This window comes from Streptomyces sp. NPDC002490, assembly GCF_040296045.1.
Lineage (GTDB): Bacteria > Actinomycetota > Actinomycetes > Streptomycetales > Streptomycetaceae > Streptomyces.
The window spans coordinates 56,486-111,510 of sequence record NZ_JBEOWM010000004.1; the positions used below are offsets into that span (position 1 = coordinate 56,486).

Consider the following 55,025-nt stretch of genomic DNA (forward strand, 5'->3'; position numbering starts at 1 on the left):
CAGGAGTCGGGCGGTGGTGAGGACGGAGTTGTTCATGGCGGTCAGCCGATCCCGGGGATGAGGGAGATGAGCAGGTCGATGGCCTTGATGCCGAGGAAGGGCGCGATCAGCCCGCCGAGTCCGTAGATCCCGAGGTTGCGGCGGAGCAGCCGGTCGGCGCTCACCGCCCGGTAGCGCACGCCGCGCAGGGCGAGCGGGACCAGGGCGATGATGACGAGCGCGTTGAAGACGACCGCGGACAGGATCGCCGAGTCGGGCGAGGAGAGCCGCATGACGTTCAGCGTGTCCAGGCCCGGGTACACCGCCGCGAACAGCGCGGGGATGATCGCGAAGTACTTGGCCACGTCGTTGGCGATGGAGAAGGTGGTGAGCGCGCCGCGGGTGATCAGCAGTTGCTTGCCGATCTCGACGATCTCGATCAGCTTGGTCGGGTTGGAGTCGAGGTCGACCATGTTCCCGGCCTCCTTGGCGGCGGAGGTGCCGGTGTTCATGGCGACGCCGACGTCGGCCTGGGCGAGCGCCGGGGCGTCGTTGGTGCCGTCGCCGGTCATCGCGACCAGCTTGCCGCCCGCCTGCTCCCGTTTGATGAGGGCCATCTTGTCCTCGGGGGTGGCCTCGGCGAGGAAGTCGTCGACGCCCGCCTCCTCGGCGATGGCCTTCGCGGTCAGCGGGTTGTCCCCGGTGATCATGACGGTCTTGATGCCCATGCGGCGCAGTTCGGCGAACCGTTCCCGCATGCCGTCCTTGACCACGTCCTTGAGGTGGATCACCCCGAGCACCCTCGCTCCGGCCCCGTCCTCGACGGCGACCAGCAGCGGGGTGCCGCCGGAGGCGGAGATCCCCTCGGCGAGGGCGGACGCGTCCGGGGCGATGGTGCCGCCCTGGTCGCGGACCCAGGCGAGGACCGCGCCGGAGGCGCCCTTGCGGACCTTGCGGCCGTCGACGTCGACGCCGGACATCCGGGTCTGGGCGGTGAAGGCGATCCAGTCGGCGTCCGCCAACTCCCCGCGGTGGCGCTCGCGCAGCCCGTACCGCTCCTTGGCGAGCACGACGATCGAGCGGCCCTCGGGGGTCTCGTCGGCGAGGGAGGACAACTGCGCGGCGTCGGCCACCTCGGCCTCGGTGGTCCCGTCGACCGGGACGAACGCGGCGGCCTGACGGTTGCCGAGGGTGATGGTGCCCGTCTTGTCGAGCAGCAGGGTGGAGACGTCGCCGGCGGCCTCGACGGCGCGGCCGGACATGGCGAGGACGTTGCGCTGCACCAGCCGGTCCATGCCCGCGATGCCGATGGCGGAGAGCAGCGCCCCGATGGTGGTGGGGATGAGGCAGACCAGCAGCGCCACCAGCACCACCATGGACAGTTCGGTCCCGGCGTACTCGGCGAACGGCGGCAGGGTGACCACCGCGAGCAGGAAGACGATGGTGAGCGAGGCGAGCAGGATGTTGAGCGCGACCTCGTTCGGGGTCTTCTGCCGGGCGGCGCCCTCGACCAGGCCGATCATCCGGTCGATGAAGGTCTCGCCGGGCTTGGTGGTGATGGCCACGACGATCCGGTCGGAGAGCACCTTGGTGCCGCCGGTGACCGCGGAGCGGTCGCCGCCGGACTCCCGGATGACGGGTGCGGACTCGCCGGTGATGGCGGACTCGTCGACGGAGGCGACGCCGTCGACGACGTCGCCGTCCCCGGGGATGATGTCGCCCGCCTCGCACACCACCCGGTCCCCGACGCGCAGTTCGGTGCCGGGCACCTGTTCCTCGGTGCGGCCGTCCGCGGCCAGGCGCCGGGCGACCGTGTCGGTCTTGGCCTTGCGCAGGGTGTCGGCCTGGGCCTTGCCGCGCCCCTCGGCGACGGCTTCGGCGAGGTTGGCGAAGAGGACGGTGAGCCAGAGCCAGGCGGAGATGGTCCAGCCGAACCAGTCGCCGGGGTCGGTGAGGGAGAAGGCGGTGGTGAGCACCGAACCGACCAGGACCACGAACATGACGGGCGACTTGACCATCAGTCGCGGGTCGAGCTTGCGGACGGCGTCGGGCAGCGACCGCAGCAGTTGCGCCGGGTCGAAGAGGCCGGCGCCCACCCGGTCCTTGCGTCCGGTCGGGACGTCCTGGTGGGGCGCCCGGGTCGGCGAGGCGCCGGGCGGCGCGGAAACGGTCATGGGGTCACCTGCGGTGTTGTCGGTGCGCGGGGTCATCACGCCAACCCTTCCGCGAGCGGGCCGAGGGCCAGGGCGGGGAAGTAGGTCAGACCGGTGATGATGAGGATGGTTCCGGCGAGGAGCCCGGTGAACAGCGGCTTGTCGGTGCGCAGGGTGCCGGAGGTGACGGGCACGGGTTGCTGCGCGGCGAGCGAGCCGGCGAGGGCCAGCACGAACACCATGGGGACGAACCGTCCGAGCAGCATCGCGAGGCCGATCGTGGTGTTGTACCACTGGGTGTCGGCGCCGAGGCCGGCGAAGGCCGACCCGTTGTTGTTGGCGCCCGAGGTATAGGCGTAGAGCACTTCGGTGAAGCCGTGCGCGCCGGGGTTGAGGATCGAGTCCGGCGGGGTGGGCAGGGCCATGGCCGCGCTGGTGAAGACGAGGACGAGCGTCGGGGTGACGAGGATGTAGCAGGCGGCGAGCTTGATCTCGCGGGTGCCGATCTTCTTGCCCAGGTACTCGGGGGTGCGGCCGACCATCAGTCCGGCGAGGAACACCGCGATGATCGCCATGATCAGCATGCCGTAGAGCCCGGAGCCGACGCCGCCGGGCGCGATCTCGCCCAGCATCATGCCGAGCAGGGTGATCCCGCCGCCCAGCCCGGTGTAGGAGGAGTGGAAGGAGTCCACCGCGCCGGTCGAGGTGAGCGTGGTGGAGACCGCGAAGATCGCCGAACCGGCGATGCCGAACCGGGTCTCCTTGCCCTCCATGGCACCGCCGGCGATCTCGTAGGCGGGCGAGCGGTGGGCGAACTCGGTCCACCACATCAGGACGATGAAGGTGACCCAGATGGCGACCATGGTGCCGAGGATCGCGTACCCCTGGCGCACCGAGCCGACCATGGTGCCGAAGGTGCGGGTGAGGGAGAACGGGATCAGCAGGATCAGGAAGACCTCGAAGAGGTTGGTGAAGGCGTTGGGGTTCTCGAACGGGTGGGCGGAGTTGGCGTTGAAGTAGCCGCCGCCATTGGTGCCGAGTTCCTTGATGACCTCCTGGGAGGCGACGGCACCGCCGTTCCACTGTTGGACGTCCCCGGCGAACTGGCCGACCTCGTGGATGCCGGCGAAGTTCTGGAGGGCGCCGCAGGCCACCAGCACCAGGGCGCCGACCACCGCGAGCGGGAGCAGGATGCGGACCACTCCGCGCACCAGGTCGGCCCAGAAGTTGCCGAGTTCACCGGTGCGGGAGCGGGCGAAGCCGCGGACCAGGGCGACCGCGACGGCCATGCCCACGGCGGCGGAGACGAAGTTCTGCACCGCGAGGCCGCCGGTCTGGACGACGTGTCCCATGGCCTGTTCGCCGTAGTAGGACTGCCAGTTGGTGTTGGAGACGAAGGAGGCCGCGGTGTTGAACGCCTGGTCGGGGTCGATCGAGGCGAAGCCGAGGGAGCCGGGCAGGCTGCCCTGGACCCGTTGCAGCAGGTACAGGAAGAGGACGCCGGCGAAGGAGAAGGCGAGGACGCCGCGCAGGTAGGCCGGCCAGTGCATCTGGACGCCGGGGTTGGCGCCGATGGCCCGGTAGGCCCACTTCTCGACCCGCAGGTGGCGGTCGGAGGAGTAGACGCGTGCCATGTGGTTGCCCAGCGGGCGGTGGGCCAGCGCGAGCGCGGCCATCAGCGCCAGGAGTTGGAGCACTCCAGCGAGTTCGGGGCTCATGACCGGGCTCAGAACCTCTCCGGGTAGATGAGGGCGAGGACGAGATAGCCCAGCAGGGCGACGGCCACGACCAGGCCGACGGTGTTCTCGACGGTCACAGCTTCGTCACCCCCTTGGCGACGAGCGCCACCAGCGCGAAGACCGCGATCGTGGTGACGACGAAGGCCACGTCGGCCATCGTGAGCTCCTGGGTGTGCGGGACGGCCGGCATGATCGACCGGGCGTAATCAGACAATCGGACGGGTTTGAGGAAACCGCTCCCGAGCGGACACCGGCCCTTCGTTGACGCTCCTCTTACGGCGGCCGGCGCGGTCTTGACGGCTCCCATACGTCCTTCGGGTCCGCCCGCCCTGACCTGCACAAAGATCGCCCGATGGGAGGGCGGACGAGGGTGTGACGCGAGGGGCGGAAGGGGCGTCGCGCCGGCCCGGCACCCCCGCCGTCCCACCCCGCGGGCGCTCGCCGCGGGGCCGCACGCCGCACGAGGGCGCCCCCGCTCGACCGGTGCACGCGGGGACCTGCGATGCGGGTGCAGGGGCGGCCCGGCACGGGCCGGGGCGCACGCCGGCGTCCGGGCCCCTCGGGCCCGGACTCCCTGGTTCAGAACCGTTCGGGGAAGATCAGCGCGATCACCAGATAGCCGATCAGGCCCAGGGCGACCAGCAGGCCCACCACGTTCTCCACGGTCACGGCTCGGCTCCTTCGGGGCGCCGGGCGGCATGGCGCGCGTCCGGCTGTCGGGGTTCCGTTCTGCCCCCACACAACCCCGCGCACGGGGTCGACCGGGCCGGTCTTGACGGGCCCTTGGCGGGTCGGCCCCGGACGTTGACATCCCGTTGACGCGGGGTCGGGCCGGTCCGGGGCCGACCACCGCGGTGCGGCCCCACGGGCCCGGAGCCGGTGGGCCCGGCGGGCCGGAAGGCTCCCGGCACCCCCGCTATGCATCCCGTGTATACACCCTGCGTATAGTGACGCCCATGCATGAATCCGATGATCAGATCGGCGCGACCGCGCCCCAGGAACCCGTCACGGCCAACAAGACGGGCAAGCGTCGCTTCAGGTTGCGTCCGCGCACCGTCATCGCGGCTGTGGTGATCGTCACCACCGCCGTGGTCACCACCGGCTGGCTGACCAACTGGGGCCGCCTCGAAACCGAGTCCCCCGCGGACGTCCGGGCCGCCGCCGCGGACGACGGCAAGAACGTCTCCGGCCCGGTCGACTGCCGGAAGGAGAAGTGCATAGCGCTCACCTTCGACGCCGGCCCCGGCAAGTACACCCCGCGCCTGCTGGACATCCTCAAGGAGGAGAAGGTCCCCGCGACCTTCTTCCTGCTGGGCCGCAAGCACATCGACACCTACCCCGAGCTGGTCCGGCGAATAGCCGACGAGAAGCACGAGGTGGCCAGTCACACCTGGACCCACCGTCGGCTCACCGACCTCTCGACCGAGGAGGTGCGCGAGGAGCTGAAGCGGACCAACGACGCGATAGAGGAGCTCACCGGCAAGAAGCCGACGCTGATGCGCCCCCCGCAGGGCCGCACCGACGACGACGTGAACGAGGTCTCGCGCGAGCTCGGGCTCTCCGAGATCCTGTGGACGGTCACGGCCAAGGACTACAAGACCAACGACTCGGACCTCATCGAGGAGCGGGTCCTGGAGCAGGCCGGACGGGACGGGATCATCCTGCTCCACGACATCTACCGCGGCACGGTCCCCGCGGTGCCCGGCATCATCGACAAGCTGAAGGCCGAGGGCTACACCTTCGTCACCGTCTCCCAGCTCTTCGCCCCGGGCGTGCCCGAGCCGGGCACCATCTACCGCTGACGCGGCCCGGCCGCGGCGCCGGCGGGCCCCCGGCGACTCAGGGACGGGGCGGCACCACCCGCTCGGCGCGCAGGGTCGCGAAGAGCGAGGCGAACGCGGCGAGGGTGTCGACGTGCTCGGTGAACCCGGCGGTGCGGCTGCGGGACAGGTCGGCGAAGCACTCCACCGGCCGGTTGAGGTCGGCGTCGGTGTGCCACCAGGAAGCGACCCGCCCCAGGTCGGGTTCGACGAGCCCCTCCCGGGCCGCGATCCTCCGCCAGGTCTCCTCCGTCCCCGCCATCTGTTCCGCGAGCGGTCGGGCCCGGTCGGCGTAGCCCTCCGGCTCGACCCCCAGGAGCTCGGCGATCCGGGGCCACATCCAGCGCCAGCGGAAGGTGTCCCCGTTGACGGTGTTGTACGCCTGGCTGGGCAGCCCCTCGGTGGTCGCGGCCCAGGTCATCTGCCGGGCGAGCAGCCCCGCGTCGACCATGTCGGTGACCCCGTTCCACTGGACCTCGTTGCCGGGGAAGACGAACGGCCGCCCGGCCTCCCGGCACAGGGCGGCCTGGACCGCCAGGGTCGTGCCCATGTTCATCGCGTTGCCCACGGCGTGGCCGATCACCGTGTGCGCCCGGTGGACGCTCCACGAGAACGCGTACCGCGACGCGGCCCGCCACAGCTCGTCCTCCTGGGCGTGGTAGAAGTTCGGCACCGGCAGCCGGGGCGCCGTCTCCCGGAACGGAGTGTCGCTGATCTCCCCCACGGCGTAGGCGTCGAAGGGCCCCGTGTAGTGCTTCATGCCGGTGACCAGGGCGGCGTGGCGCAGACGGCCGGCACCGCCGGCGGCGTCCAGCACGTGGCGGACCATCGCGGAGTTGACGGCGATGTTCTCCGCCTCGGTGGCCCGCGGGCTCCAGGCGGTGAGGAACACCCGGGTCGGGGCGAGCCCGGCCAGCGCCGTCGCCACCGACCGCGGGTCGGTCAGGTCGGCGGTGACCGCGCGCACCCCGGCCCGGGGTTCCGGAGCGGTCCGGGACAGGCTGAGGACCTGCCAGCCGCGCTCGACGAGTTCCCGGCACAGGGCGCGGCCCGCGATGCCGGTGCCGCCCACCACGAGGGCGAGGCGCGGCCGGGTCGGTTCCGGGGCGGACCGGCGGGGGACGGGGGGCACGGGGTGGGTGGTCACGAAGCGTCTCCTGGTTCGTTCCGTCAGCGGGCAGCGCTGATCGCCGGACGGCGCGCGGCCCGGTGGATCGGTGGTCGGGGTGGTGGTCGGTGGCCCGCCGCGGCGGAACGGGCTCAGCCTCGTCGAGGTGCCGGGGCTGCGGCGCCGGTGAGCAGGGCGAGGGCGTCCGCCGACGGGGTACCGGGCTCGGCCGTGTAGACCTCCAGCCGGCAGTCGGGACTGTCGGGCTGGAGCCACACCTGGTAGGTCAGCTCCAGCGGGCCGGCCTCCGGGTGGTTCAGCCGGCGGCTGCCGAAGGTGCAGTCCCGCACGTGCCCCACGGCCCAGAGCGCGGTGAACTCGGTGCTCTTCATGGCGAGTTCGCCGATGAGCGCCGCGAGCTCGGGATCGTCCGGGTGGCGGCCGGCGACCAGCCGCAGATGGCCGACATGGGTGCGTGCGTGCGCTTCCCAGTCGGCTTCCCGTTCGCGCGAGCGGGGGTCCAGGAAGAGCATCCGCGTCAGCGAGGGCCGCCGCGCGGGGTCCTCCGGCGCCTCGGGGTCCAGGTGGCCGGCGAGCAGTGCGTGCCCCGGCGGATTCCAGGCCAGGACGTCGTTGCGGCGGCCCAGCAGCACGGCGGGCAGCCCCGGCAGTGCGTCCAGCAGGGCCAGGGTCCTCGGGTGCGGGACCTCGGGCGGCGCGGGGCGACGGGTGGCGCGCCGGGGGGCGCGCGCCAGGTCGTACAGGTGGGCCCGTTCGGTCTCGTCCAGGCGCAGGGCCCGGGCGAGACCGTCCAGCACGGAGTCCGAGGCGTTGCGGCTGTGCCCCTGTTCCAGCCGGGTGTAGTACGCCACGCTCACCCCGGCCAGCCGGGCCAGTTCCTCGCGGCGCAGCCCCGGGACGCGGCGGCGCCCGGGCGGCGGCACCAGGCCCGCGTTCACGGGAGTGGTGCGGGCACGGCGGCTGTGGAGGAACTGGCCCAGGTCGCAGGGGTTCATGCGACCGACCCTACGGCGGGCGGACCGGCGTCGGGCGGTGCGAAGGTGTCCCTGCGAGTGGTCGGTCGCGGATCGGGGTCGGCGGGACGGCCCTTAGGCTCGGGGCATGGCACTCGTCGTCGTGGAACGGCACTCCCCGCTCACCGTGATCGAGACGTGGCGGCGGCTGGTCGACTGGGAGCGGCACGGCGCGTACGTCCCGTTCACCCGGATCACCGTGACCACCCCGCCGCCGGTCGGCCCCGGCACCCGGTGCGTGGCCCGCACCGGGATCGGCCGCCTCGGGTTCGACGACCCCATGGAGATCACCGTGTGGATGCCGCCCACCGGGTCCGGCCCCGGGCGTTGTCGTCTGGAGAAGCGGGGACGGCTGGTGCACGGTTGGGCGGAGATCGAGGTGCGTTCCGACCCCTCGGGCGCCCGGGTGCGGTGGCGGGAGGAGCTCCGGGTGCGCGGACTCCCTGGCCCCGGGGACCCGCTGCTCGCGGCGGCCGGTCGACGGCTGTTCGGGCGCACCGTCGACGGCCTGCTGCGCGCGGGCCGCTGAGCGGTCGGAGCGGTCCGCGGATTGGCTGGCCAGACGTCCGGTCTTGTAGATTCGTATGAAGAACGGCTTCCCGTGGGTGTCCGCCCCGGGACGTTCGGCCGACCCCCGGGACGGCCTCCGGACACGGGCAGGAACACGAGGATCGGCGGCGACACATGCGGCTGCGCGCACTGCTGGACACCGACGCGCTGGGGCTGCGGCTGCTCAGCGGCACGGACGAACTGGACCGCACGGTGCGCGGGGTGATGACCACCGACCTGCGGGACCCCAGCCGCTACCTCTCCGGAGGCGAACTGGTGCTCACCGGGCTGGCCTGGCGGCGCGGTGCGGAGGACCCCGAACCGTTCGTGCGCGTCCTGGCGGGCGCCGGGGTGGCCGCCCTCGCGGTCGGCGAGGCGGAACTCGGAGACGTGCCCGAGGCCCTGGTCGCGGTGTGCGTCCGGCATCGGGTGCCGCTGTTCTCGGTCGACGAGCGGGTGGCCTTCGCCACCATCACCGAGCACGTGGTGCGGCAGGTCTCGGGGGAGCGCGCGGGCGACCTCGCGGCGGTGGTCGACCGGCACCGCAGGCTGATGGCCCCCGGCCCGGGGGGCGGCGGCCCGGACGCGGTGCTGGACCTGCTCGGCACCGACCTGGACCTACGGGCCTGGGTGCTCTCCCCGACCGGGCGTCGGATCGCCGGCCCACACACCGCCGGACGCACGCTCTCCGAGGAGGCGTGCACGGCGCTCGCGACGGCGCACCTGACCGCGGTGCGCAGCGGTCGACGGGGCCCCTACCGGACGACGGTCGGCGACGCCCCCTACGCACTGTTCCCGGTGCGGGGCGGGCGGACCGCGCCGGGCGGCGCCCGGGAGGCGCGCGAGGTCGCGGGCACCGCGGCCGCGCTCACCGAGTGGGTGCTGGTGGTGGCGGCCGACATCGGGGACTGGCCCGAGGAGCGGCTCGACCTGGTGCACGGGGTGGGCCAGCTGATCGCGGTGGAACGGGACCGCCGGGACGCGGCGCGCACCGTGCGGCGGCAGCTCGCCCACGAGGTGTGGGAGTTGGTGCGCTCGGACGCGGCCCCCGCCGAGGTGGCAGCCCGGCTGCGGGTGGCCGGACCGGTGCTGTTGCCGGGCCGGACGACCGCGCCCCACTGGCAGGTGGTGGTGGCCCGCATCGAGGGGTCCGGGGCGCCGGACGGTCGGGGCACCGGCGCCGAGCAGGGCGTCGAGGACCGGGGTCGGCTGGCCCGGGCACTGCTGGAGGAGGTCCTGGTCGACCCGTTGGCGACCGGGACCGGGCCGGTGGACCGGATCGCCGTCGCCTATGCCGGGGACGAGGCCGTCGCCCTGGTGCCGTTGGTGGCGTCCGATGCCGAGGAGCGGGACGCCGAGCCGGGCGAGGGCCCCGCCCGGGGCGAGTTGGTGGCCGAAACGCTGCTGCGGTCGGTGCGGGAGCCGTTGACCGCCGGGCTCGGCGAGGGCGGGCGGCTCACCCTCGGGGTGAGCGCGGCGGTGCACTCGGCGGAGGGCTTGCGCGGGGCCCTGGAGGAGGCCCGGCACGCCCGCCGGGTGGCGGCGGCCCGGCCCGGCCCGGTCAGCGCGGCGGGCCACCAGGAGTTGGCCTCGCACGTGTTGCTGCTGCCCTTCGTGCCCGACGACGTCCGGCGGGCGTTCACCGCACGGCTGCTCGACCCGCTGCGGGCCTACGACCGGCGGCACCGGGCGGACCTGGTGGAGACCCTGGAGGCGTTCCTGGACTCGGACGGCTCGTGGACCCGCTGCGCCGCCCGACTGCACCTGCACGTCAACACGCTGCGCTACCGCGTCGGACGGATCGAGCAGTTGACGGGGCGGGACCTGTCCCGACTGGAGGACAAGTTGGACTTCTTCCTCGCCCTGCGGATGAGCTGACCCCCCAAGGGGCCCGTGCGTCTCCGGTCGTCCGCCGTCGCCTCCCGGACACCGCTGCTACCCCGCTCCGCTCCGGTGCGCACCCCCAAGACTTTGTGAAAAGTTTCACCCATCCTCTTGGCCCGGCCCTCGGTTCCGTGCTGAGATTCCGCATCGGCTCAGGAACACGAGGGTGTGCTCGGGGAGGGCGATGTGGCGTTTACCGCGGTGTCTGGTTCAGGAACGACCTCCAGTGACGATCCGCTCCAGACCGCGGTATGGCGGTTGCGTTCGCGCGCGTGCTGGGGCGATGCCGCCGCACTGCTGGAACGACGGGCCCGGACGGACTTCGGAGCGGCGCTCCAACGGGTCGCCCTGTTCGTCGAGCGCTGCCTCTACACCGAACAGGGTTGGGCGGAGGCGGAGGACGCGCTGCGCACCGCCGAAGCCCTGGCCCGCGGGGACGACGAACGGGGCGCCGCCGCCTGCGAACGGGGCCAACTCGCCTACGCCGCCACCCTGCTCGGGGTCCGCGACCGCGCCGACGAGGCCCGTTCCGCGCTCGGTCGGGCCGCGGCCCTGATCGCGCCGCAGGCACCGGGACGGGCACTGTTGGACTTCCGCCGGGGCCTGATCGCGGAGAACCTGGCCGATTCCCCGGAGGCCGCCCGGGCCGCTTACCGGCGCGCCCACACCGCGGCCACCACCGCCGGGGACGCCTTGCTGCTCTCGTTCACCTGGCGCCAGCTGGCCGGGCTCGACCTGCGCGAGGGCGAACGGGGCGGGGCCCGGCACGGCTTCGCCGAGTCGTTGCGCATCCGCGAGGAGTTGGGCTACCTGGTCGGCACCGCCCCGGCGCTGGCCTCGCTCGCCGAAGCGGAACCGGAGCCGGAGGCCACCCGGCTGCGCCAGGAGGCCGGACGGCTGCTGCGCCTGCTCGGCGGGGTCCCCACCTGGCTCGGCGGCCAGTTGGCCGCCGCCCAGGCGCTCGCGGCGCGCAGCGCCGAGCCGACGGCTTCCTGAGCCCCGGCCTCCGACCGCGGCTCAGGAACCGGAGAAGTGGGCGCGGGCCAGTCGCCGGACCGCGTCCGCGTCCCGGGCGGCCAGGGCGTCGAGGAGCGCGGTGTGCTCGGCGGCGTCGGCCATCAGGTCGGCCCGCTGCCGCGGCAGCGGGCCGCTGAGCAACGGCCACTGGGCGCGGCGGTGCAGGTCGTCGGCCACCTGCACCAACTGCTGGTTGCCGGAGAGGGCGAGGAGCGCCCGGTGGAAGGCGCGGTCCGACTCCGCGTAGGCGGCGCGGTCGCCGCACGCCGCCGCCGCGGCGGCGGCCTCGGCCAGCGGGCGCAGCTCGGCCCAGCAGGCCGTGGGCACGGTGGTGGCGAGCCTCAGCAGCACGGGCACTTCGATCAGCGCCCGCACCTCGGCCAGCTCGGCGAGTTGTCGGGCACTGCGCTCCACCACCCGGAAGCCCCGGTTCGGCACCACCTCGACGGCGCCCTCGGTGGCGAGTTGCTGCATGGCCTCGCGCACCGGGGTGGCGGAGACCCCGAGCCGTTCGCCGAGCAGGGGCGCGGAGTACACCTCGCCGGGTGCCAGTTCCCCCTCCACCAGCGCGACCCGCAGCGCGGCGAGCACCTGGCCGCGCACGCTGGCGCGGACCACGGAGCCGCGGCGGGGCAGCGGCGGGGGCTGGTCGTGGGTGTGCTCCCCGCGGGCGCTCGGACCCGGGTCCCCGGGACGCGCCTGGACCGGTACCCGACCGCGCTCCGGTCCGACCGGGACGGCGGAGGCCTGGCGGGCGGGGTCCCCTAACGGCCGGGGCGGGCGGCCCGGGGTCCGCGGGGTGCGGTCGTCGTCGACCGGGCCGGTACCGGTCGGGACCGGTGCGGGCAGTGGTCCGGGACGGGTCATCGGGGTCCTCCTCCGGCGCTCGTGCACTGCGGCGGCCCGGTGACCGCTCCCGAGAACCATAGGCCGACCGGCCCCCGGCCCACACCACGATCACATCAGGTAAGGTTAGCCTTACCTGTCGGCATTCATGATTCGGTGGTCCAGGATGAGCACTCCCGCCCCCGCCGTGGAGATCTCCCGCTCGCATGGCGCACGCCCGTGCACGATCACCGACGGTCGTCCGCCCCCCTCCCCCGTCGCCGCGGCCTACGCCCGGCTGACCGAGGTCTTCCCCGGACTCAGGATCGACGAACTGGCCCCCGGCGAACGGCAGCCGGAAGGCGGCGGCTGGGTGACCGCGACCCGACTGTCCGCCGGAGGCGCGGAACTGGACGCCTTCCTCGCCTGGGACGCGGCCCAGGTGCTCCGGGACTACGGCCAGCAGGCCCGGCCCGACGTGGTCGCCAGCTTCGGCCTGCACCGTTACGCGTGGCCCGCCTGCCTCCTCATCACCCTGCCCTGGTTCCTGCACCGCCGGGTGCCCCGCTTCCCCACCGACCGGGTCTCCTTCCAACGGGCCCTGGGACGGATGTCGGTGCGCGTGGGCACGTTCTCCTGCCTTCCGGACGACCCCCTGACCGAGCACCCCGACGCCCGGGTGGTCCCCGACGAGGAGGCACTGCGGGTGGAGGTGCGGGCGGCGGTGGCCGAGCACCTGGAGCCGCTGCTCGGCGGGTTCGGCCCGCGCATGCGCCGGCGCGGGCGGGCCCTGTGGGGCATGGCCACCGACGAGATCGTGGAGGGGCTCTGGTACGTCTCCCACCTCCTCGGCGAGGAGGAGCGCGGCATGCGCGAGCTGGAGGCGCTGCTGCCGGGGGCGACCAAGCCCTACGCGGGGGCCGCGGACTTCCGGATGTTGACGGGCCCTCACGGGCAGTCTTTGCCAACCCGCGACCGCGCGAGCTGCTGTTTGTTCTATACGCTGCGCCCCGAGGAAACCTGCGTCACGTGCCCCCGGACCTGCGATGAGGATAGGGTGGCCAGGCTCAGTGAGGCAGCTTCCTCCTGAACAGCCCGTACCGGTAATGTGAGGCGAACTCAACTCGCACCACTCGCGCGGGAGTTCGAGCGGATGGCGACACGTGGTGGCTCCCCACACCCCCTTGGCGTTCTCTTGCACCGAAAGCTCCTGTCCGGCTCCGGGTTTGAGGAACGATGGCGCCCGAAAAGCCCTACTGCGACGCAAGGGACGCGTGATGAGATTGACCGACATATCGCTTGACTGGTTGCTTCCGGGCGCCGTTCTGCTCCTGGGCATTCTGGCGGCGGTTGCGGTGCTGGCGCGGTCCAAGCGGGCCAAGGAGCAGTCCAAGCCCGCGGACGACTCCTGGGAGCGCAGCGAGGAGCGCCGCAGGCGCAAGGAGGCGATGTACGCCACCGCCTCCTACGTGCTGCTGTTCTGCTGTGCGGCCGTCGCGGCGGCGTTGTCCTTCCACGGGCTGGTCGGCTTCGGCCGGCAGAACCTGAACCTCTCCGGCGGCTGGGAGTACCTCGTTCCGTTCGGTCTGGACGGTGCGGCCATGTTCTGCTCCGTCCTGGCCGTCCGCGAGGCCAGCCACGGTGACGCGGCCCTCGGTTCGCGCCTGCTGGTGTGGCTGTTCGCCGGTGCCGCCGCCTGGTTCAACTGGGTGCACGCCCCGCGCGGACTGGAGCACGCGGGTGCTCCGCACTTCTTCGCGGGGATGTCGCTGTCGGCGGCGATCCTCTTCGACCGCGCGCTGAAGCAGACCCGCCGGGCCGCGCTGCGCGAACAGGGCCTGGTGCCCCGTCCGCTGCCGCAGATCCGGGTGGTCCGTTGGCTGCGCGCTCCCCGGGAGACCTTCGCGGCCTGGTCGTTGATGCTGCTGGAGAACGTGCGCACGCTGGACGAGGCCGTGGACGAGGTGCGGGAGGACCGCCGTCAGAAGCTGCACAACCGTCAGGTCCAGCGCGAGCAGCAGAAGCTGAAGCGCGCTCAGCTGAAGGCCATCAGCCGCAGCCACCACCGGGGGGTCCTGACCCGCGGCGGACGTCAGGTGGAGGTGCAGCCGGCGGTGACGGCGGGCACGGGTTCTGCCCAGTCCGGCGCGGACCCTGCCATACCGGAGGAACAGCCGCCCTCGCCCGCATCACCGCGTTCCCTCGCCCCCGTCCGTCGGAAAGGTGAGCCCATCACGGTCGACCTGACCGCCGAGGACGACACCCAGGCCCTGCCGAGGTTGGACTCCTTGGAACGCAAGCTGAAGGACCTGGAGCAGCAGTTCGGCTGACGCCCGGCCACCGGATCGTTCCGGTGCGGGACCCTCACGGGGCGGTGGTACCGATGGGTGCCGCCGCCCCGCGGCCGTCAGGGGTGGCCGCTCTCCAACTCGAACCACACCGCCTTGCCGAAACCGTGGCCCCGCACCCCCCACCGGTCGGACAGCGACTCCACCAGCACCAGTCCGCGGCCGCCGGTTCCCTCGTGCGGCACCGGGACCCGTTTCTCGGGGCGTCTGCGGACGAAGTCCCGCACCTCCACCCGCAGTCGTCGCGGGTCGGCCGCCACCCGGAGGACGGCGGCGCGTTCGGTGTGCACGAGCGCGTTGGTGACCAGTTCGCTGGTGAGCAGTTCGGCGGTCTCCGCCTGTCCCGGCCGCCCCCAGTGGTCGAGGAGTTCCCGTACCGCGCGCCGGGACTCCGGTACCGCGCGCAGGTCCTCCGTCCGGGTGAACCGCCGCTTCAGCCGTCGCACTCTCGTCCGCCCCCTCATGGCCCCCGCCCCCATGGTCTGCCCGCCGCCTTCCGCGTCCTCGTGCGTGTGCGTCAACGTCCGCCGGTCGTCCGTGCCGTTCGGTTGCGACGGGGTCCGCACGACCTCTCGGCCCCCGTTACGGAATGCATGCCCGTACCGGTCCGGTGCACGCCTCCCGGGGTGGGCGGGGGTGTCGCGGTATGGCGTGCGCCCGGCGCACGGACGTGCGGGGGCGCGGGGCGCGGCGGATCGGGGCTCACGGGGGCGCAGGGGTTCACGGTCGGGGCACGTTACGGAGGTTGGAACGGGCCATCTGCACCATGCGGCCGACCCCGCCGTCCAGCACGATCTTGGAGGCGGAGAGCGCGAAGCCGGTCACCATGTCGGCGCTGATCTTCGGCGGGATGGAGAGGGCGTTGGGGTCGGTGACCACGTCCACCAGGGCGGGGCCCCGGTGCCGGAAGGCGGCCTTCAGGGCGCCCGGCAGGTCCTTGGGCTTCTCCACCCGCACCCCGTAGGCGCCGCAGGCGCGGGCGACGGCCGCGAAGTCCGGATTGCGGTTGTCGGTGCCGTAGGAGGGCAGCCCGGCCACCAGCATCTCCAACTCCACCATGCTGAGGGAGGAGTTGTTGAAGAGCACCACCTTGACCGGCAGGTCGTGCTGGACGAGGGTCAGGAAGTCGCCCATCAGCATGGCGAAGCCGCCGTCCCCGGACATCGAGACCACCTGCCGGTCGCGGTCGACGCACTGGGCGCCGATGGCCTGCGGCACCGCGTTGGCCATGGAGCCGTGCGAGAACGAGCCGATGATCCGGCGGCGCCCGTTGGGCGAGAGGTAGCGGGCGGCCCACACGTTGCACATCCCGGTGTCCACCGTGAACACCGCGTCCTCGGCGGCCAGGTCGTCCAGGACCGACGCCACGTACTCCGGGTGGATCGGCACGTGCTTGTCGACCTTGCGGGTGTACGCCTTGATGACGCCCTCCAGGGCGTCGGCGTGCTTCTTCAGCATCTTGTCCAGGAAGCGGCGGTTGCTCTTCTCCGCGACCCGCGGCAGCAGGCAGCGCAGGGTCTCCCGGACGTCCCCCCACACCGCGAGGTCCAGCTTGGAGCGACGTCCGAGCCGTTCCGGGCGCACGTCGACCTGCACGATCCGGGCCTTGTCCGGCAGGAAGGCGTTGTAGGGGAAGTCGGTGCCGAGCAGGATCAGCAGGTCGCACTCGTTGGTCGCCTCGTAGGCGGCCCCGTAGCCGAGCAGCCCGCTCATGCCCACGTCGTACGGGTTGTCGTACTGGATCCACTCTTTGCCGCGCAGGGCGTGTCCGACCGGGGACTTGATCCGGCCGGCCAGCTCCATCACCTCGGCGTGGGCCCCCGCGGTGCCGCTGCCGCAGAAGAGGGTGACCTTGTCCGCCGCGTCGATCATCCGGACCAGTCGGTCGATCTCCGCGTCCCCGGGGCGGACCGTGGGCCGGGAGGTGACCAGCGCGCTCTCGGCCGCCCGGTCGGGGGCGGGCTGTGCGGCGATGTCCCCGGGCAGCGACACCACGCTCACCCCGCCCTGCCCGACCGCGTGCTGCACGGCGGTCTGGAGCAGCCGGGGCATCTGCCGCGGGTTGGAGATGAGCTCGCTGTAGTGGCTGCACTCCCGGAAGAGCTGGTCCGGGTGGGTCTCCTGGAAGTAGCCGAGGCCGATCTCGCTGGACGGGATCTGGGAGGCCAGGGCGAGGACGGGCGCCATCGAGCGGTGGGCGTCGTAGAGCCCGTTGATCAGGTGCAGGTTGCCGGGCCCGCAGGAGCCCGCGCAGGCCGCGAGCCGTCCGGTGATCTGGGCCTCCGCACCCGCCGCGAAGGCCGCCGTCTCCTCGTGGCGGACGCTGACCCAGTCGATGTCCGGGTTCCGGCGGATGGCGTCGACCACCGGGTTGAGGCTGTCGCCCACCACCCCGTACAACCGCTGGACGCCCGCGCGGGTGAGGATGTCGACGAACTGCTCGGCGACGTTCTGCTTGGCCATGGCTCCACGTACCCCGTCCGTGCCTCGCGGGGCCGTTGCTGCGCCTCGTCCCCGCACGCCTGTTCCGGTCGTCAGCGCCCGTGCCCGTTTCCGGCCCGGGTATGCGTTGGGTCCATCAAGGCACAGGCCGCGGGGTTACGCCTCCCAGACCACCGCGGCCGTCCGGTCCTCGGCGTACCCCGTGACCCGGACGGTGGCGTCCGCCAGGAAGGCGGCGAGCCCCGGGGGCCCGTCCACCCAGCGGCCGGCGAGATGGGCCGCGAGGGCCTGCTCGGCGCGCAGCGGGACGGCGAGGCCCTCCGAGCAGAGCAGCAGGGCGTCCCCCGGGCGGGCGACGGAGGCGCGGAAGCGGAACGGGGCGCGGGGCGCCCCGAAGGGTTCCGGATCCAGCGGGCCCGGCGGGGTGACGGAGCGCGGGCCCGCGGGTGCCCGGTCCGGGTCGCCGGGCGGCGAGCCGAAACCGACGACCGGTTCGCCGGCGGTGTCGGTGACCCGCGGCTCGATGTCCTGCCACACCCCCTCGCGCAGGCGGAACAGCCCGCCGTCACCGACCCCGAAGAACACCCGCACCCGGCAGGCGGGATCGGCCGGGAGGAGCAGGCAGCGCAGGCTCAGCGCGTCCGCCGCGGCCTCGGTGGCCGCCCCCGGGAGGCCGGCCCGGAGGGTGCCGAGGCTGCGGTCGGTGAGCCGGTGCAGACCCGACTTCAACTCGCCCCGGCGGCTGGCGCGGAGGTCGGCGGCGAGCCGTTCGTGGCTGCGGCCGACGGCACCGGCGATGTGCTCGGCGGCGGCCCGTTGGGCGCCGGCCGGGCCGGCCCCGGTGGCCACGGCGACCAGGACCAGGGCGTCGTCCCCGGTGCCGAACCGGGCGGTCAGCAGGGCGTCCCGGCGGGTTGTGCCGCGGTGGCGGGCGGCGTCGCCCCGGGTGGAGACGGTCCGCAGGGTGCCGGTTCCGTACCGGGCGCCGTCCAGCACGGTGTCCGGGACCAGCTCGGCCAGGGCGTCCGGGTCGGCGGCGGGCAGGGCGGTCGGTTCCCCCTCGTGGGCGGGCGACCGGTCGCCCAGGTGCTCCACCGGGGGCGGCAGCGCCACCACGACCGGGGCGTCCTCCTCGCCGCCCCCGGTGCTGCGGCGTCCGAACCGGCCCAGCCGGAAGGTGCGCGGCTCGGAGACGGCGCCGCCGGGCTGCCAGGGCGGCCGCGGGGCCGCGTCCGGCGCCGCCGGACGGGACGGGGGCGGGACGGCGGGGGTCACCGGGGCGGGCGGCTCCACCGGTCCCGCCGAGGGCCCGGGGGTGGCGGTCGGTGCCGCACCGGCGGGCTCCGGGGCCTTCGCCCCCGCCTCGGCCGGGGCGGTGCGGTCGAGGTCCTGGGCGTCCTCCGCGCGCGCCGGGGGTGGGGCCGGCACCCGGGCCACTTGGGGCCACCCCGCGTACAGGTCGCCCCACCAATCGTCCTCCGGGCGGGCCGACGTCCGCTCCCCCTGCTGGCTCATGCCGACATTGTCCACGGCCGGCCGCGCCCGAAAACGGTCACTCAGAAAATCAGCCGACCTGGAAGGAGATGAATCGACAAAGCGAGCCACGCGCTGGAGCAGGTTCCGGTTCGGGACCGCCCTGATGGCGATCTCCCCAGGTCAGGACGGTACGCTCGGCCTCGGGGCGGCCCCGTGATCACGTACCCACAGGTGTTCCCCCCTTCCCCCTCGCCCGTGTGGTGCGGCTGGGTCCGCCCCTGCAAGTTGGCCGAAGTCCGCCCCTCCTGCCAGTGGAGCGCGTCCGGCCGACGCCGAGCGCCCCGGACCGGTCGCCCGCACCTTGCCGTCAGGGCGGGGGGTGCGGGGATGATGGGCGGTAACGGTGAACGCACGGGGAGGAAGCCGTCAGATGTTGTCCGCGCTGGGGCTGGACGAAGCCCATGAAGCGGCCTACCGCGCCCTGGTCTCCCTGGGCGCCGCCGACGTCCTCGACCTGGCCCGCAGGCTCCCGCTCGGCGAGGTGGCCACCGAACGGGCGCTGCGGCACCTGGAGCGGCACGGACTGGCCGCGCAGGCGTCCGGGCGCCCCGGACGCTGGGTGGCCGCACCCCCCGACGTGGCGCTCGGCGCCCTGCTGACCCGACGGCGGCACGAACTCGAACGGGCCGAGTCCTCGGCCGCGCTGCTCGCCCGGGAGTACCGGGCGCGCAGCAGCGAGCCCGGCGTGCACGAGCTGGTCGAGGTGGTCACCGGCCGTGCGGCCGTGGCCCAACGGTTCCTGCAACTCCAACTCGGTGCGGTCGAGGAGGTCTGCGCCCTGGTGACCGACGGCCCGATCGCCGGTGCGGACGCGGAGGAGGGGACCCGGGCGCGGGCCGCCGACCGCGGGGTGGCCTACCGGGTGGTGGTCGAGCACGAGGTGCTGACCCGGCCCACCGGGGTGCGGGACGTGAGCGCCGCCTTCGGCCGCGCCGAGGAGGTGCGGGTCGCCGAGCGGGTGCCCACCAGGCTGCTGATCGCGGACCGCTCGCTGGCGATGGTGCCGCTGTCGGAGCACGCCGACGAGCCCTCGGCGCTCGTCGTGCACGACTGCGCCCTGCTGGAGTCCCTGTACGGCCTCTTCGCCACGGTGTGGCGGCACGCCCGGCCGCTGCACCTGGGAGGGCCCCCGCACGAGCCCGAGGGACCGTCCGTGCCGGAGGTGCCGGACGGGACCGACCTGGCGATCCTGTCCCTGCTGCTGGCCGGGTTGACCGACGCCAGCGTGGCCAAGCAGCTCGACCTCGGTCTGCGCACCGTGCAGCGACGGGTGCGGGGGCTGATGGAACGCGCCGGGGTGACCACCCGGCTCCAGCTCGGCTGGCACGCCCGGGACCACGGCTGGGTGGGCCGCCCCCGCTGAACGCCCCGCCGGGCGCGCCGGCGCGCCCTCCGGCACGCTGGGCGGATGGGAGCGTGGGAACTCCTGCTGGTCGGCCTGGTGCTGCTGTTCGGCCTCTGCGGGGTGATGGTCCCGGGGGTGCCCGGGGCGTGGCTGGTGTGGGCGGGGCTGGCCTGGTGGGCGGTGCAGGACACCCGCACCGTGGCCTGGGCCGTGCTGGTCGGGGCGACCGCGGTGCTGTTGGCGGCCCAGACGGTGCGCTGGCTGCTGCCGCCCCGCCGGCTGCGGCACACCGCCGCCACCCGGCGGCTGGCCGGGTACGCGGGCGCGGGCTCGTTGCTGGGGTTCTGCCTGGTGCCCGTGGTGGGCGCGGTGCCGGGCTTCCTGGCGGGGATCTACTTCGGGGAGCGGATCCGGCTCGGCGGCCGCGGCGAGGCCCTGGCCTCCACCCGGACCGTGTTGCGGCTGGGCGGCTGGAACGTGCTCGTGGAGTGGTTCGCCTGCCTGCTGGTGATCGCGGCCTGGCTGGGGGTGCTGGTGTGGGGCTGAGCGCCCTTCGTGCCGCCGGCCCCACCCGTACGGAGCAGCGGGCCGGCGGGGTGCGTCAGTCGCCGGGCAGGGCTCCTTCGAGGGCGAGCAGACGGGTCTTGCGGTCGAGGCCGCCCGCGTAGCCGGTGAGGGAGCCGTCCGCGCCGATCACCCGGTGGCAGGGACGCACCACGAGCAACGGGTTGGCGCCGATCGCGCCGCCCACCGCGCGGACCGCCGCCCGGGAGGCCCCGATCTCGGCGGCGATCCGCCCGTAGGTGGTGGTGGCCCCGTACGGGACGGCGTCGAGGGCCTCCCAGACGCGGTGTCGGAACTCGGTGCCGGTGGGGCGCAGCGGGAGCGAGAAGGCGGTGAGTTCCCCGGCGAAGTAGGCGCCGAGCTGCTCGCGGGCCGCCCGGAACGGCTCCTCGGCGCGCCGGGGAGCCGGGCCCGGGGACCGGCCGCCTCGCTGTCCGGGGACGGACAGCGAGGTCAGTGCGCCGTCCTCGTCGGCGGTCAGCAGCAGCGTGCCCAGTGGACCGTCCACCGTGGTCCACAGCGGTTCGGCGGTCGGTCGGGGCGGGGTCGGGGTGCTCGTGCGTCGTTCCGTCACCCGTCCATTGTCCCGGGCGGCCCGCCCCGGGGCTGGCAGGAATCCGACACGGCGCCCGAGCGGCCCGGCGCCGGTGCGCCGGGCCGCTCGGCACCGCGGTCAGCCGCGGCCCTCGCGCTTGACCTGCTGGGCGGCCCGGCCGATCATCCCCCGGCGCCGGCCCTCGCGGCGCATCTCGACCCGGGCCCGGGCATCGGTCTTGGCGACGATGTACCGGTTCTCGCGCTGGAGCTTGCGGAAGCTGTCGAGGCGCCGTTCGGGCAGCGTCCCTCCGTCCACCGCGGCCTGCACCGCGCAGCCCGGTTCCCGCTGGTGCGCGCAGTCGTGGAAACGGCAGTCGCGGGCCAGTTCCTCGATCTCGGAGAAGACCTGGTCGACCCCGCTCCCGGCGTCCCAGAGCCCCACCCCCCGCAGCCCCGGGGTGTCGATGAGGGTGCCGCCCGCGGGGAGCACCAGCAGGTTGCGGGTGGTGGTGGTGTGGCGTCCCTTGCCGTCGACGTCCCGAGCGGCCTGGACCACTTGGGCCTCGGCGCCGAGCAGGGCGTTGGCCAGGGTGGACTTGCCCGCCCCGGACTGGCCGAGCAGCACGCCGGTGCCGCCGGCCACCACGGCGGCGAGCACGTCCAGTCCCTGACCGGTGGTGGCGCTGGCCGGGAGCACGGGCACGCCCGGTGCGCTGGTCTCCGCGTCCCGGACGAGATGGGCGAGGGTCACCGGGTCGGGGACGAGGTCGGCCTTGGTGAGGACCACGACGGGCCGTGCCCCGGACTCCCAGCCGAGGGCGAGGAGCCGTTCGATCCGGCCGAGGTCGAGTTCCACCGCGAGGGACACCGCGATGAGGACGGTGTCCACGTTGGCGGCGAGGATCTGGCCCTCGGACCGTTTGGAGGAGGTGGAGCGCACGAAGGCGGTGCGGCGCGGCAACAGGGTCCGCACGTACCGCGGATCGCCGCCGGCCGGGTCGACGGCGACCCAGTCGCCGGTGCAGACGACCTTCATCGGGTCACGGGGCACGACGAACTCGGTGTCGGCGCGCACCGTGCCCTCGGGCGCGAGGACGTCGCACAGTCCGCGGTCCACCCGGGCGACCCGGCCGGGCACCAGGCCGTGGGCGGCGTACGGGGCGAACGCGTCGGCCCAGTCCCGGTCCCAGCCGTACGGGGCGAGGGCGGCGTGGACGGCGTCGGCACGGCCGTCGGAGGATGCGGAAGGGCCGGACGGACCGGCAGAGGGGTCGAGCGGATTGCTGGACAAAACGGGGAAACCCTTCGGAGGGTGGCCCCGGCGGCGCGCTGCGCGCGGACGGATGGGTGTCAGCCGGAGACCACGGGAATGGGGAGGACGAACTCCTGCGTGCGGGCAGCGCCCGTGACCATGACCGTCACCACTGTCCTCACCTCCTGCTCCACCTCGACGGACCGACGAACCGCCGCCGGTGCGGGCACGACGCGGCGCCCTTCCGACGGAACGTCCGAAGGGTAGTCCCGCCGCGTGGCCGTCCGCCATCCATTTGTCGGCGACGCCCCTCGGCCGGGCGCCTGACGGCCGAGGTGGGATCCTGGCACCGGACGGAGGAGGAAGATGCGCATCGGGGAACTCGCGGAGCACATCGGGGCCAGCCCCCGCTCCCTGCGCTACTACGAGCAGCAGGGGTTGCTGGTGCCCGCCCGCAGCGACAACGGGTACCGGGAGTACGACGGGGCCGCCCTGGTACGGGCCCGCAACATCAAGGAGTTGCTCGACACCGGACTCACCACCGAGGACGTCCGCCACTACCTGGAACGCGGCTGCCTGGAGCGCCCGTTGACCGACGGACCGCGGTGCAGCGGGGAACTGGACACCGTGCGGCACCGGCTGGAGTCGCTGGACGACCGGATCTCGCGGCTCCGGGAACTACGGGACCGGCTGGTCCGGCACCAGGCGGAGGTGGAGGCGTCCCTCGGACCCCCGCCGCCCCCCGAAGCCCGATAGGCCGGGCGGCCCGCGACGTCCTTCGCGGGCCGGGCGCCGACGGCGCCACGGGCGGAACGCGGCCCCGGGTCGACCCCGCGGGGTTGACCTTGACACCGGTGTCAAGGTCCTACCGTCCCGCCATGGTTACCGACGTGAAGGAAACGCCCCGGCCGCGCGGGGCGGGCTGGCTCGTGTGTCTGCTGCTGACGACGTTCGTGATCGGCACCGACGACTTCGTCGTCGCGGGCGTGCTGCCCGAGATCGCCTCCGGACTCGACGTCAGCACCGCCGCCGCCGGACAGCTGGTCACCGTGTTCTCGGTGACCTACGCCCTGGCCGCGCCGCCGTTGGCGGTCGTCACCGCGCGGCTGCCCCGGAGACCGGTGATCGTGGGCGGGCTGGTCCTCTTCGCCCTCACCAACGTGCTCACCGCGCTCGCCCCCGACCACCCGACCCTGATGGCGCTGCGCGTGCTGACCGCGTTGATCGCCGCCGGCATCACCCCCGCGGTCTTCGCGACGGCCGGGCGGGCCGCCGCGCCGGAGCGGGTGGGACGGGCCATGGGCACGGTGGCCGCGGGGCTGACCGTCTCCCTCTTCGTCGGGGTGCCGGCCGGCACGCTGCTCTCCGCCGCCTTCGGCTGGCGCTCCACCTTCGTCGCCGTCGCCCTGCTGGGCCTCGCCGTCGCCCTCGCCTCCTGGCGGCTGCTGCCCGACCTGCCGGGCGCGCCCGGGATCGGAGTCGGTCGACAGGTGCGCGTCCTCACCCGCCCCGCGGTGCTGCTCGGGGTGGCCGGCACCGTGCTGGGGGCCTCCAGCGGGCTGATGACGTACACCTACATCGCCCCGCTCACCCGGGACCTGACCGGCCGCACCGGGGCGGTGCTCGCCCTGTTCATCGCCGTCATCGGGGTGTTCGGCGCCCTCGGCTCCTTCCTCTGCGGACGGCTCACGGACCGGTGGGGCGCGGACCGCACGCTGGTGGGGGCCTTCGGCGGGTCGGTGGCGGCCACGGCCGCGCTCGCCGTGACCGGTCTGCTGACCGACGAGGCCCCGGTCTGGGTGGTGCTGCTCTTCCTGGCCGGCTGGGGCTTCGCCGGCTGGGGGTTCAACCCGCCGATGAACACCCGTGCCCTGGCGCTGGCCCGGGGCGCGGAGGCGGAGGCCGTGGCGCTCAACACCAGCGGGCTCTACGTCGGCATCGCCCTCGCGGGGGCCGTCGGCGGCTGGGCGGTCTCCGCCCACGACGGCACCGGGGTGGCGGTGACCGCCACCGGGCTCGGGGTGGCGGCCGGCCTGCTGATCGTCGGCTCCGTCCGCCGCTACCCCAGCCGCCCCGCCGACGTCCCGTCCGGACCGCGCACCGGCTCCGGCCGGTAGATCACGGGAGGGTCAACTCCGCTCCGCGCGCCGCCCCGTTGACGCATCATGGGGGCAAGGGGGACAACCACCACGCACCGGGGGGAACCGTGCACCGTCGTGTCGTCGCCGTGCTGCTCACCGTGGGGCTGACCGCCCTGTCGGGCTGCGGCGCCGCCGAGGAGGAGACCGCGAAGCTGCCCGATCTGACGGGCAAGGGCCTCCAGTACGCGCAGGACGAGGCCCGGGAGGCCGGCTTCCGGCGGCTTGAGTCGCACGACGCGCTGGGGCGCGGGCGGCTCCAGGCGATGGACCGCAACTGGAAGGTGTGCGGGCAGACCCCGAAGCCGGGCACCCACCCCACAAAGACGAAGGTCGACTTCGCCGCGGTGAAGCTGGCGGAGCGGTGTCCGGGCGAGGACGGGGCGCCCCCGCGGACCGAGGACGCCCTGCCGGACTTCGTGGGCACCTCGGTGCGGGCCGCGCGGCAGTCGCTGGACAGCTCCGCCAGCCTGTCCGTCAAGGACGCGACCGGCGAGGGCCGCAAGGTGATCGTGGAGTCCAACTGGAAGGTGTGCGCCCAGCGGCCGAAGGCGGGCACGCCCTTCACGGGGCAGCCGATCGCACTGGACGCCGTGAAGTACGGCGAACGCTGCTGAGCACCGCCCCGGTCCCCGCGCGGGTCCGGGGCGGTCCGGCGCGCGGGCTCAGCCCTCCTCCGCCGCCTCCTGCGGGGCGAGGCTGTCCATGAAGGAGCTGACCGAGAACACGGCCCGGCCGGGTCCGGCGGGGCCGTAGCCGGGGGGCGAGGTCAGGCCGAACTCGTCCATCGTCGCGCGGTAGGACTCCAGCAGACGGATGTGGTACTCCAGCGGGGCGCCCTGCGGGTTGGCCTTGCCGAGCGGGGTGGTGGGCTCGGGGCACCAGGTGGTGAAGCGGGGCGTGATGCCGTGCGACATGAAGAACCGCAGGCCCTCGGTGGTGGAGGCGATGGCCTCGTCGACGGTGGTGAAGCCGAAGGGCTCCGCCATCTCGACGCCGGCGACGAAGTTCGGGATGACGTTGCGAGCGCCGAAGACGTCCGCGGAGTCCAGGATGCGGCGGTGCCACTCGTCGCGGCCCACGTACCTCTCCTTGCCGGGGCAGTAGAGCTCGAACAGCCGCCGGTCCCACACCTCGTAGTTGGGGTGGTAGATCTGCACCCCGTAGTCCTTGAAGCGCTGGACGTCGTCCTTGGGCAGCGCCTGGGCGACGACCTTGCCGATCCAGCGGCCGGGGAAGCGCTCCTCGATGGCCTTGGCGTAGTGGCCGTAGAAGTCCGCCTCGTCGCGGCCGGCGACCTTGGAGGTGACGGCTCCGCCGGTGAGGGTGTAGGCGGTGGAGGTGCGGGCCGTGTCGTAGGTGTCGATGATCTCCAGGGCCTCCAGCACCTCCGCCACGTCCTTGACGCCGGTGTAGGGACGGCCGGCGGCCTTGTGCTGGCGCCAGTTGTGGTTGATGTCGCAGTACTGGCACTCCTCCTTGGCGCCGAAGTACTGGCAGACCCGGAAGACCGTCAGGTAGATGAGGTAGCCCCACTGGATGGTCGGGGCGACCTCCATCACCGACTTCCCGCCGGCCAGGGCATGCCGGTAGTAGTCCGGCATGGGGGGCAGTCCGACGTCGGAGATCCGGTGTCCGTCGAGGTACAGCCCCAGCATGCCCTCGTCGTCGGCGGCCACCCGGTACGGGGAGGACGGGTTGACCCGGACCGACACCACCGTGCGGCGCAGGTCGTAGGGGCCGCCGGTGAGGACGATCTCCTCGGGCGGGCGGCGCAGCGCGGCGGCGCCCAGCTCGGGCAGGGTGCCGTGGTCGAAGGAGAAGATGAAGTACGACTTGGGCTTGACGTCACCGGTCGCCTCGTTGGCGGTGTCGCTGAGGGCGGACTCGTCGAAGGCCATGCCCCCGCGCAGCAGGTCCTCCTTGATGACCGCTTCCCGCGGGACGTGCGGGAAGCGTTCCATCAGGTCCTCGACCAGTTCGGTGCGGCGTACCGTGCCGTCCGCGGTGCCGGTGCCCGTGGTGCCCATCGTGTGTCTCCTCGCTCCCCGGCCGCGGAGGGTGTCTCCGGCGGGGCCCGGGTGTCGGGTCCCGCCGCTCTCGGTGCGTGCGTCCGGTCCTCCACCGTATGCCCCCGCCGGTGGCGGTTCGACGTGCCCCCGGGGCCGCGGGACGTAGGTCCGCAGGCGGAGCGGGCCCGGGCTCAGCCGGTGGCGGTCGGTGCGAGGGCGGGTTCGCCGGGGCCGGGTTCCTGCTCCCAGAGGGCGAACGCCCGGTCCCGGGGGCCGTGGAGCACCGCGCCGCCGGGTTCGGGGCCGAAGCGGCGCACCGGGTGCCGGGCGTCCCAGGCCGGCCACCCGGGGTCCCCGTGGGTGATGAAGCGCACCCAGGCCCCGTGCATCTCCCGGGCCAGCCAGCGCGGTGCGCCGGCCCCGGTGAGCTGGGCGGCCTCCGGTACGTCGACCGTGTCGAAGACGAAGCCCAACTCCAGTGCGTGGCAGGCCCCGAGTCCGGGCACCCCGGACGGCCAGGCGAACTCGTACAGGTGGGTGCGGGCGCCCGGAGCGGCGAGCCGGCGGACTTCCGCCAGCCGATGGACGGGGCGTCTCAGCAAGTGGTCGGTGACGACCTGGCCGACCACCTCGGCGGCGCCCGCCCCGGGCAGCAGGGCGCGGTAGCCGCGGACCACTCCCGGCCCGCCCCGGCAGCGGGCCTTCGCCCAGGCCAGGGCGAGGGGGCCGAGACGGTCGAACTGCTCGGCGAGACCGCTGGGGCCGAGCCACAGCAGGTGTTCCTGGGCGGTCCACCCCATCAGCAGGTCGATGCCCGCCGCACCGTCGCCGCGGGTGAGGGCCGTCATCGGGTCCTCGGGCACCAGGTCCCCGTCCACGACCACGCCGAAGGCGGCGCCGCCGAGCAGGGGGCTGGAGCGGCGGCCGGCCTCCCGTTGGGCGGCGAGCAGCGCGGCGGGGTCGACCCGGGCGAACGCCTCGGCGGTGGCGGGGACCTTCATCCGGGCGGCCATCCGGCGCACCATGCGGCGGACCCGGTCCCGTTCCACGGTCTGCGGCGGGCCGCTCTGGAGCACCGCGCGGTGGAACAGTCCGCGGGCGCGGGGGCTGGCCAGCAGCACCCCGATGCTGATGGCGCCCGCGGACTCGCCGAAGACGGTCACCCGGTCCGGGTCGCCGCCGAACGCGGCGACGTTGTCGCGCACCCATTCCAGGGCGGCGAGCTGGTCGCGCAATCCGGCGTTGGGCGGAGCGTCCGGGAAGAGTCCGTACCCTTCGACGCCCAGGCGGTAGTTGAAGGAGACCAGGACCACCCCGTCGCGGGCGAAGGCCAGCCCGTCGTACACCGGGAGCGCCGAGGACCCGCGGGTGAGGGAGCCGCCGTGCACCCACACCGCGACCGGCAGCCGGGCCGCCGGGTCGGGGTCCGGGGTCCAGACGTTCACGGTGAGCCAGTCGTCACCGGGGAGGGCCGGGTCGGCGAGGATGCGGGCGAAGGGTTCGCTGTAGGGGGGCTTGGGCGGGGTGGGGCCGAAGTCGGCAGCGTCGCGGACGCCGTCCCAGCGCTCGGGGGGCCGGGGCGGCCGGAAGCGGTGGGGGCCCTGCGGGGGCGCGGCGTAGGGGACGCCCTTGAAGACGGCGATCGGCCGCCCGGCCACGGTCGCGCGGCGTCCGCGCACCGTCCCGTGGACGGTGCTGACCTGCGGGTCCGATACCGCTGGCACCCGGCTCCCCTTTCGTCCCACCGGCCCCGCGCGCTGGCGGGGCGGACCTCCAGGGTGGACCAACCGGGCGGCCCGAGCCACCCGGGCGGGGGTCGCCCGGCTGTCCGATTCCTTCAAGACCGCGGGAGCGGGGTGGCCCTACTCTCGCCGCATGAACGCACGATTCGATCTGGTGAGCGTGGTCGTCTCCGACATGGCGGCGTCCGTGGCCTTCTACCGTCGCCTCGGTCTGGACTTCCCCGCGGGGTCCGAGGAGCTGCCGCACGCGGAGGCGGAGCTGCCCGGGGGGCTGCGGTTCGCCCTCGACACCGAGGAGACCATCCGCGGTTTCCTGCCCGAGTGGCACGGGGTCCCGGAGGGGCGGGTGGGCCTCGCCTTTCTCTGCGAGGGCGGTGCGCGGGGCGTCGACGACACCTATGCCGCGCTGCTCGCGGCCGGTCACCGGGGCGTGCGCGCCCCCTGGGACGCGCCCTGGGGTCAGCGGTACGCGCTGGTCGCCGACCCGGACGGCAACGGGGTGGACCTGTTCGCGCCGCTCGCCTGACCGTCCGACGCGGGCCCGGGGACGAGCCGGCCGAGGGTGGTGCCGGCCAGCGTGCGGGTCTCCCGGGCCAGGTGCGCCTGGTCCGCGTACCCGGCGGTCAGGGCGGCGTCCGTGCGGGCCGTGCCGGCCCGGACCAGGGCGAGGGCCCGTTGGAAGCGCAGCACCCGGGCCAGGGTCTTGGGCCCGTAGCCGAAGACCTCCAGGGACCTGCGGTGCAGCGCCCGGGCACCGAGGCCGACCTCGTCGGCGACCGCGCCCACGCTGCGGCCGGCGCGCAGCCCGGCCACGATCCCGGCCACCCGGGGGTCGTCGGGTCCGCCGGCCGCCCGGAGTCCGAGGGCGAGGGCGTCCAGGGCGGCCACCGGGTCGGGGGCCGCGGCGATCCGGTCGGCCAGGGCGCGGACGGTGCGGGCGGGCCAGAGGTCGGCCAGCTCCACCCGCTGGTCGCGCAGCGCCCGGGCGGGCACCCCGAGCACGGGGTGCGCGGTGCCGGGGGCGAACCGCACCCCGGCGTAGGGGGCGCTGCGGTCCGGGCGGTGCGGGCGGGTGTCGGGGCCGGCCACCCACAGCCGGCCCCCGCTCCACATCAGGTCCATGCACCCGTCGGGCAGGACCGTCCCGCCGGGCGAGGGGCCGCTGCTCCAGAGCGCCGCGCCGGGCACCCGGGCGGGTCGTTCCGCGTACCCGGTGCGCTCCGGCGGGCAGGGGAGGGTCGTGCTCAACGCCCGTGGCCGCCTCGGTGGCGCGGGTCGCCGGCGGTGGGGTCGTCGGGGTGCGGCGGCAGCGGCGGGACGCTGTCCGCGGGGCGCCGCAGGGGGGTCAGCAGGCGGGAGCTGACGTCCTCGGGCGGCAGGAACTTGGACCACCGCTCGGGGAACTCGGACGGCATCTCGGGGTCGTCGGAGTAGTCGGCGTAGTCCGCGTCGTCGGAGTAGCCGGTGGGGTCGACGACCTCGTGGCCGGTGCCGGGCAGGTCGGGGAAGACGGAGTACTGTTCGCCGCCGTGGCGGCGCCAGGCGGCGGCCCGGGCCACGTACTCGGCGATCTGCTCCTGCTTGGCCCGCTCCTGGGCGGCGCGGGCGGCGGCGGTGGCGACGGAGGGCCAGACCCGGTCGATGGCCGCGTTCACCGCGGCCCCGACGAGGACCGCGAAGGCGGAGACGCCGATCCACAGGAGCACGGCGACGGGCGCGGCGAGGGAGCCGTAGATGGTGGGGCCCTCGACGGTGTTGGTGAGGTAGATGCGGAGCAGGAAGCTGCCGAGCACCCACATGCCGAGGGCGACCAGGGCCCCGGGCACGTCCTCCACCCACGGGGAGCGCACCGGCACCGACACGTGGTAGAGCGTGGTCAGGAAGGCGACGGACAGCACGATCACCACGGGCCAGTAGAGCACTTGGACGACCGTGGTGGACCAGGGCACCACCTTCACCACCGCGTCGGGGCCGGCCACCAGCAGCGGCAGCGCGATCGAGCCGATCAGCAGCGCCACGATGAACAGCAGGAAGGACAGCAGCCGGGTCTTGACGATGCCCCGGGCGCCGTCCAGCCCGTACATGACGGTGATGGTGTCGATGAAGACGTTCACCGCGCGGGAGCCGGACCAGAGGGCGAACAGGAAGCCGAGGGAGATGACGTCGGGCCGGCCGCCCTCCATCACGTCGTCGAGGATCGGCCGGGCGATCTCGCTGACGCCCCGGTCGGACAGGACGGTGCGGGACGCCTCCAGGAGGTTGGACTCCAGGCTGGCGATGGTGGAGGCACCGGTCCAGGAGTCCACGTACCCGAGCAGTCCGACCAGGCTGAGCAGCAGCGGCGGCACGGACAGCAGGGTGAAGAAGGCGGCCTCGGCGGCGAGGCCCAGGATCCGGTACTCGATGCACGAGTTGACCGTGTCCTTGAGCAGGAGCCACGTGGTCCTGCGCTTGGAAACGTCCCGGTACAGGGCTTTGGCCCGATGGAGACGGCCGGCTGGCCGATCAGGTGTTTCGTTCGCCTCGTGCACCTCCTTACCGTAGCGGCATGGCAGCGCGCACTCACACCGTGACCAACCAGCCCCCACCCTTGACCGGGTATGACGTTTTCGCCGGTGACCTGGCACTTTGGGAGGCCGTCGGTCGCCACCTCGACCCCGCGCTGCTGCCGGAGGCGACCGCGGAGCTGTCGTTGCTCGGGCGGGCCGCGGGGTCGGCGCAGGTGCAGCGGTGGGGGGCGCTGGCGAACGAGAACCCGCCGCGGTTGCGGACCCACGACCGCTACGGCCACCGGGTCGACGAGGTGGAGTTCCACCCCTCCTGGCACCGGCTGTTGGGCAAGGGGGTCGGGGCGGGGCTGACGGCGGCCTGGACGACGCCGGGCGGGCACGTGCGGCGGGCGGCCGGGTTCCTGGTGTGGTCGCAGGTGGAGGCGGGGCACGGCTGCCCGTTGTCGATGACCCACGCCGCGGTGCCCGCGCTGCGCGCGGAACCGGCGCTGGCCGGGGTGTGGGAGCCGCGGCTCACCTCCCGTACCTACGACCCGGAGTTGCGGACCGCGGACCGGAAGGCCGGCGGCCTGTTCGGCATGGCCATGACGGAGAAGCAGGGCGGCAGCGACGTGCGGTCCAACGCGACGGTCGCCCGCCCGCTCGCCGAACCGGGCGCGTACGAGCTGACCGGGCACAAGTGGTTCTGCTCGGCGCCGATGTCCGACGGGTTCCTGGTGCTGGCCCGGGCCCCCGAGGGGCTGAGCTGCTTCCTGGTGCCCCGGGTGCTGCCCGACGGGACGCGGAACCCGTTCGCGATCCAACGGCTCAAGGACAAGCTCGGCAACAGGTCCAACGCCTCCGCGGAGGTCGAGTTCGACGGCACCCTGGCGCACCGGGTCGGGGACGAGGGGCGCGGGGTGCGCACCATCATCGGGATGGTGGCGGCGACCCGGCTGGACTGCGTCCTCGGGTCGGCGGCGCTGATGCGGCAGGCGGTCGCCCAGGCGGTGCACCACGTCACCTACCGGGAGGCGTTCGGCGGGCCGCTGGTCGACAAGCCGCTGATGCGCAACGTCCTCGCCGACCTCGCGGTGGAGTCCGAGGCGGCGACGGTGCTGGGGCTGCGGCTCGCGGCGGCTTACGACGCGGCGCAGGACCCCGGGGCGCCCGGTGCGGCGGCCGAGCGGGCGCTGCTGCGGCTCGCGGTGCCGGTCGCCAAGTACTGGGTCACCAAGCGCTGCACCCCGCTGGTGGCGGAGGCCCTGGAGTGCCTGGGCGGCAACGGGTACGTCGAGGAGTCCGGGATGCCGCGGCTGCTGCGGGAGTCGCCGCTGAACTCGATCTGGGAGGGCTCGGGCAACGTCCAGGCGCTGGACGTGCTGCGGGCCCTGCAACGGGAGCCGGAGGCGCTCAACGCGTTCCTGGTGGAGGTGGGGCGGGCGAGGGGCGCCGACGACCGGCTGGACCGGGCGATCCGGGACCTGCTCGCGGAGTTGGCCGACCTGGCGGCCCTGGAGGCGCGGGCGCGGCGGGTGGTGGAGCGGATGGCGCTGGTGCTCCAGGGCGCGCTGTTGGTGCGGTTCGCACCGCCCGCGGTGGCCGACGTGTTCTGCTCCTCGCGGCTCGCCCGCGACTGGGGCGGCGCCTTCGGCACCCTCGCCCCCACCCTCGACCTGGCGTCGGTGGTGGAGCGGGCGCGTCCGCAGCCGCACTGAGGACAGGTCGCGGGGGTGGTGCCGCGCCGACACGGCGCCACCCCCGCTACGGCCCCGTGGTGCGGAGCGGGCGCCGAACGTGCGGCGCCGCGCCCAGCTTTGAGCACGTCACGGCCGTCTGCCAGAGTTGCAGGGGGTTGCAGCACCCCGGCCGAGCGGCGCGCTCACCCCGCCGGGCACCATGGAAGCGCACGCACCCGTGAAGGGTGCGGTACGCGCGGGCGGTGCGTGAACGGGAGGGCTTGTGGTGATGCCGTCGACCATCGAGGGGGCGCGGCTGGCGGCCATGGACCCGGAGCGGGCCGCGCGGCTGTTGCGGGAGGTCCACGAGGCGACGCTGAGGGGCGGTGCGGCGCAGGCCGCGCCGCGGCCGGTGATCGGCGAGTCCTGGACCCGGGCGGTGCGCGACGGGATCGACCCGGAGCGGGACTGTCGGGGGGCGCTGCTGAGCGGGGAGCAGTTGGCGGACCGGCGGCGCCGCTCGCCGCTGGGCCGGGTGCTGCCGCTGCTGCGCGAGGTGCTCGGGCCGGTGACCGGCGAGTCCCGGTCGATCCTCACCGTCTGCGACGCGGAGGGCCGGGTGCTGTGGCGGGAGGGCCATCCGTCGGTGCTGCGCCAGGCGGACCTGCTGGGGTGCGTCCCCGGGGCGGACTGGAGCGAGGCCGCCGTCGCCACCAACGGGGTGGGCACCCCGCTGGTGGTCCGCCGGCCGGTGCGGGTGCACTCGGCTGAGCACTACGTCCGCGCCCAGCACCCGTGGACCTGCGCGGGCGCACCGGTGTCCGACCCGCGCAACGGTCGGCTGTTGGGCGCGGTGGTGGTGAGCGGGCCGTACGGGACCCAGCACCCGGCCACCCTGGCGCTGGTGTCCTCGGTGGCGAAGCTGGCGGAGTCCGGGCTGCGCGAGGAGCACCTGACGGGCCTGGGCCGGCTGCGGTCGGCGGCGGCGCCGGTGCTGGCCCGGGTCGGCGGGCGGGCCCTGGCGGTGGACCGGGACGGCTGGACCGCGGGGGTGGTGGGGATGGCGCCGGTGGACCGGGTGGCCCTGCCCCGCGGGCTGGGGCAGGGCCGGGCCTGGCTGCCCTCGCTGGGCGACTGCCTGGTGGAGCCGTTGCCGGACGGGTGGCTGATCAGGGTGGCGGAGCCGGGGGACCCGGCCGCCACCCGGGTGCGGCTGGACCTCTCCGAGCCGCGGCGCTGGCAGGTGACGGTCTCCGGCGGTTCCGGGGACTGGACGCACGAGCTCACGCCGCGGCACGCCGAGTTGCTGTACCTGTTGGCGGTGCACCGCCCGGGCCGCAGCGCGGGGGAGCTGGCCCGGGCGGTGTTCGGGGACGGCGGGAGGACCGTGACGGTGCGGGCCGAGGTCTCCCGGATGCGCCGGTACCTGGGCGGGCTGCTCCACCACCGCCCCTACCGGTTTCGGGAGGACGTGGCGGTCGAGGTGGCGCTGCCGGAGCGCCGCTGCGACCTGCTCCCCCATTCGACGGCCCCGGAGGTCCGCTCGCCGGGCGCGGGACGAGGGGCGGACGGGGCCGCCGGGCGAGGGTCGGACGGGCCCGGGGCACTCCGTACCCTGGGCCCATGAGCATCACCGTGACCACCTGGTCCCTGGAACAGACCTCGCCGGGCGACCTGATCCCCGCGAAGGAGCCGGAGGGCGACGTCCGGATCGTCCGGGCCGAGGTCCCCTCCCCGGAGTTCAGCCGGTTCCTGTACACCGCGGTGGGCGGGGACATCCGCTGGACGGACCGGCTCCCCCTGCCGTACGCCGCGTGGCGGGAGCAGATGGAGCGGCCGGGCACCGAGACCTGGGTGGCGTACGACCGGGGCACCCCGGCGGGGTACGTGGAGTTGGCGACCGGGGGCGAGGGCACGGTGGAGATCGTGTACTTCGGTCTGCTGCCCGCCTTCCGGGGGCGCCGGATCGGGGGCCATCTGCTGACCCTCGGCACGGCCCGGGCCTGGGACCTGGCGTCCCGCTGGCCGGACCTGCCGCCCACCCGCCGGGTGTGGCTCCACACCTGTAGCAAGGACGGCGTCCACGCGATGGACAACTACCTGCGGCGGGGATTCCGCCTCTTCGACACCGCGGTGGCCGAGGAGCCCGAGGTGGCGACCCCGGGGCCGTGGCCGGGCGCCGGGCCCTGCTGAAACGGCGCTGGACGGCGGGGCGTTCCCTCCCCCGTCGACCGTTTCGCCCCCCTGTCATCCCGCTGTGACCAAGAACACTCTTGTCTCGTGATGCGAGACGAGAGTGTCCACATATCGGATTACGCTAGACCGGTCCGACGCCCCCGTGCCACGCTTCCGTCATGTCTTCAGCTGGAATTGCCTTGGTGAGTCGACGCCACGTCGACCTCGTTCGCGTGTCCAGCGCCATCTGTCCGGCGCGCTGACCGCCCTCAGCACCGCCGCACGTTTCACCCTGCCGCCCCCCAGCCCCTCAGCGTCCTCCGCCCCGCCGAACGGCTTCGTCCCCATCGGACCACGCCGGGGTGCGGTCGACGCTCCCCCCTGACTGCGCAGTGCCGCGCACGGACGCCCGCACCCTCCGTGCTGTTCCCGTATGCGCAGGTAAGAGCCGCTTCCCTGCCTGTCCGAAGGACGTATTCCCATGGTCTCCTCGGCTTCGACGCCGCCGCAGAAGCCCGCCGCAGCCGCGGCCCGCCGCAAGGTGGGTCGTCACCGGGGCGAAGGCCAGTGGGCCAAGGGCCACTTCACCCCGCTCAACGGCAACGAGCAGTTCAAGAAGGACGACGACGGTCTCAACGTGCGGACGCGCATTGAGACGATCTACTCCCGTACGGGCTTCGACTCGATCGACCCCAACGACCTGCGCGGCCGGATGCGTTGGTGGGGTCTGTACACCCAGCGCAAGCCCGGCATCGACGGCGGCAAGACCGCGGTGCTGGCGCCGGAGGAGTTGGACGACAAGTACTTCATGCTGCGCGTCCGCATCGACGGCGGTCGGCTCAGCACCGAACAACTGCGGGTGGTCGGCGAGATCTCCCAGGAGTTCGCGCGCGGCACGGCCGACATCACCGACCGGCAGAACGTGCAGTACCACTGGATCCGCATCGAGGACGTGCCCGAGATCTGGCGCCGGCTGGAGGGCGTGGGCCTGTCCACCACCGAGGCGTGCGGTGACACCCCCCGGGTGATCCTGGGCTCCCCCGTCGCGGGCATCGCCGAGGACGAGATCATCGACGGCACCCCGGCCATCGACGAGATCTACCGCCGGATCGTCGGCAACAAGGACTTCTCCAACCTCCCCCGCAAGTTCAAGTCCGCGATCTCCGGCTCCCCCCTGCTGGACGTCGCCCACGAGATCAACGACATCGCCTTCGTCGGGGTGCACCACCCCGAACTCGGCCCCGGCTTCGACCTGTGGGTCGGCGGCGGGCTCTCCACCAACCCCAAGCTCGGGGTGCGTCTGGGCGCCTGGGTGTCCCTGGACGACGTGCCCGACGTCTACGAGGGCGTCATCGGCATCTTCCGCGACTACGGCTTCCGCCGACTGCGCAACCGCGCCCGGCTCAAGTTCCTCGTCGCCGACTGGGGCCCGGAGAAGTTCCGTCAGGTGCTGGAGGACGAGTACCTGCTGCGCAAGTTGGCCGACGGTCCCGCGCCCGAGCAGCCCGTGCAGCAGTGGCGCGACCACGTCGGCGTCCACCGCCAGCGGGACGGCCGCTACTACGTCGGCTTCGCGCCCCGGGTCGGCCGGGTGGACGGCACCATCCTCACCAAGATCGCCCAGATCGCCGAGGACCACGGCAGCGGCCGGCTGCGCACCACCGCCGAACAGAAGATGATCGTCCTCGACATCACCGAGGACAAGGTCGACTCGGTGGTGGCCGCCCTGGAGGCCATGGACCTGCGGGTCACCCCCTCCCCCTTCCGGCGCGGCACGATGGCCTGCACCGGCATCGAGTACTGCAAGCTGGCGATCGTCGAGACCAAGGCGCGCGCCTCCTCCCTCATCGACGAACTGGAGCGCCGCCTCCCGGAGTTCGACGAGCCGATCACCATCAACCTCAACGGCTGCCCCAACGCCTGCGCCCGCATCCAGGTCGCGGACATCGGCCTCAAGGGGCAACTCGTCCTCGACGACGACGGCAACCAGGTCGAGGGCTACCAGGTGCACCTCGGCGGCGCGCTCGGCCTGGAGGCCGGCTTCGGCCGCAAGGTGCGCGGACTAAAGGTCACCTCCGCCGAACTGCCGGACTACGTCGAGCGGGTGGTGCGCCGCTTCGAGGCCGAGCGCGAGGACGGCGAGCGCTTCGCCGCCTGGGTCGCGCGCGCCTCGGAGGAGGCGCTGTCATGAGCGAGCGCGCCGCCCCCTTCCACTGCCCCTACTGCGGGGACGAGGACCTCCGTCCGAACGAACAGGGCCACGGGGCCTGGGAATGCGCGGCCTGCAACCGAGCCTTTCAGTTGAAGTTCCTCGGGTTGCTCGCCCGGGGGCTCCAGCGACAGGACCTCGGAGGGGACACGACATGACCGCCACCGACACCACCGCACCGCACGCCTCGGACGACCACCATCCGGGCGCCCCGGACGAAGCCCGTGCAGCCGAACTCCGCGACCTCGCCGAGCGGGCCGGACGCGAACTGGAGGACGCGTCCGCCCTGGAGATCGTGGGCTGGGCGGCCGGCACCTTCGGCGACCGCTTCTGCGTGACCTCCTCGATGGAGGACGCGGTCGTCGCCCACCTCGCCTCCCGGGCCCTGCCCGGCGTGGACGTGGTCTTCCTCGACACCGGCTACCACTTCCCGGAGACCATCGGGACCCGGGACGCCGTCGAGGCCGTGATGGACGTCAACGTCATCACCCTGACGCCCCGTCAGACGGTGGCGGAGCAGGACGCCCAGTACGGGCCGCGGCTGCACGACCGGGACCCCGACCGGTGCTGCGCCCTGCGCAAGCTCGCCCCCCTCCAGCAGGGGTTGACCCGCTACGAGGCGTGGGCGACCGGACTGCGCCGCGACGAGTCCCCCACCCGGGCGAACACCCCGGTCGTCGGCTGGGACGCGAGGCGCCGCAAGGTCAAGGTCTCCCCCATCGCCCGCTGGACCCAGGACGACGTGGACCGCTACGTCGCCGAACACGGCGTGCTCACCAATCCGTTGCTCATGGACGGCTACGCCTCCGTGGGGTGCGCCCCCTGCACCCGCCGGGTCCTCGAAGGCGAGGACGCCCGCGCCGGCCGTTGGGCCGGCCGGGGCAAGACCGAATGCGGGCTGCACGGATGACCGCGCCCCGACACCCCCACCAGGAAACCGAGAATGCCGAGGAGACTCACGTGAGCGGAGCCACGGTCTGGCTCACGGGCCTGCCCAGCGCGGGCAAGACGACGATCGCGTACGAACTGGCCGGACGGCTGCGCGCGGAGGGCCACCGGGTCGAGGTGCTCGACGGCGACGAGATCCGGGAGTTCCTCTCCGCCGGCCTCGGCTTCGACCGGGCCGACCGCCACACCAACGTGCAGCGCATCGGCTTCGTCGCCGAACTCCTCGCCCGCAACGGCGTCCTCGTCCTCGTTCCGGTGATCGCGCCCTACGCCGACAGCCGCACCGCGGTGCGCGAGCGCCACGCCAAGACGGACACCGCCTACGTCGAGGTGCACGTGGCCACCCCGGTGGACGTGTGCGCGGTGCGCGACGTCAAGGGCCTGTACGCCAAGCAGGCCGCCGGCGAGATATCCGGGCTCACCGGCGTCGACGACCCCTACGAGGAGCCCATCGCACCGGACCTGCGGATCGAGTCGCAGGATCAGAGCGTCCAGGAGTCCGCCGCGGCGCTGCACGCGCTGCTCACCGAGAGGGGTCTGGCATGACGGCGACCACCGCCACCACCCGCGACGGCGACGAGCTCCGTCCGCGCTCCGCGCCGGGCGCCAGGAGCCCCTACGCGCTGACCCACCTGGACGCGTTGGAGTCCGAGGCCGTCCACATCTTCCGCGAGGTGGCCGGCGAGTTCGAGCGGCCGGTGATCCTGTTCTCCGGCGGCAAGGACTCCATCGTCATGCTGCACCTGGCGCTGAAGGCGTTCGCCCCCGCGCCCGTCCCGTTCACCCTGCTGCACGTGGACACCGGACACAACTTCCCCGAGGTCCTGGAGTACCGCGACCGGGCGGTGGCCCGGCACGGCCTGCGGCTGCACGTCGCCTCGGTGCAGGACTACATCGACCGGGGCGTGCTGCGCGAGCGGCCCGACGGCACCCGCAACCCGCTCCAGACCGTGCCGCTCACCGAGGCGATCCAACAGCACCGGTTCGACGCGGTGTTCGGCGGCGGGCGACGCGACGAGGAGAAGGCCCGCGCCAAGGAGCGGGTGTTCTCGCTGCGCGACGAGTTCTCCCAGTGGGACCCGCGCCGCCAGCGGCCCGAGCTGTGGCAGCTCTACAACGGACGGCACGCCCCCGGCGAGCACGTGCGGGTGTTCCCGCTCTCCAACTGGACCGAGTTGGACGTCTGGCAGTACATCGCCCGGGAGTCCATCGAACTGCCCGAGATCTACTTCGCGCACGAGCGCGAGGTGTTCCCGCGCTCCGGGATGTGGCTGACCGCGGGCGACTGGGGCGGCCCGAAGGCCGGCGAGCCCGTCGAGACGCGCCTGGTGCGCTACCGCACGGTGGGCGACATGTCCTGCACCGGTGCCGTCGACTCGGACGCCACCACGCTGGAGGCCGTGATCGCGGAGATCGCCGCGTCCCGGCTGACCGAGCGGGGGGCCACCCGCGCCGACGACAAGCTGTCCGAGGCCGCGATGGAAGACCGCAAGCGCGAGGGGTACTTCTAGCCATGACCAACAGCACCGCGACGGCCGCCGAGTTCGCCGGCCTCTCCGCCACCACCCTGCTGCGCTTCGCCACCGCCGGTTCGGTGGACGACGGCAAGTCCACCCTGGTGGGACGGCTGCTGCACGACTCCAAGTCGGTCCTCGCCGACCAGTTGGAAGCCGTGGAGCACGCCTCCCGCAACCGCGGCCAGGACACCCCCGACCTGGCGCTGCTCACCGACGGGCTGCGCGCCGAGCGGGAACAGGGCATCACCATCGACGTGGCGTACCGCTACTTCGCCACCCCGCGCCGCCGGTTCATCCTGGCCGACACGCCGGGCCACGTGCAGTACACCCGGAACATGGTGACCGGGGCCTCCACCGCCGAGCTGACCGTGATCCTGGTGGACGCCCGCAACGGCGTCGTCGAGCAGACCCGCCGGCACGCCGCGATCGCCGCCCTGCTGCGGGTGCCGCACGTGGTCCTCGCGGTCAACAAGATGGACCTGGTGGCGTACGCCGAGGAGGTGTTCGCGGACATCGCCGAGGAGTTCACCGCCTACGCCACCGAGCTGGGCGTGCCCGAGGTGACCGCCATCCCGATCTCCGCGCTCGCCGGGGACAACGTGGTGGAGCCCTCCGCCCACATGGACTGGTACGGCGGCCCGACCGTCCTGGAGCACCTGGAGACCGTGCCGGTCAGCCATGACCTCGCGGAGTGCCACGCCCGGCTGCCGGTGCAGTACGTGATCCGGCCGCAGACCGCCGAGCTGCCCGACTACCGGGGCTACGCGGGCCAGATCGCCGCCGGCACCTTCCGGGTGGGCGAGTCGGTCACCGTGCTGCCGTCCGGGCGCACCTCGACGATCGCCGGGATCGACCTGCTGGGCGAACCGGTGGACGCGGCGTGGACCCCGCAGTCGGTGACGGTGTTGCTCGCCGACGACGTCGACGTTTCCCGCGGCGACCTGATCGTGCCGACCGTCGACGCGCCCGCCACCTCGCAGGACATCGAGGCGACGGTCTGCCACGTGGCCGACACGCCGCTGGTCGTGGGCCAGCGGGTGCTGTTGAAGCACACCACCCGCACGGTCAAGGCGATCGTCAAGGAGATCCCGTCCCGGCTCACCCTGGACGACCTCTCCCAGCACCGCGAGCCGGGCCGGCTGGTCACCAACGACATCGGCCGGGTGAAGGTGCGCACCGCGGAACCGCTCGCGGTGGACGCGTACGCCGACTCCCGGCGCACCGGGTCGTTCCTGCTGATCGACCCGGCCGACGGAACGACCCTGGCCGCGGGGATGGCCGGCGAGTCGTTCACCTCGACCACCACCCCGGCCGTCGGGGCCGACGCCGCCGGCGAGGACGACGGGTGGGACTTCTAGCCATGCACGCACGGGGGGAGTGGACCGGCTGATGGACGACAGACGGACGACCGGAGTGGACGTCTTCTCGACGTTCGCGAAGGAAGGAGGGCGGGTCGGCAGCGGCGCGCTCGGCAGCGGGCAGGGCGGTGTCGGGCGATGTGCGTGAAGACGTACGCGCACCGCCTGCGCGCCCTCACCCCCCACCCGCTGTGCCGAGCAAGACGAAGACCTGCCGATCTCCCGGCCACGACATGAGTACGTGACCGCCGGGCCGACGAGGGGAACACCTCCCGTGCCTGCACGCCTCCGCTCCACCACCGTACGACGCGGCCTGGCCGCCGCCCTCGCCCTGCCGCTCCTCGCGGTCGCCGCCACCGCCTGCGGCTACGGTTCCAAAGCCGAGGACAAGAAGGACGGCGACACGGCCCCGACGGCCGGCGCCAAGAAACTCTCCGCCGACAGAGTCCGGATCGGCTACTTCCCGAACCTGACGCACGCCACCGCGCTCATCGGCGACCAGCGCGGCCTGTTCCAGAAGGAACTCGGCGGCACCAAGGCCTCGTACTCGCAGTTCAACGCCGGCCCCTCGGCGATCGAGGCCCTCAACTCGGGCTCCGTCGACATCAGTTGGATCGGCCCGAACCCGGCGATCAACGGCTATGTGAAGTCCAAGGGTTCCAACCTGCGGATCGTCGGGGGTTCGGCCTCCGGCGGGGTGAAGCTCGTGGTCGACCCGAAGAAGATCAAGACCCTGGACGAGGTCGAGGGCAAGAAGATCGCGACCCCGCAGTTCGGCAACACCCAGGACGTGGCGCTGCTCAACTGGGCCGCCGAACGGGGCTGGAAGGTCGACCCGCAGAGCGGCAAGGGCGACGTCAACGTCGTCCGCACCGACAACAAGATCACCCCGGACGCCTACCGGTCGGGCTCCATAGACGGGGCCTGGGTCCCGGAGCCGACCGCGTCCCGGCTGGTGGCCCTCGGCGGCAAGGTGCTGCTCAACGAGGCGGACCTGTGGCCGGACAAGAAGTTCGTGATCACCCATGTGATCGTGTCGCAGAAGTTCCTCGACGCCCACCCGGACGTGGTGGAGGCGGTGCTGCGCGGCACGGTGAAGACCAACGCGTGGATCAAGGCCAACCCTGACGAGGCCAAGAAGACCGCCAACGAGAAGCTCAAGGCGCTGTCCGGCAAGCCGCTGCCCGAGGACGTCCTCGACAACGCCTGGCCGTCGATCGAGTTCACCAACGACCCGCTGGCGTCGACGCTGAAGACCGGGGCGGAGTACGCGGTCAAGGCGGGGCTGCTGGAGGAGCCGGACCTGAAGGGGATCTACGACCTGTCGACCCTGAACAAGGTCCTGGCGGCCGAGGGCGAGCCCGCGGTCGAGGACGCCGGACTCGGCGTCAAGTAGCGGATCGACGACCCCAGGAAGGTGACGACCATGGCCACGACGCTCGCCAAGGCCGCCGACGGCACTGACGCGGCCACGACCGCGGCACGCATCGCACACGTCTCGAAGTCCTTCGACGGCCCCGCCGGGCCACAGCTCGTCCTGGACGACATCAGCCTCGATGTCGCACCGGGAGAGTTCGTCACCCTCCTGGGGGCCTCCGGCTGCGGCAAGTCGACCCTGCTCAACCTGGTGGCCGGGCTGGACCGGCCCACCGCGGGCACCATCACCACCGACGGGCGCCCCGCCCTGATGTTCCAGGAACACGCCCTGTTCCCCTGGCTCACCGCGGGCAAGAACATCGAACTCGCCCTGAAGCTGCGGGGCGTGGCGAAGTCGGAGCGCCGCGAACGGGCCGAGGAACTGCTGGAGCTGGTGCGGCTGAAGGGCTCGCACGGCAAGCGGGTGCACGAACTGTCCGGCGGCATGCGGCAGCGGGTCGCCATGGCCCGCGCCCTGGCCCAGGACAGCCAACTGCTGCTGATGGACGAGCCGTTCGCCGCGCTCGACGCCATCACCCGGGACGTGCTGCACGACGAGCTGACCCGGATCTGGAGCGAGACCAGGGTCTCCGTCCTCTTCGTCACGCACAACGTCCGCGAGGCGGTGCGGCTCGCCGAGCGGGTCGTGCTGCTCTCCTCCCGGCCGGGCCGGGTGGCGCACGAGTGGCGCGTGGACATCCCGCAGCCGCGCCGCATCGAGGACAGCGCCGTCGCGGAACTGTCCGTCGAGATCACCGAACAACTGCGTGGGGAGATCCGCCGCCATGGCCAGCACTGACACCACGGCCGACCAGGACGGCACGGGCACCGGCCCGGAGCAGGACACGACGACCGTCACCAAGGCCGGGAAGGACCGGCCGGACCCGCACGACCTCGCTGGACTGGAGGCGGGGCTGGACGCCCTGGACTCCGTCCAGACCAACCGCACCCCGCTGCGCGAGACCCTGCTGCGCAAGGTGCTGCCGCCGCTGGTGGCGGTGGCACTGGTGCTGGTGGTGTGGCAGGTCCTGGTGTGGGCCGAGGTCACCGACAGCTACAAGCTGCCGGCCCCGTCCGAGGTCTGGGACGAGGTGGTCACCTCCTGGGAACAGGGCACCCTGCTCGACTTCATCTGGACCAGCGTGTCCCGGGGTCTGCTCGGGTTCCTGTTCGCCCTCGCCATCGGCACCCCGCTGGGCCTGCTGGTCGCCCGGGTCCGGTTCGTGCGGGCGGCGATCGGGCCGATCCTGTCCGGCCTCCAGTCGCTGCCGTCGGTGGCGTGGGTGCCGCCCGCGGTGATCTGGCTCGGACTCAACGACCAGATGATGTTCGCCGTCATCCTGCTGGGCGCGGTCCCCTCGATCGCGAACGGGCTGGTCTCCGGCGTGGACCAGGTGCCCCCGCTGTTCCTGCGCGCGGGGCGCACCCTGGGCGCGACGGGGCTCCGGCACACCTGGCACATCGTGATGCCGGCGGCGCTGCCCGGCTACCTCGCGGGCCTCAAGCAGGGCTGGGCGTTCTCCTGGCGTTCGCTGATGGCCGCGGAGATCATCGCCTCCTCTCCGGAGTTGGGCGTGGGGCTCGGACAGCTCCTGGAGAACGGCCGCAACGCGAGCAGCATGTCCATGGTGTTCCTGGCCATCCTGCTGATCCTGATCGTCGGCATCGCGATCGACCTGCTGATCTTCAGTCCGCTGGAGCGGTGGGTGCTGCGCAGCCGCGGCCTGTTGGTGAAGAGCTGATCCCATGACCGATCCCGTCCTCCTCGTCGTCGCCCACGGCAGCCGCGATCCGCGGCACGCGGCGACCGTGCACGCCCTGGTGGAGCGCGTACGGGCGCAGCGGCCCGGGCTGCGGGTGGAAACCGGCTTCCTCGACTTCAACGTGCCCACGGTCAGCTCCGTGCTGGGCGCGCTGGCCGCCGAAGGCGTGCGCGAGGTCGTCGCCCAACCGCTGCTGCTGACCAGGGCGTTCCACGCCAAGGCCGACATCCCCGCGGTCCTGCGGGAGGCGCCGCCCGGACTGCGGGTGCGCCGGGCCGAGGTGCTGGGGCCGTCACCGCTGCTGACGGCCGTGCTGGAGAGACGGCTGTACCAGGCCGGGCTCAGGCCCGGCGACAAGCCCACGACCGGGGTCGTCCTCGCGTCGGCGGGCTCCACAGACCCGGAGGCGATCGCGGTGATCGCAGAAATCGCGCGGGAGTGGCGGCACACCGGTTGGTGCGCCGTGCGGCCCGCGTTCGCCTCCGCGTCCCTTCCCCGCACCGAGGACGCGGTGCGGGCCCTACGGGCGGAGGGGGTCCACCGCATCGCGGTGGCCCCCTACGTCCTGGCCCCCGGTTTCCTTCCCGACCGGATCGCGCGCGGCGCGGCCGAGGCGGGCGCCGATGTGGTCGCCGGGGTCCTTGGGGACGCACCGGAGGTGGCGCGGTTGCTGCTGCGCCGCTACGACGCGGCGCTGGCCGCTCCGCTCGCGCCGCGGACGCCCGCGTCTGTGGTGCGGCTGGGCGCCTGAGCCCCCACCGGCAGACACGGCTTCGGGGCACCGACATGAGATTCGACGACCACCGCGTGGTCATCACCGCAGCCGGCCGCGATTTCGGACGGACCGTGGCCATCCGTCTCGCGGACCTCGGCGCCGAGGTCTTCCTCTCCGCGCGCACCCTCGCCGCCGCCGAACGGGTCCGCGAGGAGATGCGCGGCCGGGGGCACCAGCGGGTCCACGCCTTCGCCTGCGACCTGACGGACCCGGCCTCGATCCGCGCCTTCGCGGCCGGCGTCGCCCGGCACACCGACCGCATCGACGTGCTGGTCAACAACGGCTCCCGCTACCTCGAAGGACCGGACCTTCCCTCCGCCTCCGACGCCGAGATCGTCGACACCCTCGCATCCGGCGCCACCGGCACCGTCCTGACCGTGAAGAACTTCCTCCCCCTCCTCCTCAACTCGAACAAGCCGGACGTGGTGACCATGGTCTCCGCCTGCGGAACGGCCGGTCATCACCGCTCGGACGCGCACGACGCCTTCTACGCGGCCAAGAGCGCCCAGGCGGGGTTCGCCGAGATCCTCTCCCGGCGTCTGAGGCCCCGGGGAGTCCGGGTGATCTCCCTCTACCCGCCCGACTTCGACAACCCCGACCCGCTCTCCGAGGAGTGGGAGACCGCGCCGCGCGGGGCCGAGGACGCCCTCACCGCGCAGTCGCTCGTGGAGTGCGTCCTCTTCGCCCTCGCCCAGCCCCGCGACTGCTTCATCAAGGCGTTCCACTTCGAACAGGTCTGACCGGTTCCGGTCGAACGCCGGCTACAGGGCCGCGATCCAGGGGTGTCCCGGGTGCAGGCGGCCGAGCATCCCGGCCAGGGTCTCGCGCCGGGCCGGGGTCAGGTGCGGGACGGTCGTCTCGAAGTCCGTCTGATCCTTCGGACGGGTGTGCTTGGCCTTGAACAGCAGGACCAGTTCGGGCGCCAGGTAGGGGATGCCTTCCCGGGTCCGCTGGACGATGTCGCCGTAGGGGAACCGGATGCCCTCGTCGCGTCGGCAGATCCAGGTGTCGCCCTCGTGCGGTTCGCGGAACACGTCGAGCAGGTAGTTTCCGGTGGCCGGATCGCGGAGCCACGTCTGGTGCACGGCGGCCAACTCCTCCGGCGTGGCGTCCTCCCGGATCCGGCCGCTGCCCACCGCGTCGAAGACGTGTCCGGGGAAGCGGCGGCGGACCTCGGCGAAGTGCGCGGCCGGAACCGCGATCTCGATGTCCCCGTGAGCGCGCGTCTGCCGGCCCCGGAACAGGTCCAGCGCCCAGCCCGCGGCCACGTACCAGGGCGTGCTGATCCCGGCCAGTCGCCGCGCGACCTCGTCCGGGGTCCAGCAGGACGACCACCTGGCGTGGAGGGCTTCGGTCTCGTCGGGTGACAGCTCGATGCCGCCGCCGGGTAGTTGCTGGTTCATCGCAGGAACCTATCAGCGGGCTCGAAGCCGCGGACCCGGTGGCGGCAGGCCGACGGGGGAGGTCAGTCGGTCCGCCGCGTGCCGTTCCCGGGCCCTGCACAGGGCGGCGACCTCGGGGTCGACGTCGACGTGGGTGCTGTCGAGGTACGTCCTCGGAGCCCGTCCGCCGTCGGCGCGCCCGCTCCCCGACCCCGGATGCCCTACGGAATCCGACGGCATTGACCCGATCCTGACGTGCCGTCAGCTCGTTTTGGCGAAGCCTTGACGGTACGTCGGCCCCGCCCGTCAGGACGGCGTCAATTCGGGTCATCCCACGCCGATTCGGGGTCCGGGTGGCCTAGCTTTTCCTCGGTCGCCCACCGGACCGCGGGGACCACCGCGGGCTCACGCGCCCCGGCCGCGGGCAGGCGGAACGGCACCTCCGCCCGGCTTCCGCGTGGCTCCCGCACGCCCGCTCCCCGAACGACGCCACCCTCCGTCCCCCAGCCCACCGTCCGTCCGCCGCCACCGCCCGGTGGGCAGCACAGGCCCTCCGCCTCCCCCGCCCCGGGACGCGCACGCGGACGGCCCGTCAGGCCCTCCCGGCCCCGCCGAGCGGGCGGGGCCGGGCTTCAGCAGAAGGTCATCCGCGATGCACACCCGCGCACCCCAGTCCGCCCCCACGACCGTTCCCGTCGCGACGCCGCACCGTCCCGCGGCCCCGCCGGACCACCGTTCCCCCCGCGGCAGACTGCTCGACCCGGTGCAACTCGTCAGGTGCCTCCCGGAAGCGGTGCGCAAGCTGCACCCGCGGTCCCTGGCGCGCAACCCGGTGTTGTTCGTCGTGGGCATCGGCTCCGCCCTCACCACCCTGTCGGCCGTGTTCGACCCCTCCGTGTTCACCTGGGTGATCAGCGTCTGGCTCTGGCTGACGGTGATCTTCGCCAACCTCGCCGAAGCGGTGGCGGAAGGCCGGGGCAAGGCCCAGGCCGAGTCGCTGCGCAGGGCCCGGACGGACATGACGGCGCTGCGCATCCGCCACTGGCAGTACGGGACGAACCTGCGCAACGCCGAGATGGAGCGGGTCGCCGCCGGTGACCTCAAGCCCTTCGACTTCGTCCTCGTCGAGGCCGGCGAGCCGGTGCCCGCGGACGGGGAGGTCGTCGACGGGGTCGCCACGGTCGACGAGTCCGCCGTCACCGGCGAGTCCGCCCCGGTCATCCGGGAGGCCGGCGGCGACCGCACCGGGGTGACGGGCGGGACGACGGTGCTGTCGGACCGCATCGTCGTACGGGTCACCTCACGCCCCGGCCACTCCTTCATGGACCGGATGATCGCCCTGGTCGAGGGCGCCACGCGGCAACGCACCCCCAACGAGACCGCACTGCACATCCTGCTCGCCGCGCTCACCGTCGTCTTCGTGCTGGTGGTCGTCACCATCCAGCCCATGGCCTCGCACGCCGGTGCCGTCCCCTCCACCACCGTCCTGGTGGCCCTGCTCGTCACCCTGATCCCGACGACGATCGGTGCGCTGCTCTCGGCGATCGGCATCGCGGGCATGGACCGGCTGGTGCGACGCAACGTCCTGGCCATGTCGGGCCGCGCGGTCGAGGCTGCGGGAGACATCGGCACCCTGCTCCTGGACAAGACGGGAACCATCACCTTCGGCAACCGCAAGGCCGTCGACTTCGTCCCGCTCCCGGGCATCGAGGAGGCCCGGCTGGTCACCGCCGCGCAACTCGCCTCCCTCGCCGACGAGACGCCCGAGGGCCGCTCGGTGGTGGCGCTCGCCCGGGAACGGTACGGGCTACGGGCCCCGGCCCACGAGGAGTTGGCCCGCGCCCGGTACGTGCGGTTCAGCGCCCTGACCCGGATGAGCGGGATCGACCTGCCCGCGGCGGACGGCTCCTACCACGTCCGCAAGGGGGCCGCGGCGCAGGTCATCGCCTGGGTGCAACGGTACGGCGGCGCGGTCCCGGACGAGGCCCGCGTCTGGAGCGACCGGATCTCCACCGCGGGCGGCACCCCGCTGCTGGTCGCAGCCCACGACGGACGCGCCCCGCACCTCCTCGGGATCGTCTACCTCAAGGACGTGGTGAAGGACGGCATCCGGGAACGCTTCGCGGAGCTGCGCCGCATGGGCATCCGCACGGTGATGGTCACCGGCGACAACCCGCTGACCGCGCGGGCCATCGCCCAGGAGGCGGGGGTCGACGACTACCTGGCCGAGGCGACCCCGGAGGACAAACTCGCCCTGATCAAGGAGGAGCAGGCCGGCGGCAAGCTGGTCGCGATGACCGGCGACGGCACCAACGACGCCCCCGCCCTCGCCCAGGCCGATGTCGGCGTCGCCATGAACACCGGCACCTCGGCGGCGAAGGAGGCGGGCAACATGGTCGACCTGGACTCCGACCCGACCAAGCTCATCGAGATCGTCGAGATCGGCAAGCAACTCCTGATCACCCGGGGCGCACTGACCACCTTCTCGGTCACCAACGACGTCGCGAAGTACTTCGCGATCATTCCCGCCATGTTCACCGGCGTCCACCCCGGACTCGAAAAGCTCAACGTCATGGGCCTGCACAGCCCCATGACCGCGATCACCTCGGCCATCATCTTCAACGCCCTGATCATCGTGGCGTTGATCCCGCTCGCCCTGCGGGGCGTCCGCTACCGGCCCGCCTCCGCACACGACCTGCTCCGCCGCAACCTGGCCGTGTACGGCCTCGGCGGACTCGTCCTGCCCTTCGTCGGCATCAAGCTGATCGACCTGGCGGTCACCACCGTCCCGGGCTTCGGCTGAGACTCCCCCGTCCGGCTCCGGGGCGGTGGTCGGCGCCGCTCCTCGACGGCACGGCCCTCACCCGCGCTCGGACCCGGACCCGGACATGACTGCGGGGCCCGTTCGCACGGGCCCCACGGTGTCCGGAGCAGTGGCGGTCGTCCTCTACTGACGCCGCTGGCCGAGGACGCAGAACTCGTTCCCCTCGGGGTCCGCCAGGACGACCCACGACTGCTCGCCCTGGCCGATGTCAACGCGCCGCGCGCCGTGGGCCACCAGACGGGCCACCTCGGCGTCCTGGTCGTCGGGCCTGAAGTCGAGGTGCAACCGGCTCTTGGCCTGCTTGGCCTCGTCGACCCGGACGAAGTCCAACCCGGGCAGGCGATCGGGTGCGGGGCGGATCTCGAACTCGTCGTCGGAGGTGTGGACGACGACCCAACCGAGCGCCTCGGCCCACCACTGCCCCAGGGCAGCCGGGTCCACCGCGTGCACGATCACCTGTTCCCATTCCAAGGCCATCCGCTGAGCATAAGCCTGATGGACAGCCGGGACCAGACATTTCGGCTTCGGCCGGCCGGCCGCCCCCCGGCCCTACGCCGGGGTCAGCGACGGCTCGGGCTTCAGCCCGCCGTTGTCCTTGCAGCCCAGTTCCTTCGCCATGGCCAAGGCCAGCGAGTGCACCAGGGTCCCATAAGCATCCTTCAGAGCGCGGAGATCATCCCTCGCATTCACCTCCTTCCTCGCGATCAGAGCGTCAATGGTCACGTAATCAGGAGTCACCTTGAGATCGTCCTTCTTGTAGCAGGCAAAGGTCAAGAAAGCGGCATTGGAATCAACGCCCGACCCCTCCCCCATCGGCAGCTTCGTAAATCTCGAAGTGGGACTCATGGGCTTTCCCAGAACATTTGACAATCGCCAAGTGGAACGCACCTGAAAATCATCCAGGGGAGAAGAAATACGACAGACGTCTCCGTATCCAGTCACGGAGCTCTCCCCGGCGCGGACCAAATTCCGGGCAGCAGCGCGGACCGTGGATTCATCAGCAGACGGCCGGAAGCGAGAAACATCGGTGATCAACTCAAGAGCCTTCCCCGCCTCCTTGGAGAGAACTCCGCCACAAAGACGTCCAGCTGCCACGGAGTCTTCTTCCTGCTCCTTGCTGTCACCAGCGGCACTACAACCCATCAAGGCGAACAGCGCAAGCCCCACCACCACTGCACAGGGCTTACTCGTTTTTGTATCAGAAATTTTCATTCCACCCTCCCGCACTATCGATACAAGACATTCCACTTCAGCCGGTTTCCGGACCCTTACCCTGCTGATCTTCCTTCCCTTGTCCCCTGCTGTACCCATTTTGCATCGATTCCTTGAGGTCTTGCGGGAATCCTTCCTTGATTGCATCTTCATGCAGGTCCAGGAAAGAAATCATCGGCGCTTCAGTCCTCCTTTCACCAATCTTGTATATTCCTTCTGTCTCGTCTCCGATGAGTTCTTCAGTCTTCTTCTTGTGCTCTTCGATCGAGCTGCCGGAAATATCACCGACGACCTGACCGACGACCTGCTCCACCGCCATTCCACCAGTCTCCTGCGCAAGCGGAATGAGAACGGCGGCCGTACCCACGGCTGCGGTCGCGGGAAGGAAGGCGACGCCCGCCGTCACACCGATGGCCGCACCGAACTGAATCAGGCCAGCGCGTTTCTGGACCGCCTTCTCGTACTCCTCGTGAGCCTTGAGGCCCTCCGCCTCGACTTGATCAGCACGTGACTTGTCGAGCATGCCCTGCACTTCGGAACCCACGAAGAGTGCCGACCTCGTGCCACCGGTGTCGATCTTGCCTTCCGGGCCCACCTGGCTTTCCATCACGCTGCGTGTGTAGACCTGCTCCGCCGTCGCAAGCGTCGCATAGGCATCGGGGTGTTGCCCGAGGGCGCTGAGGAAGTCCCTGGCAATGTCTCGTCCATCCTGATAAGGAGTGTTGTCCGAGAAGTCCAGGCGGCCGTCCGCGTCCCGGCCCGATGCGAAGACGCTGTCCTTGTCGTTCAGGTCCAAGGCCCAGTTGATGTCGTCGATGTATCCGGCGCCCATGTTCCCGAGGCTGTCGGACAGGGCTTCTTGGTTCTTGAGCAGGCCCGTGTCGGAGCCGTACTTCTCCATGACCTTGCGCATGAGGTCGGCGTTCTCCGCGTCCCGTACCACGCTTCCGTCCGGCTGGCCGGCCGGATAGCCGAGGGTCGCGGCCTCCAGGGCCTTGCCCAGGGCGTCGGGCATGTGGTTGAGGGACTCCTTCAGGTCCCCCATGTCGTGCGTGGTGATGTCGGCGAAGCCGTCCCACTTCTCGGTGCCGAAGTAGTCGAGGTAGTTGTCGATCGGGACGTTGTTGGCCTTGCCCAGGTCGGCCGTCGCCTTGTGGTCGACCGAGCCGTCCCGCTCGTACGCGGTGGGCGGGTCGGTGAAGAAGCGCTTGGCCGCCTCCGGGCTGTTGCCCAGGGCCTCCAGCATGGCCGTCATGGGGTCGTAGCCCGCGCCGTTGACGCCGGAGGGGTTGAACGGGTTCTTGAAGGGGCCGTTGATCGACTTGTTCTCGGCGAACAGCCTGGAATCCTTCTGGTGAAGCTGGGCCACGTGCTCGGCGATCGGGTTCAGGAACTTCGCGTCGTAGTTCCCGTAGCGCATGATGCCGCCGAGGAGCTGGTACCCGAAGGGCTTGTTGTAGTCGTACTTCTCCAACTGGATGCGCTCGGTGCCCAGTTTGCGCAGCTCCGGGCCCCACTCGGCGGTGAACGCCTTGTCGTGGGAGGCGGTGGCCAGATTGAGCCCCAGGTTCCGCTGGAGTTCCTGGACGTCCTTGAGCCGCTCCTTGTCGATCTTGCCGCGGTCGTAGGTGTCGGTGGAGAGTTGACCGAAGAAGGCGAGGGACTTCTCCGGGCCGAGCTTCTCGTAGAAGTTCTTCGAGAACTCCACGGACTTGCCGTTCTCCCTCAACAACTCGTTGAGGGACTGGAGTTCGGTGTGGGTGAGGTCGCGGCCCTTGGCTGCCAGGGCAGCGGCCCGCGCGGCCTCCTCCTGGTCCAGGTTCGTGTACTTCGGGGCGCTGAAGTCCTTGCGGTCGGTGACGTTGGCCTCAAGGGCCTTCTTGAAGGAGACGTCCACGTCGTTGCAGTTGTCGACGATGGTGTCGATCTTCTTCTGCCAGGAGTCGACGGCCTTCCGCTGCTGTTCGAGGATGAGCGGGTAGTCGGGATCGCGCATGCGCTGGGCCGGGGGGATGTCCTCCACCGGGTTGCGGGCGGTCACCTTGCCCTTGGCGTCCACGTGGATGCGGGCGGCCGGACCCTCGTCGTCGCGGATGCTCACCAGGTCGTCCTTGGCCTTCTTGATGGCCGCGTGGGCTTCCTCCAGGATCAGCTTCACGCCCTTGGCCTCGGCCGCGGCGTCCGCGAACTCCTTGGCCGTCTTGGCGATGAACTCCTTGGTGACGCCCGCGTTGACGCCCTCCCACCTGGCCTGGTTCGCCCGGACCTTCATGCCGTCCGCGGCGTCCTGCGCCAGCCGGTCCAGCTTGCGTTCCATCTCGGCCCAGTCGTCGGCGGCGGCCTTCAACTTCCCCACTGGGGCGTCGATGATGTCCTCGTACTTCAGCACGTCGAGATTCCCCCGGTCGTTCGGTACTGCGGTCCGTGCGCGTCGTCCACTACTTCAGGTACTCGGTGAGCTTGGAGATCGAGGTCATCTCGCCGCCGATCTTCACGTCGTCCTTGGAGTGGAGGGCCTTCGTGTAGTCCAGGTGGTTCGAGATCTGCGAGCACGCGTCGAGCAGCGTCTTGACATGGGTGTTCCAGCGGTCGTGCACCTTGAGCAGCGCGGAGCCACTCGCGAACTCGCCGTTGGTCAGGGCGATCGCCGCGTCGAAGGTGGTGGTGCTGGCGTGGTCGCCGTCCTTGGAGAGCCGGGTGCGCAGGTCGTAGGCGTCGTTGCCGATGCGGCCGAGGTCGTCCCGGTTGACCACCAGGTCGGACGTCCCTCCTCCTCCGCCGCCCTGGGCCGCAGCGCTGTTGAGGCGCATGGCGGTGCGCTGCGCCGCAGCAGCACGGAGTTCGGCCCACTCCTCGTCGAACGACATCGATCCCCCGTCGTGCTCGCTGGCCGGCCCGTCCGGTGAGCACGGCCACGGAAAGCCCTACCGTACTCTTCCCCCTCTCCCCCGCCCCGGCCGATCGCCGTCAGGCACGTCAAGCCCCCGCCGCGACCGCATCGGTGACGGACCGCTCGAAGGAACGGGGCGGGTGACCGAGAACCCAGCGCACCCGGTCGGAAGTCGGCCGGTTCCGGGCAGCACCTCGTCCTTGCTCAGGAAGCGAAGGGCCCCGGACAGGGAGCGGCCCCGTCACCACCGGCTCGGGTGACGGGGCCGTCGTGCTCGCCGGGTCGGCGTCGGCGGTCAGAGCGCGCCGAACTCGCCGTCCTTGACACCCGACACGAAGGACGAGAACGCCGCGGTCGGGAGGGACAGCACCGGGCCGGTCAGGTCCTTGGAGTCGCGGACCGGGACCGTACCCGTCACGGCAGCGTCCGGCGCCCACTCGACACAGGATCCACCGTTGCCGCTGTAACTGGACTTGACCCAGCGGAGGGAAGGAGATTCGGAGCTCACGGGGTACCCTTTCGTACTGCTTCGGCGATCATGGCTACAGAGTCCGCCTGGGAGAGCGCTTCGGTCTGCAACTGATGGTATTCCCTCATCAGCCGCTGAACTGAAGGGCTTTCACGGTCCAGGTATCCATGGACTTCGGATTCCAGGTACGCCAGTACGGCGCCGTCCGTCATCGTCAGCAGGTGTACCAGCCGACTGAAGGGACGTCGCTCGCCCAAGGGGAACGGGGCGAGCTGGAGCGAGGTGTGCGGCTGCTCGGCGAACCGGATCAGGGATTCCAGTTGGGCCGCCATGATGTGCGGGCCGCCGATCTCCCGCCGGATGCAGGACTCGTCCAGGACCACGAACATCACCGGTGGGAGGGACCGCACCAGTGCCGCCTGTCGATCTATCAGGAACGTGACCCGTTCCTCCGCCTGTTCGGGCGTGATGGTGCCCCGTCGGACATTGCCCGACTCCAGTGCTGCCGCGTACTCGCGCGTCTGGAGCGGGCCGGGGATCAGTCCGGTCTCGAACAACCGGATCTCCACGGCGCGCCGCTCCTGGTTCACGTACTCCGGGAAGCCTTCGAGGAGTGCCGACTTCCGTACGGCGAGGCTCTGCTGTTCCAGTTGGTCCCCGGTGCCCAACGCCCTATCAGCACTTGCAGCGAACTGCTGAGTTGCTGGGCGTCGACCAGTTTCCACTGCGGAAACGTGCGACCCGGTGCACCCGATGATTTCGGCTAGCTCGTCCTGGGTCCAGCCCCTGGCCTCGCGCAACATGCGCAGGCGGGCACCGAGGGCTGCCGCTGGTGACGAGTCCGGGTCAAGCAACTTGCGATTGACCATATGAATCCCAACTAACCAACCAAGCCACATTAGTTGCGGCTGAGGAGAACCATAAACCACACTGCGACCTCCCGGTAGCCGAACGGCTACGGAGAGGAGTCAACACGTGTTCAACGAGGAGCCACGTGTGGGTGACCACGCCCACGACACCCGAGGGCGCGTCGTGGGCGTGGTCATGGACACGAGTACGGAAGCCGACCTGGTCCGCCGCCGCCCGCGGGCCGGTGGGATCGAGTGGACGGGCCGACCGGCCGAGGTGCGGCCCGTCACGGTCACGGCCCCACCGCGTCCCGTCCGGGTCGGGGCGAACGCCCCGGATCGCCGGGGTGCGGCCGGCCCGCGCACCCTACCGGGGGTGACCGCATGAGGTGGTCCCGCGCGCGTCGCGTGCGCCCTCACACCCCGGTCGGGGTGACCGCCCCTGCGCCCCCGCACGTGCCCTCCGTGCCCGATTCCCCCCGGTTCTACCGGGCCTTGGCCCTCACGGAGGGTCGGATCGCCGGTACGAGCCGGCGCGAACAGGTCGTCCTGGGCTCGTTCGCCAGCCCGTATCCGGGGCGGGTGCTGCGCTGGCTCCGCCGGCAGGCGGTGCGGATCGCCAACGGGCTGGACCCCGACCCGCTCGTCCTCCCCTCGGTGTCCGCGGCCGTGCTGCGACCCGACCGCTGCGGGCAGCGGATCGGGGACGTGCCCACCGACCTGCGGGCCTGGGCCGAGGACGAGCGGCCCCGGCGTGCCGCGCGTCACCGGCTCCTCGCCGGCGACCCCTTCCTCCTGGTGAGCGTCGACCACACCGGCTGGTACGCGCTCACCGCCTGGCCCGTCCGTGCACCGGAGCCCGGCTTCCCCCCGTCCCCCACCGCCCTCGACCCCTGGCAGGACGCATGACCTCCGAACGGCTCGAAGAACTCCGCGACGTCCTGAACTCGTTGGCCCGTTGGTCCGCCGACACCTCCCGGTGGGAGGACGCCCAGGTCCTGGCCGGGAGGGCGACCCCGCTGGTCTGGGAGGAGTTGAGGGAGCGGG

The 55,025-nt window shown here is 72.6% G+C and carries 55 protein-coding genes (2 of these 55 running past the window's edge); 30 read left to right on the top strand and 25 right to left on the bottom strand.

Features of this window, described 5'->3' with window-relative positions:
- From ABT092_RS03770 to kdpF (ABT092_RS03795), 6 genes are all read right to left on the bottom strand, one after another.
- Nucleotides 1–36: the beginning of a potassium-transporting ATPase subunit C gene (locus tag ABT092_RS03770; RefSeq protein WP_351239395.1), read on the bottom strand. Its footprint begins 630 nt before the window's first position; only the first 36 of its 666 coding nucleotides appear in the window; its start codon is at nt 34–36; its stop codon lies off the left edge, out of view.
- Nucleotides 37–41: 5 nt separating this feature from the next.
- Nucleotides 42–2,153 (bottom strand): potassium-transporting ATPase subunit KdpB, encoded by a 2,112-nt coding sequence (kdpB, locus tag ABT092_RS03775; protein ID WP_351239397.1) that lies wholly within the window; start codon nt 2,151–2,153, stop codon nt 42–44.
- Between the two features lie 35 nt (nt 2,154–2,188).
- Entirely contained in the window at nt 2,189–3,850 is a 1,662-nt protein-coding gene (gene kdpA, locus ABT092_RS03780; RefSeq protein ID WP_351239399.1) for a potassium-transporting ATPase subunit KdpA, read from the bottom strand.
- An 8-nt stretch (nt 3,851–3,858) separates the two neighbouring features.
- Entirely contained in the window at nt 3,859–3,948 is a 90-nt protein-coding gene (gene kdpF, locus ABT092_RS03785) for a K(+)-transporting ATPase subunit F (RefSeq protein ID WP_351239401.1), read from the bottom strand.
- Nucleotides 3,945–4,085, bottom strand: a complete 141-nt coding sequence (locus tag ABT092_RS03790; RefSeq protein ID WP_351239403.1) for a hypothetical protein — start codon at nt 4,083–4,085, stop codon at nt 3,945–3,947. Before ABT092_RS03790 ends, kdpF (ABT092_RS03785) begins: the two co-directional genes overlap by 4 nt.
- A gap of 365 nt (nt 4,086–4,450) precedes the next feature.
- Nucleotides 4,451–4,540, bottom strand: a complete 90-nt coding sequence (gene kdpF / locus ABT092_RS03795; RefSeq protein ID WP_351239405.1) for a K(+)-transporting ATPase subunit F — start codon at nt 4,538–4,540, stop codon at nt 4,451–4,453.
- Nucleotides 4,541–4,827: 287 nt separating this feature from the next.
- Here kdpF (ABT092_RS03795) and ABT092_RS03800 point away from each other — a divergent pair, with 287 nt between their 5' ends.
- On the top strand, nt 4,828–5,673 hold the full coding sequence (locus ABT092_RS03800) for a polysaccharide deacetylase family protein (RefSeq protein ID WP_351239407.1): 846 nt from the start codon (nt 4,828–4,830) through the stop codon (nt 5,671–5,673).
- A 37-nt stretch (nt 5,674–5,710) separates the two neighbouring features.
- Here ABT092_RS03800 and ABT092_RS03805 read toward each other — a convergent pair whose 3' ends face one another.
- Nucleotides 5,711–6,838: an SDR family oxidoreductase gene (locus ABT092_RS03805; RefSeq protein ID WP_351239409.1), complete on the bottom strand. Its 1,128-nt coding sequence runs from the start codon at nt 6,836–6,838 to the stop codon at nt 5,711–5,713.
- 113 nt (nt 6,839–6,951) lie between these two features.
- Nucleotides 6,952–7,815, bottom strand: a complete 864-nt coding sequence (locus ABT092_RS03810) for a helix-turn-helix domain-containing protein (protein ID WP_351239411.1) — start codon at nt 7,813–7,815, stop codon at nt 6,952–6,954.
- 106 nt (nt 7,816–7,921) lie between these two features.
- Between ABT092_RS03810 and ABT092_RS03815 the strand changes: the two genes are divergently transcribed.
- From ABT092_RS03815 to ABT092_RS03825, 3 genes are all read left to right on the top strand, one after another.
- A complete protein-coding gene (locus tag ABT092_RS03815; RefSeq protein WP_351239413.1) occupies nt 7,922–8,362 on the top strand; it encodes an SRPBCC family protein in 441 nt (146 codons plus the stop codon).
- A 155-nt stretch (nt 8,363–8,517) separates the two neighbouring features.
- Nucleotides 8,518–10,260 carry a PucR family transcriptional regulator gene (locus tag ABT092_RS03820; RefSeq protein ID WP_351239415.1) on the top strand — a complete coding sequence of 581 codons (1,743 nt, stop codon included), beginning with the start codon at nt 8,518–8,520 and terminating at the stop codon, nt 10,258–10,260.
- A gap of 192 nt (nt 10,261–10,452) precedes the next feature.
- A complete protein-coding gene (locus ABT092_RS03825; protein WP_351239417.1) occupies nt 10,453–11,262 on the top strand; it encodes a hypothetical protein in 810 nt (269 codons plus the stop codon).
- Nucleotides 11,263–11,283: 21 nt separating this feature from the next.
- On the opposite strand, the gene ABT092_RS03830 is transcribed toward ABT092_RS03825, so the two are convergent.
- Nucleotides 11,284–12,150: a GntR family transcriptional regulator gene (locus tag ABT092_RS03830; RefSeq protein ID WP_351239419.1), complete on the bottom strand. Its 867-nt coding sequence runs from the start codon at nt 12,148–12,150 to the stop codon at nt 11,284–11,286.
- A gap of 145 nt (nt 12,151–12,295) precedes the next feature.
- Here ABT092_RS03830 and ABT092_RS03835 point away from each other — a divergent pair, with 145 nt between their 5' ends.
- Nucleotides 12,296–13,198: a (2Fe-2S)-binding protein gene (locus ABT092_RS03835; RefSeq protein ID WP_351239421.1), complete on the top strand. Its 903-nt coding sequence runs from the start codon at nt 12,296–12,298 to the stop codon at nt 13,196–13,198.
- Between the two features lie 187 nt (nt 13,199–13,385).
- Nucleotides 13,386–14,438 carry a DUF2637 domain-containing protein gene (locus ABT092_RS03840; protein ID WP_351239423.1) on the top strand — a complete coding sequence of 351 codons (1,053 nt, stop codon included), beginning with the start codon at nt 13,386–13,388 and terminating at the stop codon, nt 14,436–14,438.
- A 77-nt stretch (nt 14,439–14,515) separates the two neighbouring features.
- Here the strand turns inward: ABT092_RS03840 and ABT092_RS03845 are convergent, their stop codons facing one another.
- The 3 genes from ABT092_RS03845 to ABT092_RS03855 form a co-directional block, all read right to left on the bottom strand.
- The gene (locus ABT092_RS03845; RefSeq protein WP_351239645.1) at nt 14,516–14,920 is read right to left on the bottom strand and encodes an ATP-binding protein; all 405 of its coding nucleotides are present in this window, start codon (nt 14,918–14,920) and stop codon (nt 14,516–14,518) included.
- Between the two features lie 256 nt (nt 14,921–15,176).
- Nucleotides 15,177–16,919 carry a pyruvate dehydrogenase gene (locus ABT092_RS03850; protein ID WP_351239425.1) on the bottom strand — a complete coding sequence of 581 codons (1,743 nt, stop codon included), beginning with the start codon at nt 16,917–16,919 and terminating at the stop codon, nt 15,177–15,179.
- A 135-nt stretch (nt 16,920–17,054) separates the two neighbouring features.
- Nucleotides 17,055–18,413 carry a protein phosphatase 2C domain-containing protein gene (locus ABT092_RS03855; protein ID WP_351239427.1) on the bottom strand — a complete coding sequence of 453 codons (1,359 nt, stop codon included), beginning with the start codon at nt 18,411–18,413 and terminating at the stop codon, nt 17,055–17,057.
- A gap of 391 nt (nt 18,414–18,804) precedes the next feature.
- Here ABT092_RS03855 and ABT092_RS03860 point away from each other — a divergent pair, with 391 nt between their 5' ends.
- Nucleotides 18,805–19,797: a helix-turn-helix domain-containing protein gene (locus ABT092_RS03860; protein WP_351239429.1), complete on the top strand. Its 993-nt coding sequence runs from the start codon at nt 18,805–18,807 to the stop codon at nt 19,795–19,797.
- Nucleotides 19,798–19,842: 45 nt separating this feature from the next.
- Nucleotides 19,843–20,325: a DUF456 domain-containing protein gene (locus ABT092_RS03865; RefSeq protein ID WP_351239431.1), complete on the top strand. Its 483-nt coding sequence runs from the start codon at nt 19,843–19,845 to the stop codon at nt 20,323–20,325.
- 55 nt (nt 20,326–20,380) lie between these two features.
- Here ABT092_RS03865 and ABT092_RS03870 read toward each other — a convergent pair whose 3' ends face one another.
- Both ABT092_RS03870 and rsgA read right to left on the bottom strand, forming a co-directional pair.
- The gene (locus tag ABT092_RS03870) at nt 20,381–20,917 is read right to left on the bottom strand and encodes a methylated-DNA--[protein]-cysteine S-methyltransferase (protein ID WP_451362717.1); all 537 of its coding nucleotides are present in this window, start codon (nt 20,915–20,917) and stop codon (nt 20,381–20,383) included.
- A gap of 99 nt (nt 20,918–21,016) precedes the next feature.
- Nucleotides 21,017–22,171, bottom strand: a complete 1,155-nt coding sequence (gene rsgA / locus ABT092_RS03875; protein WP_351239433.1) for a ribosome small subunit-dependent GTPase A — start codon at nt 22,169–22,171, stop codon at nt 21,017–21,019.
- Nucleotides 22,172–22,498: 327 nt separating this feature from the next.
- On the opposite strand from rsgA, the gene ABT092_RS03880 reads away from it, so the two are divergent.
- The 3 genes from ABT092_RS03880 (at nt 22,499) to ABT092_RS03890 (ending at nt 24,887) form a co-directional block, all read left to right on the top strand.
- On the top strand, nt 22,499–22,888 hold the full coding sequence (locus tag ABT092_RS03880) for a MerR family transcriptional regulator (RefSeq protein ID WP_351239435.1): 390 nt from the start codon (nt 22,499–22,501) through the stop codon (nt 22,886–22,888).
- Nucleotides 22,889–23,010: 122 nt separating this feature from the next.
- Nucleotides 23,011–24,249 (top strand): MFS transporter, encoded by a 1,239-nt coding sequence (locus ABT092_RS03885; RefSeq protein WP_351239437.1) that lies wholly within the window; start codon nt 23,011–23,013, stop codon nt 24,247–24,249.
- Between the two features lie 89 nt (nt 24,250–24,338).
- The gene (locus ABT092_RS03890) at nt 24,339–24,887 is read left to right on the top strand and encodes a hypothetical protein (RefSeq protein ID WP_351239439.1); all 549 of its coding nucleotides are present in this window, start codon (nt 24,339–24,341) and stop codon (nt 24,885–24,887) included.
- 48 nt (nt 24,888–24,935) lie between these two features.
- Here the strand turns inward: ABT092_RS03890 and ABT092_RS03895 are convergent, their stop codons facing one another.
- Together ABT092_RS03895 and ABT092_RS03900 are read right to left on the bottom strand one after the other, a co-directional pair.
- Nucleotides 24,936–26,300, bottom strand: a complete 1,365-nt coding sequence (locus tag ABT092_RS03895) for a radical SAM protein (protein ID WP_351239441.1) — start codon at nt 26,298–26,300, stop codon at nt 24,936–24,938.
- A gap of 173 nt (nt 26,301–26,473) precedes the next feature.
- A complete protein-coding gene (locus ABT092_RS03900; protein ID WP_351239443.1) occupies nt 26,474–28,006 on the bottom strand; it encodes a carboxylesterase/lipase family protein in 1,533 nt (510 codons plus the stop codon).
- Nucleotides 28,007–28,157: 151 nt separating this feature from the next.
- Between ABT092_RS03900 and ABT092_RS03905 the strand changes: the two genes are divergently transcribed.
- Entirely contained in the window at nt 28,158–28,550 is a 393-nt protein-coding gene (locus tag ABT092_RS03905) for a VOC family protein (protein ID WP_351239445.1), read from the top strand.
- Here the strand turns inward: ABT092_RS03905 and ABT092_RS03910 are convergent.
- Both ABT092_RS03910 and ABT092_RS03915 read right to left on the bottom strand, forming a co-directional pair.
- Nucleotides 28,484–29,272, bottom strand: coding sequence for a helix-turn-helix domain-containing protein (locus ABT092_RS03910; RefSeq protein ID WP_351239447.1), 789 nt, complete (start codon nt 29,270–29,272; stop codon nt 28,484–28,486). The genes ABT092_RS03905 and ABT092_RS03910 overlap by 67 nt on opposite strands.
- Entirely contained in the window at nt 29,269–30,555 is a 1,287-nt protein-coding gene (locus ABT092_RS03915; RefSeq protein WP_351239449.1) for a YihY/virulence factor BrkB family protein, read from the bottom strand. Before ABT092_RS03915 ends, ABT092_RS03910 begins: the two co-directional genes overlap by 4 nt.
- Before the next feature lie 17 nt (nt 30,556–30,572).
- On the opposite strand from ABT092_RS03915, the gene ABT092_RS03920 reads away from it, so the two are divergent.
- The 15 genes from ABT092_RS03920 to ABT092_RS03990 all read left to right on the top strand — a co-directional run bounded on the left by ABT092_RS03920 (nt 30,573) and on the right by ABT092_RS03990 (nt 45,093).
- Nucleotides 30,573–32,231 carry an acyl-CoA dehydrogenase family protein gene (locus ABT092_RS03920; RefSeq protein WP_351239451.1) on the top strand — a complete coding sequence of 553 codons (1,659 nt, stop codon included), beginning with the start codon at nt 30,573–30,575 and terminating at the stop codon, nt 32,229–32,231.
- Nucleotides 32,232–32,481: 250 nt separating this feature from the next.
- Entirely contained in the window at nt 32,482–33,819 is a 1,338-nt protein-coding gene (locus tag ABT092_RS03925; protein ID WP_351239453.1) for a helix-turn-helix domain-containing protein, read from the top strand.
- Nucleotides 33,816–34,385, top strand: a complete 570-nt coding sequence (locus ABT092_RS03930) for a GNAT family N-acetyltransferase (protein WP_351239455.1) — start codon at nt 33,816–33,818, stop codon at nt 34,383–34,385. The genes ABT092_RS03925 and ABT092_RS03930 overlap by 4 nt, the downstream gene beginning before the upstream one ends.
- Before the next feature lie 161 nt (nt 34,386–34,546).
- Nucleotides 34,547–34,630: a putative leader peptide gene (locus tag ABT092_RS03935; protein WP_351239649.1), complete on the top strand. Its 84-nt coding sequence runs from the start codon at nt 34,547–34,549 to the stop codon at nt 34,628–34,630.
- Between the two features lie 218 nt (nt 34,631–34,848).
- Nucleotides 34,849–36,558, top strand: a complete 1,710-nt coding sequence (locus tag ABT092_RS03940; protein WP_351239457.1) for a nitrite/sulfite reductase — start codon at nt 34,849–34,851, stop codon at nt 36,556–36,558.
- Nucleotides 36,555–36,734 (top strand): hypothetical protein, encoded by a 180-nt coding sequence (locus ABT092_RS03945; RefSeq protein ID WP_351239459.1) that lies wholly within the window; start codon nt 36,555–36,557, stop codon nt 36,732–36,734. The genes ABT092_RS03940 and ABT092_RS03945 overlap by 4 nt, the downstream gene beginning before the upstream one ends.
- On the top strand, nt 36,731–37,486 hold the full coding sequence (locus ABT092_RS03950) for a phosphoadenylyl-sulfate reductase (RefSeq protein ID WP_351239461.1): 756 nt from the start codon (nt 36,731–36,733) through the stop codon (nt 37,484–37,486). The genes ABT092_RS03945 and ABT092_RS03950 overlap by 4 nt, the downstream gene beginning before the upstream one ends.
- Entirely contained in the window at nt 37,468–38,070 is a 603-nt protein-coding gene (gene cysC / locus ABT092_RS03955) for an adenylyl-sulfate kinase (protein ID WP_502968382.1), read from the top strand. The genes ABT092_RS03950 and cysC overlap by 19 nt, the downstream gene beginning before the upstream one ends.
- Entirely contained in the window at nt 38,067–39,035 is a 969-nt protein-coding gene (gene cysD, locus ABT092_RS03960; RefSeq protein WP_351239465.1) for a sulfate adenylyltransferase subunit CysD, read from the top strand. Before cysC ends, cysD begins: the two co-directional genes overlap by 4 nt.
- 2 nt (nt 39,036–39,037) lie before the next feature.
- On the top strand, nt 39,038–40,399 hold the full coding sequence (locus tag ABT092_RS03965) for a sulfate adenylyltransferase subunit 1 (RefSeq protein WP_351239467.1): 1,362 nt from the start codon (nt 39,038–39,040) through the stop codon (nt 40,397–40,399).
- 274 nt (nt 40,400–40,673) lie between these two features.
- The gene (locus tag ABT092_RS03970; RefSeq protein WP_351239469.1) at nt 40,674–41,795 is read left to right on the top strand and encodes an aliphatic sulfonate ABC transporter substrate-binding protein; all 1,122 of its coding nucleotides are present in this window, start codon (nt 40,674–40,676) and stop codon (nt 41,793–41,795) included.
- Nucleotides 41,796–41,825: 30 nt separating this feature from the next.
- On the top strand, nt 41,826–42,614 hold the full coding sequence (locus tag ABT092_RS03975) for an ABC transporter ATP-binding protein (RefSeq protein ID WP_351239471.1): 789 nt from the start codon (nt 41,826–41,828) through the stop codon (nt 42,612–42,614).
- On the top strand, nt 42,601–43,557 hold the full coding sequence (locus ABT092_RS03980; protein ID WP_351239473.1) for an ABC transporter permease: 957 nt from the start codon (nt 42,601–42,603) through the stop codon (nt 43,555–43,557). Before ABT092_RS03975 ends, ABT092_RS03980 begins: the two co-directional genes overlap by 14 nt.
- A gap of 4 nt (nt 43,558–43,561) precedes the next feature.
- Nucleotides 43,562–44,329: a sirohydrochlorin chelatase gene (locus ABT092_RS03985; protein ID WP_351239475.1), complete on the top strand. Its 768-nt coding sequence runs from the start codon at nt 43,562–43,564 to the stop codon at nt 44,327–44,329.
- Between the two features lie 35 nt (nt 44,330–44,364).
- Complete coding sequence (locus ABT092_RS03990) at nt 44,365–45,093, top strand: SDR family oxidoreductase (protein ID WP_351239477.1); 729 nt, start codon at nt 44,365–44,367, stop codon at nt 45,091–45,093.
- Between the two features lie 21 nt (nt 45,094–45,114).
- Here ABT092_RS03990 and ABT092_RS03995 read toward each other — a convergent pair whose 3' ends face one another.
- Nucleotides 45,115–45,756 carry a nucleotidyltransferase domain-containing protein gene (locus tag ABT092_RS03995; RefSeq protein ID WP_351239479.1) on the bottom strand — a complete coding sequence of 214 codons (642 nt, stop codon included), beginning with the start codon at nt 45,754–45,756 and terminating at the stop codon, nt 45,115–45,117.
- Between the two features lie 631 nt (nt 45,757–46,387).
- Between ABT092_RS03995 and kdpB (ABT092_RS04000) the strand changes: the two genes are divergently transcribed.
- Entirely contained in the window at nt 46,388–48,538 is a 2,151-nt protein-coding gene (gene kdpB, locus ABT092_RS04000) for a potassium-transporting ATPase subunit KdpB (protein WP_351239481.1), read from the top strand.
- A gap of 144 nt (nt 48,539–48,682) precedes the next feature.
- Here the strand turns inward: kdpB (ABT092_RS04000) and ABT092_RS04005 are convergent, their stop codons facing one another.
- The 6 genes from ABT092_RS04005 to ABT092_RS04030 form a co-directional block, all read right to left on the bottom strand.
- The gene (locus tag ABT092_RS04005; protein WP_351239482.1) at nt 48,683–49,036 is read right to left on the bottom strand and encodes a VOC family protein; all 354 of its coding nucleotides are present in this window, start codon (nt 49,034–49,036) and stop codon (nt 48,683–48,685) included.
- A 72-nt stretch (nt 49,037–49,108) separates the two neighbouring features.
- Nucleotides 49,109–49,771: a hypothetical protein gene (locus ABT092_RS04010; protein WP_351239483.1), complete on the bottom strand. Its 663-nt coding sequence runs from the start codon at nt 49,769–49,771 to the stop codon at nt 49,109–49,111.
- A gap of 37 nt (nt 49,772–49,808) precedes the next feature.
- Nucleotides 49,809–52,160 carry a hypothetical protein gene (locus tag ABT092_RS04015; protein ID WP_351239485.1) on the bottom strand — a complete coding sequence of 784 codons (2,352 nt, stop codon included), beginning with the start codon at nt 52,158–52,160 and terminating at the stop codon, nt 49,809–49,811.
- Between the two features lie 49 nt (nt 52,161–52,209).
- Entirely contained in the window at nt 52,210–52,638 is a 429-nt protein-coding gene (locus tag ABT092_RS04020; RefSeq protein WP_351239487.1) for a hypothetical protein, read from the bottom strand.
- A 318-nt stretch (nt 52,639–52,956) separates the two neighbouring features.
- Nucleotides 52,957–53,169 (bottom strand): DUF397 domain-containing protein, encoded by a 213-nt coding sequence (locus tag ABT092_RS04025; RefSeq protein ID WP_351239489.1) that lies wholly within the window; start codon nt 53,167–53,169, stop codon nt 52,957–52,959.
- A complete protein-coding gene (locus ABT092_RS04030) occupies nt 53,166–54,029 on the bottom strand; it encodes a helix-turn-helix domain-containing protein (RefSeq protein WP_351239651.1) in 864 nt (287 codons plus the stop codon). Before ABT092_RS04030 ends, ABT092_RS04025 begins: the two co-directional genes overlap by 4 nt.
- Before the next feature lie 414 nt (nt 54,030–54,443).
- Between ABT092_RS04030 and ABT092_RS04035 the strand changes: the two genes are divergently transcribed.
- Nucleotides 54,444–54,887, top strand: coding sequence for a hypothetical protein (locus tag ABT092_RS04035; RefSeq protein ID WP_351239491.1), 444 nt, complete (start codon nt 54,444–54,446; stop codon nt 54,885–54,887).
- Nucleotides 54,884–55,025, top strand: partial view of a hypothetical protein gene (locus ABT092_RS04040; RefSeq protein WP_351239493.1) — the start only. 590 nt of this gene lie beyond the right edge of the window; only the first 142 of its 732 coding nucleotides appear in the window; its start codon is at nt 54,884–54,886; the stop codon falls past the right edge of the window. Before ABT092_RS04035 ends, ABT092_RS04040 begins: the two co-directional genes overlap by 4 nt.

What these genes read in the sequence shown, in the direction of transcription:
- ABT092_RS03925 (WP_351239453.1), top strand. Translation starts at nt 32,482, where the DNA reads ATGCCGTCGACCATCGAGGGGGCGCGGCTGGCGGCCATGGACCCGGAG.
- ABT092_RS03990 (WP_351239477.1), top strand. Translation starts at nt 44,365, where the DNA reads ATGAGATTCGACGACCACCGCGTGGTCATCACCGCAGCCGGCCGCGAT.
- ABT092_RS03895 (WP_351239441.1), bottom strand. Translation starts at nt 26,300, where the DNA reads ATGGGCACCACGGGCACCGGCACCGCGGACGGCACGGTACGCCGCACC.
- ABT092_RS03820 (WP_351239415.1), top strand. Translation starts at nt 8,518, where the DNA reads ATGCGGCTGCGCGCACTGCTGGACACCGACGCGCTGGGGCTGCGGCTG.
- ABT092_RS03950 (WP_351239461.1), top strand. Translation starts at nt 36,731, where the DNA reads ATGACCGCCACCGACACCACCGCACCGCACGCCTCGGACGACCACCAT.
- ABT092_RS03830 (WP_351239419.1), bottom strand. Translation starts at nt 12,150, where the DNA reads ATGACCCGTCCCGGACCACTGCCCGCACCGGTCCCGACCGGTACCGGC.
- ABT092_RS04020 (WP_351239487.1), bottom strand. Translation starts at nt 52,638, where the DNA reads ATGTCGTTCGACGAGGAGTGGGCCGAACTCCGTGCTGCTGCGGCGCAG.
- kdpA (WP_351239399.1), bottom strand. Translation starts at nt 3,850, where the DNA reads ATGAGCCCCGAACTCGCTGGAGTGCTCCAACTCCTGGCGCTGATGGCC.
- ABT092_RS03835 (WP_351239421.1), top strand. Translation starts at nt 12,296, where the DNA reads ATGAGCACTCCCGCCCCCGCCGTGGAGATCTCCCGCTCGCATGGCGCA.
- ABT092_RS04030 (WP_351239651.1), bottom strand. Translation starts at nt 54,029, where the DNA reads ATGTGGCTTGGTTGGTTAGTTGGGATTCATATGGTCAATCGCAAGTTG.
- ABT092_RS03985 (WP_351239475.1), top strand. Translation starts at nt 43,562, where the DNA reads ATGACCGATCCCGTCCTCCTCGTCGTCGCCCACGGCAGCCGCGATCCG.
- ABT092_RS03995 (WP_351239479.1), bottom strand. Translation starts at nt 45,756, where the DNA reads ATGAACCAGCAACTACCCGGCGGCGGCATCGAGCTGTCACCCGACGAG.
- ABT092_RS03930 (WP_351239455.1), top strand. Translation starts at nt 33,816, where the DNA reads ATGAGCATCACCGTGACCACCTGGTCCCTGGAACAGACCTCGCCGGGC.
- ABT092_RS03815 (WP_351239413.1), top strand. Translation starts at nt 7,922, where the DNA reads ATGGCACTCGTCGTCGTGGAACGGCACTCCCCGCTCACCGTGATCGAG.
- ABT092_RS03940 (WP_351239457.1), top strand. Translation starts at nt 34,849, where the DNA reads ATGGTCTCCTCGGCTTCGACGCCGCCGCAGAAGCCCGCCGCAGCCGCG.
- ABT092_RS03840 (WP_351239423.1), top strand. Translation starts at nt 13,386, where the DNA reads ATGAGATTGACCGACATATCGCTTGACTGGTTGCTTCCGGGCGCCGTT.
- ABT092_RS03945 (WP_351239459.1), top strand. Translation starts at nt 36,555, where the DNA reads ATGAGCGAGCGCGCCGCCCCCTTCCACTGCCCCTACTGCGGGGACGAG.
- ABT092_RS03850 (WP_351239425.1), bottom strand. Translation starts at nt 16,919, where the DNA reads ATGGCCAAGCAGAACGTCGCCGAGCAGTTCGTCGACATCCTCACCCGC.
- kdpB (WP_351239397.1), bottom strand. Translation starts at nt 2,153, where the DNA reads ATGACCGTTTCCGCGCCGCCCGGCGCCTCGCCGACCCGGGCGCCCCAC.
- ABT092_RS03845 (WP_351239645.1), bottom strand. Translation starts at nt 14,920, where the DNA reads ATGAGGGGGCGGACGAGAGTGCGACGGCTGAAGCGGCGGTTCACCCGG.
- cysC (WP_502968382.1), top strand. Translation starts at nt 37,468, where the DNA reads ATGCGGGCTGCACGGATGACCGCGCCCCGACACCCCCACCAGGAAACC.
- ABT092_RS03920 (WP_351239451.1), top strand. Translation starts at nt 30,573, where the DNA reads ATGGCAGCGCGCACTCACACCGTGACCAACCAGCCCCCACCCTTGACC.
- ABT092_RS03905 (WP_351239445.1), top strand. Translation starts at nt 28,158, where the DNA reads ATGAACGCACGATTCGATCTGGTGAGCGTGGTCGTCTCCGACATGGCG.
- ABT092_RS03880 (WP_351239435.1), top strand. Translation starts at nt 22,499, where the DNA reads ATGCGCATCGGGGAACTCGCGGAGCACATCGGGGCCAGCCCCCGCTCC.
- ABT092_RS03975 (WP_351239471.1), top strand. Translation starts at nt 41,826, where the DNA reads ATGGCCACGACGCTCGCCAAGGCCGCCGACGGCACTGACGCGGCCACG.
- ABT092_RS03860 (WP_351239429.1), top strand. Translation starts at nt 18,805, where the DNA reads ATGTTGTCCGCGCTGGGGCTGGACGAAGCCCATGAAGCGGCCTACCGC.
- cysD (WP_351239465.1), top strand. Translation starts at nt 38,067, where the DNA reads ATGACGGCGACCACCGCCACCACCCGCGACGGCGACGAGCTCCGTCCG.
- ABT092_RS03965 (WP_351239467.1), top strand. Translation starts at nt 39,038, where the DNA reads ATGACCAACAGCACCGCGACGGCCGCCGAGTTCGCCGGCCTCTCCGCC.
- ABT092_RS03800 (WP_351239407.1), top strand. Translation starts at nt 4,828, where the DNA reads ATGCATGAATCCGATGATCAGATCGGCGCGACCGCGCCCCAGGAACCC.
- ABT092_RS03865 (WP_351239431.1), top strand. Translation starts at nt 19,843, where the DNA reads ATGGGAGCGTGGGAACTCCTGCTGGTCGGCCTGGTGCTGCTGTTCGGC.
- ABT092_RS04010 (WP_351239483.1), bottom strand. Translation starts at nt 49,771, where the DNA reads ATGAAAATTTCTGATACAAAAACGAGTAAGCCCTGTGCAGTGGTGGTG.
- ABT092_RS03885 (WP_351239437.1), top strand. Translation starts at nt 23,011, where the DNA reads ATGGTTACCGACGTGAAGGAAACGCCCCGGCCGCGCGGGGCGGGCTGG.
- ABT092_RS03855 (WP_351239427.1), bottom strand. Translation starts at nt 18,413, where the DNA reads ATGAGCCAGCAGGGGGAGCGGACGTCGGCCCGCCCGGAGGACGATTGG.
- ABT092_RS03935 (WP_351239649.1), top strand. Translation starts at nt 34,547, where the DNA reads ATGTCTTCAGCTGGAATTGCCTTGGTGAGTCGACGCCACGTCGACCTC.
- ABT092_RS04005 (WP_351239482.1), bottom strand. Translation starts at nt 49,036, where the DNA reads ATGGCCTTGGAATGGGAACAGGTGATCGTGCACGCGGTGGACCCGGCT.
- kdpB (WP_351239481.1), top strand. Translation starts at nt 46,388, where the DNA reads ATGCACACCCGCGCACCCCAGTCCGCCCCCACGACCGTTCCCGTCGCG.
- ABT092_RS03810 (WP_351239411.1), bottom strand. Translation starts at nt 7,815, where the DNA reads ATGAACCCCTGCGACCTGGGCCAGTTCCTCCACAGCCGCCGTGCCCGC.
- ABT092_RS03980 (WP_351239473.1), top strand. Translation starts at nt 42,601, where the DNA reads ATGGCCAGCACTGACACCACGGCCGACCAGGACGGCACGGGCACCGGC.